55 protein-coding genes and 1 other RNA gene (2 of these 56 running past the window's edge) are annotated in these 56,006 nt (G+C 67.8%); 27 read left to right on the top strand and 29 right to left on the bottom strand.

Translation table 11 applies throughout. The features are described from left to right. The 4 genes from ASF08_RS01290 to rnpB all read right to left on the bottom strand — a co-directional run. Positions 1–881: the 5' portion of a peptidoglycan D,D-transpeptidase FtsI family protein gene (locus ASF08_RS01290; protein ID WP_056140249.1), read on the bottom strand. 952 nt of this gene lie to the left of the window's left edge; only the first 881 of its 1,833 coding nucleotides appear in the window; the start codon lies at positions 879–881; the stop codon falls past the left edge of the window. Between the two features lie 4 nt (positions 882–885). Then, positions 886–1,362, bottom strand: a complete 477-nt coding sequence (gene ftsL, locus ASF08_RS01285; protein ID WP_018045180.1) for a cell division protein FtsL — start codon at positions 1,360–1,362, stop codon at positions 886–888. Continuing rightward, positions 1,359–2,426: a 16S rRNA (cytosine(1402)-N(4))-methyltransferase RsmH gene (rsmH, locus tag ASF08_RS01280; RefSeq protein ID WP_056140246.1), complete on the bottom strand. Its 1,068-nt coding sequence runs from the start codon at positions 2,424–2,426 to the stop codon at positions 1,359–1,361. The genes ftsL and rsmH overlap by 4 nt, the downstream gene beginning before the upstream one ends. A gap of 418 nt (positions 2,427–2,844) precedes the next feature. Beyond that, positions 2,845–3,238: RNase P RNA component class A (gene rnpB / locus ASF08_RS02505), an RNA gene on the bottom strand. Positions 3,239–3,405: 167 nt separating this feature from the next. Between rnpB and ASF08_RS25230 the strand changes: the two genes are divergently transcribed. Further along, a complete protein-coding gene (locus ASF08_RS25230) occupies positions 3,406–3,582 on the top strand; it encodes a hypothetical protein (protein ID WP_018045182.1) in 177 nt (58 codons plus the stop codon). 52 nt (positions 3,583–3,634) lie between these two features. Here ASF08_RS25230 and ASF08_RS01275 read toward each other — a convergent pair whose 3' ends face one another. After that, entirely contained in the window at positions 3,635–4,075 is a 441-nt protein-coding gene (locus ASF08_RS01275; protein ID WP_018045183.1) for a VOC family protein, read from the bottom strand. A 167-nt stretch (positions 4,076–4,242) separates the two neighbouring features. Between ASF08_RS01275 and pepN the strand changes: the two genes are divergently transcribed. Together pepN and ASF08_RS01265 are read left to right on the top strand one after the other, a co-directional pair. After that, entirely contained in the window at positions 4,243–6,885 is a 2,643-nt protein-coding gene (pepN, locus tag ASF08_RS01270) for an aminopeptidase N (protein WP_056140243.1), read from the top strand. 191 nt (positions 6,886–7,076) lie between these two features. After that, a complete protein-coding gene (locus tag ASF08_RS01265) occupies positions 7,077–9,482 on the top strand; it encodes a PAS domain-containing sensor histidine kinase (protein WP_056140240.1) in 2,406 nt (801 codons plus the stop codon). 102 nt (positions 9,483–9,584) lie between these two features. On the opposite strand, the gene fae is transcribed toward ASF08_RS01265, so the two are convergent. Beyond that, positions 9,585–10,124 carry a formaldehyde-activating enzyme gene (fae, locus tag ASF08_RS01260; RefSeq protein WP_056140822.1) on the bottom strand — a complete coding sequence of 180 codons (540 nt, stop codon included), beginning with the start codon at positions 10,122–10,124 and terminating at the stop codon, positions 9,585–9,587. A gap of 231 nt (positions 10,125–10,355) precedes the next feature. On the opposite strand from fae, the gene ASF08_RS01255 reads away from it, so the two are divergent. Further along, a complete protein-coding gene (locus tag ASF08_RS01255) occupies positions 10,356–10,577 on the top strand; it encodes a hypothetical protein (protein ID WP_056140236.1) in 222 nt (73 codons plus the stop codon). Between the two features lie 17 nt (positions 10,578–10,594). On the opposite strand, the gene ASF08_RS01250 is transcribed toward ASF08_RS01255, so the two are convergent. The 4 genes from ASF08_RS01250 to ASF08_RS01235 form a co-directional block, all read right to left on the bottom strand. After that, on the bottom strand, positions 10,595–11,029 hold the full coding sequence (locus tag ASF08_RS01250; RefSeq protein WP_056140233.1) for a hypothetical protein: 435 nt from the start codon (positions 11,027–11,029) through the stop codon (positions 10,595–10,597). A 114-nt stretch (positions 11,030–11,143) separates the two neighbouring features. Beyond that, entirely contained in the window at positions 11,144–14,896 is a 3,753-nt protein-coding gene (metH, locus tag ASF08_RS01245; RefSeq protein ID WP_056140229.1) for a methionine synthase, read from the bottom strand. 157 nt (positions 14,897–15,053) lie between these two features. Continuing rightward, complete coding sequence (gene metF, locus ASF08_RS01240) at positions 15,054–15,974, bottom strand: methylenetetrahydrofolate reductase [NAD(P)H] (protein WP_056140226.1); 921 nt, start codon at positions 15,972–15,974, stop codon at positions 15,054–15,056. Between the two features lie 65 nt (positions 15,975–16,039). Beyond that, on the bottom strand, positions 16,040–17,056 hold the full coding sequence (locus ASF08_RS01235) for an ArsR/SmtB family transcription factor (RefSeq protein WP_056140223.1): 1,017 nt from the start codon (positions 17,054–17,056) through the stop codon (positions 16,040–16,042). 176 nt (positions 17,057–17,232) lie between these two features. Here ASF08_RS01235 and minC (ASF08_RS01230) point away from each other — a divergent pair, with 176 nt between their 5' ends. From minC (ASF08_RS01230) to minE, 4 genes are all read left to right on the top strand, one after another. Continuing rightward, the gene (minC, locus tag ASF08_RS01230; protein ID WP_274534474.1) at positions 17,233–17,931 is read left to right on the top strand and encodes a septum site-determining protein MinC; all 699 of its coding nucleotides are present in this window, start codon (positions 17,233–17,235) and stop codon (positions 17,929–17,931) included. A 121-nt stretch (positions 17,932–18,052) separates the two neighbouring features. Beyond that, positions 18,053–18,751 (top strand): septum site-determining protein MinC, encoded by a 699-nt coding sequence (gene minC / locus ASF08_RS01225; RefSeq protein WP_051074338.1) that lies wholly within the window; start codon positions 18,053–18,055, stop codon positions 18,749–18,751. Between the two features lie 12 nt (positions 18,752–18,763). After that, positions 18,764–19,579: a septum site-determining protein MinD gene (minD, locus tag ASF08_RS01220; RefSeq protein WP_018045194.1), complete on the top strand. Its 816-nt coding sequence runs from the start codon at positions 18,764–18,766 to the stop codon at positions 19,577–19,579. Next, the gene (minE, locus tag ASF08_RS01215; RefSeq protein WP_018045195.1) at positions 19,576–19,881 is read left to right on the top strand and encodes a cell division topological specificity factor MinE; all 306 of its coding nucleotides are present in this window, start codon (positions 19,576–19,578) and stop codon (positions 19,879–19,881) included. Before minD ends, minE begins: the two co-directional genes overlap by 4 nt. Positions 19,882–19,891: 10 nt before the next feature. On the opposite strand, the gene ASF08_RS01210 is transcribed toward minE, so the two are convergent. Beyond that, complete coding sequence (locus ASF08_RS01210) at positions 19,892–21,139, bottom strand: NupC/NupG family nucleoside CNT transporter (protein WP_056140222.1); 1,248 nt, start codon at positions 21,137–21,139, stop codon at positions 19,892–19,894. Between the two features lie 152 nt (positions 21,140–21,291). Here ASF08_RS01210 and ASF08_RS01205 point away from each other — a divergent pair, with 152 nt between their 5' ends. Further along, positions 21,292–21,420 (top strand): hypothetical protein, encoded by a 129-nt coding sequence (locus tag ASF08_RS01205; protein WP_056140220.1) that lies wholly within the window; start codon positions 21,292–21,294, stop codon positions 21,418–21,420. Between the two features lie 318 nt (positions 21,421–21,738). Here ASF08_RS01205 and ASF08_RS01200 read toward each other — a convergent pair whose 3' ends face one another. Together ASF08_RS01200 and ASF08_RS01195 are read right to left on the bottom strand one after the other, a co-directional pair. Continuing rightward, positions 21,739–23,364, bottom strand: coding sequence for an ABC-F family ATP-binding cassette domain-containing protein (locus ASF08_RS01200; protein ID WP_018045198.1), 1,626 nt, complete (start codon positions 23,362–23,364; stop codon positions 21,739–21,741). Between the two features lie 137 nt (positions 23,365–23,501). Then, positions 23,502–24,701, bottom strand: a complete 1,200-nt coding sequence (locus tag ASF08_RS01195; protein WP_200931810.1) for a patatin-like phospholipase family protein — start codon at positions 24,699–24,701, stop codon at positions 23,502–23,504. 420 nt (positions 24,702–25,121) lie between these two features. On the opposite strand from ASF08_RS01195, the gene ASF08_RS01190 reads away from it, so the two are divergent. Beyond that, complete coding sequence (locus ASF08_RS01190; protein ID WP_056140218.1) at positions 25,122–26,246, top strand: histidine kinase dimerization/phosphoacceptor domain -containing protein; 1,125 nt, start codon at positions 25,122–25,124, stop codon at positions 26,244–26,246. Further along, the gene (locus tag ASF08_RS01185) at positions 26,243–26,683 is read left to right on the top strand and encodes a response regulator (protein WP_056140216.1); all 441 of its coding nucleotides are present in this window, start codon (positions 26,243–26,245) and stop codon (positions 26,681–26,683) included. Before ASF08_RS01190 ends, ASF08_RS01185 begins: the two co-directional genes overlap by 4 nt. Before the next feature lie 20 nt (positions 26,684–26,703). Here the strand turns inward: ASF08_RS01185 and ASF08_RS01180 are convergent, their stop codons facing one another. Beyond that, complete coding sequence (locus ASF08_RS01180; RefSeq protein ID WP_056140214.1) at positions 26,704–30,546, bottom strand: EAL domain-containing protein; 3,843 nt, start codon at positions 30,544–30,546, stop codon at positions 26,704–26,706. A gap of 475 nt (positions 30,547–31,021) precedes the next feature. On the opposite strand from ASF08_RS01180, the gene ASF08_RS01175 reads away from it, so the two are divergent. Continuing rightward, positions 31,022–31,750: a pyrimidine 5'-nucleotidase gene (locus ASF08_RS01175; protein ID WP_018045202.1), complete on the top strand. Its 729-nt coding sequence runs from the start codon at positions 31,022–31,024 to the stop codon at positions 31,748–31,750. Next, a complete protein-coding gene (locus ASF08_RS01170; protein WP_018045203.1) occupies positions 31,747–32,166 on the top strand; it encodes a metallopeptidase family protein in 420 nt (139 codons plus the stop codon). Before ASF08_RS01175 ends, ASF08_RS01170 begins: the two co-directional genes overlap by 4 nt. 26 nt (positions 32,167–32,192) lie before the next feature. Here ASF08_RS01170 and ASF08_RS01165 read toward each other — a convergent pair whose 3' ends face one another. The 5 genes from ASF08_RS01165 to ASF08_RS01145 form a co-directional block, all read right to left on the bottom strand. Then, positions 32,193–33,464, bottom strand: a complete 1,272-nt coding sequence (locus tag ASF08_RS01165; protein WP_018045204.1) for a hypothetical protein — start codon at positions 33,462–33,464, stop codon at positions 32,193–32,195. 126 nt (positions 33,465–33,590) lie between these two features. Next, positions 33,591–34,109, bottom strand: a complete 519-nt coding sequence (locus ASF08_RS01160) for a DUF2937 family protein (RefSeq protein ID WP_018045205.1) — start codon at positions 34,107–34,109, stop codon at positions 33,591–33,593. A 285-nt stretch (positions 34,110–34,394) separates the two neighbouring features. Continuing rightward, on the bottom strand, positions 34,395–34,661 hold the full coding sequence (locus ASF08_RS01155; protein WP_056140210.1) for a hypothetical protein: 267 nt from the start codon (positions 34,659–34,661) through the stop codon (positions 34,395–34,397). Between the two features lie 7 nt (positions 34,662–34,668). After that, positions 34,669–35,676, bottom strand: a complete 1,008-nt coding sequence (locus ASF08_RS01150) for a WD40 repeat domain-containing protein (RefSeq protein WP_056140208.1) — start codon at positions 35,674–35,676, stop codon at positions 34,669–34,671. Between the two features lie 14 nt (positions 35,677–35,690). Continuing rightward, entirely contained in the window at positions 35,691–36,362 is a 672-nt protein-coding gene (locus tag ASF08_RS01145; protein ID WP_056140205.1) for a YoaK family protein, read from the bottom strand. A 209-nt stretch (positions 36,363–36,571) separates the two neighbouring features. On the opposite strand from ASF08_RS01145, the gene ASF08_RS01140 reads away from it, so the two are divergent. The 3 genes from ASF08_RS01140 to ASF08_RS01130 all read left to right on the top strand — a co-directional run bounded on the left by ASF08_RS01140 (position 36,572) and on the right by ASF08_RS01130 (position 38,655). After that, a complete protein-coding gene (locus ASF08_RS01140) occupies positions 36,572–37,000 on the top strand; it encodes a response regulator (RefSeq protein WP_018045209.1) in 429 nt (142 codons plus the stop codon). Positions 37,001–37,039: 39 nt separating this feature from the next. Continuing rightward, positions 37,040–37,423, top strand: coding sequence for a hypothetical protein (locus tag ASF08_RS01135; protein WP_056140200.1), 384 nt, complete (start codon positions 37,040–37,042; stop codon positions 37,421–37,423). Positions 37,424–37,575: 152 nt separating this feature from the next. Next, positions 37,576–38,655, top strand: coding sequence for an ROK family protein (locus ASF08_RS01130; protein ID WP_056140198.1), 1,080 nt, complete (start codon positions 37,576–37,578; stop codon positions 38,653–38,655). Between the two features lie 126 nt (positions 38,656–38,781). On the opposite strand, the gene ASF08_RS01125 is transcribed toward ASF08_RS01130, so the two are convergent. The 4 genes from ASF08_RS01125 to ASF08_RS01110 all read right to left on the bottom strand — a co-directional run bounded on the left by ASF08_RS01125 (position 38,782) and on the right by ASF08_RS01110 (position 41,461). Next, complete coding sequence (locus ASF08_RS01125; protein ID WP_056140811.1) at positions 38,782–39,438, bottom strand: DUF2939 domain-containing protein; 657 nt, start codon at positions 39,436–39,438, stop codon at positions 38,782–38,784. Further along, on the bottom strand, positions 39,438–40,010 hold the full coding sequence (locus tag ASF08_RS01120) for an RNA pyrophosphohydrolase (protein WP_056140195.1): 573 nt from the start codon (positions 40,008–40,010) through the stop codon (positions 39,438–39,440). The genes ASF08_RS01125 and ASF08_RS01120 overlap by 1 nt, the downstream gene beginning before the upstream one ends. 120 nt (positions 40,011–40,130) lie before the next feature. Next, entirely contained in the window at positions 40,131–40,889 is a 759-nt protein-coding gene (locus tag ASF08_RS01115) for a phosphatase PAP2 family protein (protein ID WP_018045214.1), read from the bottom strand. Between the two features lie 35 nt (positions 40,890–40,924). Further along, positions 40,925–41,461 carry a 2'-5' RNA ligase family protein gene (locus tag ASF08_RS01110; RefSeq protein ID WP_056140192.1) on the bottom strand — a complete coding sequence of 179 codons (537 nt, stop codon included), beginning with the start codon at positions 41,459–41,461 and terminating at the stop codon, positions 40,925–40,927. 105 nt (positions 41,462–41,566) lie between these two features. On the opposite strand from ASF08_RS01110, the gene ASF08_RS01105 reads away from it, so the two are divergent. The 7 genes from ASF08_RS01105 to ASF08_RS01075 all read left to right on the top strand — a co-directional run bounded on the left by ASF08_RS01105 (position 41,567) and on the right by ASF08_RS01075 (position 46,812). Beyond that, positions 41,567–42,544, top strand: coding sequence for a glutathione S-transferase family protein (locus tag ASF08_RS01105; RefSeq protein ID WP_056140191.1), 978 nt, complete (start codon positions 41,567–41,569; stop codon positions 42,542–42,544). 59 nt (positions 42,545–42,603) lie between these two features. Next, complete coding sequence (locus ASF08_RS01100) at positions 42,604–43,080, top strand: hypothetical protein (protein ID WP_018045217.1); 477 nt, start codon at positions 42,604–42,606, stop codon at positions 43,078–43,080. 170 nt (positions 43,081–43,250) lie between these two features. Beyond that, positions 43,251–44,180, top strand: a complete 930-nt coding sequence (locus ASF08_RS01095; protein ID WP_056140188.1) for a thioredoxin family protein — start codon at positions 43,251–43,253, stop codon at positions 44,178–44,180. A 28-nt stretch (positions 44,181–44,208) separates the two neighbouring features. Next, complete coding sequence (locus ASF08_RS01090) at positions 44,209–44,877, top strand: LON peptidase substrate-binding domain-containing protein (RefSeq protein ID WP_056140186.1); 669 nt, start codon at positions 44,209–44,211, stop codon at positions 44,875–44,877. A 24-nt stretch (positions 44,878–44,901) separates the two neighbouring features. Continuing rightward, entirely contained in the window at positions 44,902–45,108 is a 207-nt protein-coding gene (locus ASF08_RS01085) for a Trm112 family protein (RefSeq protein ID WP_056140807.1), read from the top strand. A gap of 8 nt (positions 45,109–45,116) precedes the next feature. Continuing rightward, a complete protein-coding gene (locus ASF08_RS01080; protein WP_056140184.1) occupies positions 45,117–46,106 on the top strand; it encodes an asparaginase in 990 nt (329 codons plus the stop codon). A gap of 313 nt (positions 46,107–46,419) precedes the next feature. After that, a complete protein-coding gene (locus ASF08_RS01075; RefSeq protein WP_056140181.1) occupies positions 46,420–46,812 on the top strand; it encodes a hypothetical protein in 393 nt (130 codons plus the stop codon). A 6-nt stretch (positions 46,813–46,818) separates the two neighbouring features. Here the strand turns inward: ASF08_RS01075 and ASF08_RS01070 are convergent, their stop codons facing one another. From ASF08_RS01070 to ASF08_RS01060, 3 genes are read right to left on the bottom strand one after another with little or no spacing between them, the layout of a single operon-like run. Continuing rightward, positions 46,819–47,178, bottom strand: a complete 360-nt coding sequence (locus tag ASF08_RS01070) for an STAS/SEC14 domain-containing protein (protein WP_026176180.1) — start codon at positions 47,176–47,178, stop codon at positions 46,819–46,821. 51 nt (positions 47,179–47,229) lie between these two features. Further along, entirely contained in the window at positions 47,230–49,407 is a 2,178-nt protein-coding gene (locus ASF08_RS01065) for a primosomal protein N' (protein ID WP_056140178.1), read from the bottom strand. Between the two features lie 26 nt (positions 49,408–49,433). Then, on the bottom strand, positions 49,434–50,627 hold the full coding sequence (locus ASF08_RS01060; protein WP_056140170.1) for an MFS transporter: 1,194 nt from the start codon (positions 50,625–50,627) through the stop codon (positions 49,434–49,436). A 111-nt stretch (positions 50,628–50,738) separates the two neighbouring features. Here ASF08_RS01060 and ASF08_RS01055 point away from each other — a divergent pair, with 111 nt between their 5' ends. After that, positions 50,739–51,506, top strand: a complete 768-nt coding sequence (locus ASF08_RS01055; protein ID WP_244474415.1) for an alpha/beta fold hydrolase — start codon at positions 50,739–50,741, stop codon at positions 51,504–51,506. 52 nt (positions 51,507–51,558) lie between these two features. Beyond that, positions 51,559–52,419: a cell envelope integrity EipB family protein gene (locus tag ASF08_RS01050; protein ID WP_147829858.1), complete on the top strand. Its 861-nt coding sequence runs from the start codon at positions 51,559–51,561 to the stop codon at positions 52,417–52,419. A 90-nt stretch (positions 52,420–52,509) separates the two neighbouring features. On the opposite strand, the gene ASF08_RS01045 is transcribed toward ASF08_RS01050, so the two are convergent. Beyond that, complete coding sequence (locus ASF08_RS01045; RefSeq protein WP_018045228.1) at positions 52,510–52,815, bottom strand: DUF3572 domain-containing protein; 306 nt, start codon at positions 52,813–52,815, stop codon at positions 52,510–52,512. A gap of 76 nt (positions 52,816–52,891) precedes the next feature. On the opposite strand from ASF08_RS01045, the gene ASF08_RS01040 reads away from it, so the two are divergent. Next, positions 52,892–53,269, top strand: a complete 378-nt coding sequence (locus tag ASF08_RS01040; protein WP_018045229.1) for a response regulator — start codon at positions 52,892–52,894, stop codon at positions 53,267–53,269. Positions 53,270–53,326: 57 nt separating this feature from the next. Beyond that, entirely contained in the window at positions 53,327–54,700 is a 1,374-nt protein-coding gene (locus ASF08_RS01035) for a PleD family two-component system response regulator (protein ID WP_018045230.1), read from the top strand. On the opposite strand, the gene ASF08_RS01030 is transcribed toward ASF08_RS01035, so the two are convergent. Together ASF08_RS01030 and ASF08_RS01025 are read right to left on the bottom strand one after the other, a co-directional pair. Next, a complete protein-coding gene (locus tag ASF08_RS01030; RefSeq protein ID WP_056140164.1) occupies positions 54,649–55,932 on the bottom strand; it encodes an O-antigen ligase family protein in 1,284 nt (427 codons plus the stop codon). The genes ASF08_RS01035 and ASF08_RS01030 overlap by 52 nt on opposite strands. Positions 55,933–55,954: 22 nt before the next feature. Beyond that, a protein-coding gene (locus ASF08_RS01025; protein WP_056140161.1) for a DUF2059 domain-containing protein crosses the window boundary here: on the bottom strand, positions 55,955–56,006 show its end. 533 nt of this gene lie beyond the right edge of the window; the window shows 52 of its 585 coding nt (coding positions 534–585); its start codon lies beyond the right edge, outside the window — the gene reads right to left on this strand; it ends in the stop codon at positions 55,955–55,957.

Raw genomic sequence — 56,006 nt, 5'->3', positions numbered from 1 at the left:
GGGTCGAAATCCGGCAGGGAGACGAGCGCGATCACCTCGCCGGTGGTCACGTCGAGGATCATGCCCGCCGCGGCCTTGGCCTTGAAGTGGTCGAGGCCCCAGGCGAGCTCGTCGCGCAGGGCGAATTGCGCCCGCAGGTCGATGGAGAGCTGGACCGGCCGCAGGTCGGTGGATTTGGCGACGAAGCCGAGGCTGTTGAGATCCTTCAGGCCGGTATTGTCGATGTACTTCTCGATGCCGGCGATGCCGATATTGTCGAGGTTGGTGACACCCAGGATATGGGCCGCCGCCGTGCCGTTGGGGTAGACGCGCTTGTGGTCGGGCAGGAAGCCGACGCCCGGAATGCCGAGGCGATGCACCTCGAGCTGCTGCTTCGGGGTGATCTCGCGCTTGACCCAGACGAAGCCCTTCTTCGTCGAGAGCTTGGCGCGCAGGTCGGTGGCGTTGAGCTCGGGCAGGACGGCGGTGAGGAGCTCCACCGCCTCGTCCTTGTCGTAGATGTTCTTCGGCTCGGCGAAGACCGAAACCGTGCGGATGTCGGTCGCGAGGATCTCGCCGTTGCGGTCGACGATGTCGGGCCGGATCGCGGTGGTGGCCGCGGCGGCGACGCGGTTGTCGCCGTTATCGGCCTGGGGGAAGGCCGCCATCGCCACGAGCCGGCCGGCGATGGTGAGGAACACCACCGCGAAGCCGAGACCGACGAGGCCGACGCGGGCATAGGACCGCTCGATGGCCAGATGGAACATCGCCCGCACCACGCCCATCACCGTCCAGGTCGGACGCGCGGCGGGCGCCGGCTGCGGAGCGCTCTCGGGGTGGTGGGCGTCCCCGGCCTCTTCGGCGGTGTGGGGCGCGTGATCGTGAACGGTCTCGTCTGACACGGGACTACCTCGAAACCGTATTGGGCGTTCTGGTGGTTTGGACGGTGGTCGTCTTGGTCGCCGACGCGGTGGTCGTCGGCTTGGTGGTCGTGGTGCGCGTGGTGATCGAACCGGTCGTCCTTGGCTCGTCGGAGGACTTCGCCGCCGACTTCTCCTTGGGCGTCGCGGTGGCGGCCAGCAGGCGGCCGATCTCGTCGCCGCGGTCGGGACGCATCGGCAGGTCGGAGAGGCGTCCGAGATGGTTCACGCCGATGGGCTCCAGGGCGAGATGCCGCTCCACCGCCGCCTGCAGGCGGTCGGGGCGGGTCAGCAGCTGCCACTCGGCCCGCAGCACCGCGATGGCCTGCCGCTCCTTGTGGAGCTGGCTCTTGGCCTTCGAGACCTGACCGGCCTGGTACAGCGTGTCGTACTTGATCGAGTAGGCGTAGATCGCCGATCCGATCAGGCCGAGGATGGCGAGGACGTTCAGCAGACGGATCACCGACGCACTCCACCGCTCTTCGAGACGAGGTGACCGCGCTGGGCGGGAAGGGCCGCCAGCGCTTCGATGGCGGCCAGCGGCGGCGCGACGGGCGCCATGGTGCGCTCGGCGGCCCGGAGCTTGGCCGAGCGCGAGCGCGGATTGGCATGGATCTCGGAATCCGACGCCGTTACCGGCCCCTTCGTCACCATGGTGAAGCTGCGCGGGGTCGGCGCATCGGCGCTCGGCAGGTGACGGGAGGCCTGGGCCGCCCGGCCGCTGCGCGCGGAGAAGAACTGCTTGACGATGCGGTCCTCCAGCGAATGGAAGGTGACCACGGCGAGGCGCCCGCCGGGCCGGAGGATCCGCTCGGCGGCATGAAGCGCCTGGACGAGTTCGCCGAGTTCGTCGTTCACGGCGATGCGCAGCCCCTGGAAGGTCCGCGTCGCCGGATGGATGCCGCTGGCGGGATCCGCCCAAACCACGCTCGACACGACCTCGGCCAGCGCCGCCGTGGTCTCGATCGGGCCTTTCCGCCGCGCCTCGATGATGGCGCGGGCCACCGCCCGCGAGCGGCGCTCCTCGCCGTAATGGTAGATGATGTCGGCCAGCGTCGCCTCCTCGGCGCCGTTGACGAGGTCGGCGGCGCTCTGGCCGGCGCGCTCCATGCGCATGTCGAGGGGGCCGTCGTTGCGGAACGAGAAGCCGCGGTCGGCCTGGTCGATCTGCATCGAGGAGACGCCGATATCGAGGACGACGGCGTCGGCCGTCTCGGCCCCCTGGTCGCGGACGAGGGCGTCGAGCGTGCCGAACCGGCCCGGCACCAGGGTCAGGCGCCCTTCGGAGGCGGCCACGAGGGCCGCGCCGCCGGCGATGGCGTTGGGATCGCGGTCGATGGCCAGCACGCGAACGCCCGGATCGGCCTGAAGCATCGCGCGGGTGTAACCGCCCGCACCGAAGGTGCCGTCGACGGCCAGGGACGCGCCGGTCAGCCCGAGCGAGGCCACCACCTCCGCGAGCAGCACGGGAATGTGGGGCGGGGTCGCCGCCGGGCCGTCGGGGGCGCCGTCATGAAGGACCGTCATGCCGCAAACCGGCCGATGGCGACGTGCGAGACGGACCGGGGCGAAGCGCGCCGAAGCGGAACGGGTCGAGGACGCCGGACGGCGACGGAAGAAAGGATGTGACGCATGCGTCCCTGCGGCGGGCATCGACCGCTCCGAGGCGGCCGGAAGAGACGGAACGGCAAAGGAAGACGGGACGTCGCGGACGCGGCCCGCACTTCGCCCCAGACGAGCGCCCTGCGCGTCCGCCGTTCCCAAAATCGCCGCTGACGAAGTGATTCCGGGTAACATGAGCCTCTGAGCACCGTCAACGCGCGGACCCGCATGGGCTCCGTCGAGACCGATCAGACCTCAGCAAGGTTAACCGACGGTAAGTTTTGTCGGTTTTATGCAGCCTATTCGATGCGTGGAACGACGCTCGCAGGGTGCCGGCGGGAAGCGGATCAGCCGGCCTTTAAGCCGGGTTCTGTAGGGCCCGGGAGCGAACTCCCGGACGTGGCGGCCATTCCTCTGGGACGATCGTTACCGAACGCCTCGAGCAACCAACCCGGGCGACGAGCCTGGAGAGAGGGCTTGCCCCGTCCTGTCGGACCGAGCGTGTCGCCCCTATTCGGTTTTGCTCCCGGTGGGGTTTGCCGTGCCGTCCGCGTTGCCGCGTCCGCGGTGCGCTCTTACCGCACCCTTTCACCCTTACCCTGCATGAAGCAGGGCGGTCTGCTCTCTGTGGCACTGTCCCTGGGGTCGCCCCCGCCGGACGTTATCCGGCACCGTCTCTCCATGGAGCCCGGACTTTCCTCCCCGGTTCGCACCGGAGCGGCCGCCCGGCCGACTGATCCGGCGCGGATGTGCGCCGCCATCGCGCCCGAGGTCAAGGAGCCGGATGCCCATCCGGGCGCCATGGCGGGATTTTGTTCGGCGGCTTGCTCGACGATCCAGGCGGCCCTAGCTCCCCTGGTGGGCCACGCCCGTCGCGGCGGCCCGCCAACGTGAGGAGGTGACCATGGCAACGAGCGATTCGGCCTGGACGCTCGAAAACGTATCCGAACTTCGGACGCTGGCGCGCGAGCGCGTGCCGGTCTCCATCATCAGCCTGAAGCTCAAACGGCCGATCGAAGCCGTCTCGGCCAAGCTCGCCGAACTCGGCATCACGCCGGCCAATGAATTGGGCGGCGCATAGGTTCATGATCCGGTGCGCGGGGCGCGATGACGCGCCCCGCGATTGCGCCGTCCTACCAGGAGCCGGTATTCTCCATGGAGGCCCAAGGCTCCTGCGGCGCCTTCGCCTCGCCCTTCTGCAGGATCTCGATGGAGATCCCGTCCGGCGACTTCACGAAGGCCATGTAGCCGTCGCGCGGTGGCCGATTGATGGTCACGCCCTTGTCCTGCAGGCGCGCGCAGAAGGCGTAGATGTCGTCCACCTGATAGGCGAGGTGACCGAAATTGCGCCCGCCGGAATAGGTCTCCGGATCCCAGTTGTAGGTGAGCTCCACCTGGGGCGCCTTCGTCTCCAGGGCCGTGTCGTAATCGCCGGGGGCCGCGAGGAAGACGAGGGTGAAGCGGCCCTTCTCGTTCTCCACGCGGCGGGTCTCGCGCAGGCCGAACGTGTCCACGTAGAAGGCGAGCGCCTTGTCGAGATCCGCCACGCGGACCATCGTGTGCAGGTATTCCATGGGCTGGGTCGTCTCCGGTTGATGCCGCCTATGTGGCCCGGCTATGCCGGACGTCAACGCCGCGATGCCCCCGACGCTCCCGCCCCCTCACGCCCCGAGGGTGGAAGCCCGGCGGACCGGCGACACGGAGCCGTTCTCAATCCTCGCTCCCGATCAGGACCGACCGCATGCGTACCGAAAGCCCGACCCTGATCCGTCTCGAAGATTACCGACCGAGCGACCACCTCATCGACACGGTGGAACTCGACGTCCGGCTCCATCCCCGCGAGACCAGGATCGTCGCGACCCTGGCCCTGCGCCCGAACCCGGACGGACGCTCCGACGCGCCCCTGGTGCTGGACGGTGACGATCTCACGCTGACGCGGCTGTCGCTCGACGGCGAAATCCTCGATCCGGCGGCCTATTCCGCCACCGCCTCGGCGCTGACGGTGCATGAACCGCCGCGACAACCCTTCACGCTGACGATCGAGACGCGGGTCGACCCGACCGCCAACACCAAGCTCATGGGCCTCTACCGGTCGAGCGGCGTCTACTGCACCCAGTGCGAGGCCGACGGCTTCCGCCGGATCACCTACTTCCTCGACCGGCCCGACGTGATGTCGGTCTATACGACCCGGATCGAGGCCGATGCCGACGAAGCACCGGTCCTTCTCGGCAACGGCAACCTGACGGAAGCCGGGCCTGCCGGGCAGGGCCGGCATTATGCGATCTGGCACGATCCGCACCCGAAGCCCGCTTATCTCTTCGCCCTCGTCGGCGGCCGCCTCGACCGGGTGTCCCGCCCGTTCACCACGATGGAGGGCCGCCCCGCTTCCCTCGCCGTCTACGTGGAGCCGGGCAAGTCGGACCGGGCCGCCTATGCCCTCGACGCCATCGCCCGCTCCATGACCTGGGACGAGGAGGCGTTCGGCCGCGCCTACGATCTCGACGTCTTCAACGTCGTGGCGGTGTCCGATTTCAACATGGGCGCCATGGAGAACAAGGGCCTCAACATCTTCAACGACAAATACGTCCTCGCCTCGCCCGACACCGCCACCGATGCCGATTACGCGGCGATCGAGCGGATCATCGCCCACGAGTATTTCCACAATTGGTCGGGCAACCGCGTCACCTGCCGCGACTGGTTCCAGCTCTGCCTGAAGGAGGGCCTCACGGTCTTCCGCGACCAGGAATTTTCGTCGGACATGCGCTCGCGCGCGGTCCATCGCATCGGCGAGGTCAGGACGCTGCGTGCCCGCCAGTTCCCGGAGGATGCCGGGCCGCTGGCCCATCCGGTCCGGCCCCGGGCTTATGCCGAGATCAACAACTTCTACACGGCCACCGTCTACGAGAAGGGCGCGGAGATCGTGCGCATGCTGCGCAGCCTGATCGGCGCCGCAGCCTTCCGCGCAGGGATGGACCGCTACTTCGCCGACAATGACGGGCGGGCCGCCACGGTGGAGGATTTCCTCGCCGCGTTCAGTGCCGAAACCGGGCGCGACCTGTCGGATTTCGCGCGGTGGTACGAGCGTCCCGGAACGCCGGTGGTGAGCGTCGAGGGGGATTACGACGCCGCGGCGCGGACCTATCGCCTGCGCTTCCGCCAGCGCTTGGCCAGCGCCGAGGACAGCCCGCCCCTCGTCATCCCCATCGCCCTCGGCCTCGTCGGCGAGGGTGGCCCCATCGCCGCCGCCTGCGAGCGCGTGGGTGAAGGTGTGTTCGTCCTCGACCGCGCCTGCGACGAGATCGTGTTCTCAGGGGTCGACGAGAGGCCGGTGCCCTCCCTGTTGCGGGGCTTCTCCGCCCCGGTCCGGATCGAGATGGCATCGAGCGATGCCGACCGCCTGAGACTGCTCGCCCGCGACACCGACGCGTTCAACCGCTGGCAGGCGGCCCAGAGCGTCGCCATGCGCCTCATCGTCGAACGGACGAGGGCCGATGCCCCGCCGGCGGAGGATGCGGGACCGGACGCGCGGGCCTTCGTCGAGGCTCTCGCCACCTTCCTCGATGCCGAAGCCCTGAGCGATCCGGCTTTCGCCGCCCTCGTCCTCGCTATGCCGAGCGAGGGCGACGTCGCCAACGAAATCGGCGGCGACGTCGATCCCGATGCGGTCCACCGCGCCCGGCGGACCCTGCGGCGCCAGATCGGGCAGGGTCTCGGACGACGACTGGACTCCCTCCACGCCGCCATGACCGACGCGACGGGCGCGGCCTTCAGCCCCGATGCGGCCTCGGCCGGGCGCAGGGCCCTGCGCAACGCCGCCCTCGACCTCATCGCCGCGGCGGACGAAGTCCGAGGCGGCGAACTCGCCGCCACTCAATTCGCCGAGGCCGCCACCATGACCGACCGGCTGGCGGCCCTCTCGACCCTGGCCGCGATCCCCGGCGAAGCGAGGGAGGCGGCCCTCCATGCCTTCGGCGTCCGTTATGCCGACGAGCCGCTGGTCCTCGACAAATGGTTCGCCCTGCAGGCGATGATCCCGGAGGATGGCACCATCTCCCGCGTCGCGGCGCTTCAGGGCCATCCGGCTTTCGCCATCACCAACCCGAACCGGGTACGCGCGCTTCTCGGGACCTTCGCCATGGCGAACCCGACCCAGTTCGCCCGACCCGACGGAGCGGGCTTCAGATTGATGGCGGACGCGATCCGGACCATCGACGGGACGAATCCACAGCTCGCCGCGCGGCTCCTCACCGCGTTCGGTTCGTGGAAAATGTTGGAATCCGGACGGCGGACTCAAGCTACGGTCACGCTTGGCGAATTCGCCTCCGCCGGGGGGCTTTCGCGCGACGTGGCCGATATCCTCGGCCGGACACTCGAGAATGGTTAACGCTTTCTAAAATAAGGTCAAATTCGAACTATCGATTCTTCGAATCTGATTGTCACACCGAGCCGAGAGTCAAGCGCTCGCCCAAGAATTTCGTGGACAAGTTGCCTGTGGAAATGCTGAATTGGATACGATTCGAAGCGTGACTCACTCCACGCCGAGGAACGACTCATCCACAGCTGCGGGGACTTGTCATGCTGGAGGCGGATTCCGCTTCCCTCTCCGCACGTGCGGATACGATTCTTGGTATTCACCGCCCTCAGACTGCGGCCCATACCCGGTTCGTCCGTGCCGAGATCTGGCTCCGCTATGCGGTGCCTGCCTTTCTGGCCACGTTTCTCGTCTGCCTCGCGGCGGGCGCGGCGCTTCAGCTGCGCGGCGAGCGCAGCGAGATCCTGCGCGATACGGTCACCGACATCGAGACCTTCACGCGTCTCGTCACCGGCGCCCTGGCGGATGTGGAGGCGACCTCCCCCGCGATCCGGTCGCGCCTGGAGACGCTCCTTCCCGCGTCCCTGATGCCGGCCGGACGCCAGATCCTCGTGACCTCGGCATCCGAGACCATCCTCGGCGCCCATCCGGCACTGACGGATCTGAGCGGGACCCTCACGGACCGCCTCGGCGAGATGCAGGCGCTCAGCACGCTGGGCGAGCGCGCCGGCGTGATGGCCCTCACCCTCGCCAATGGCGAGCAGGCCTTCGCGGCCCTGCGGACGCTTCCCAAGGGCCGCGGCCAGATCGCCGTGATCCAGCCCATCGCGCCGATCCTCGACGCCTGGGCCATGCGGATGCGGCATCAGGTGGTTCTCTACGGCGCCGCCGCCCTCGTCATCATCGGGATCGGGATCGCCTACGCGCTCCAGACCCAGCGCGCCTACGCGGTGGACAGGCTCTGCGAGCAGATCAAGCAGCGGCTCGACACGGCGCTCGGTCGTGGCCGCTGCGGATTGTGGGACTGGGATATCCCGCGCGGCCGGATCTACTGGTCGGATTCGATGTACGCCCTGCTCGGATACCGCCGGGAGCGGGAGTTCCTGTCCTTCGGGGACGTGAACGCCCTGGTCCATCCCGATGACGGCGACCTCTACGCCCTGGCTCGCCAGCTGGCTGCGAGCCAATCCACCGTCGATCACGAGTTCCGCATGCGCAGCGCCAATGGCGGCTGGATCTGGCTGCGCACCCGCGCCGAGATCGTCCCCGATCAGGTCGATGGCGGCCGTCACCTCGTCGGCATCGCCCTCGACGTCACCGAGCAGCGCCAGCTCGCCGAATCCAACGCCACCGCCGACATGCGCCTGCGCGACGCGGTGGAGGCGATCTCCGAAGCCTTCGTCCTGTGGGACACGAGCAACCGCCTCGTCCTGTGCAATTCGAAGTTCCGCCACCTCCATGCCCTGAGCCCGGACGACGCGATTCCGGGCAAGCGCTACCACGAGATCATGGGCCGGGGCGTCCTGCCGCCGGTGCGCCGCGAATTGCGCGAGATCGAGGCCTCGTCGGCCACGGCCCGCACCTTCGAGGCGGAGCTCACCGACGGTCGCTGGCTCCAGATCAGCGAGCGGCGGACCAAGGACGGCGGGTACGTCTCGGTCGGCACCGACATCACCAACCTCAAGCGCCAGCAGGAACAGCTCGTCGCCTCGGAGCGGGAGCTCATCGAGACGGTCAAGGACCTCAAGCGCTCGCGCCGGACCCTGGAACTCCAGACCCAGCAGCTCGCGGACCTCGCCGAGCGCTACCTCGACCAGAAGGCCCAGGCCGAGACGGCCAACCAGGCGAAGTCAGAGTTCCTCGCCACCATGAGCCACGAACTGCGCACGCCGCTCAACGCCATCATGGGCTTCGCGGAGTTGATGGAGAGCGGGGTCTACGGGACGCTCGGCTCACCGCGCTACACCGAGTATTGCCGCGACATCCGCTCCAGCGGCGACTACCTGCTCTCGGTCATCGACGACATCCTCAACATGTCGCGCATCGAAGCGCACCGCGTCCGCCTGGCCCTCCGGGAGGTTCCCCTCGACGACGCGGTCCAGAATGCGCTGAAGCTCGTGGCCGAGGCGGCAAAGGCGAAGTCGCTGACCATTGGCGTCGACGTCGCCACCGATCTGACCCTGCTGGCCGATGGCCGCGCCCTGCACCAGATCCTCCTGAACCTCATTCAGAACGCGGTGAAGTTCACCCCCGGAGGCGACGGGCGCATCGTCGTCAAGGCGCGCCCCTCCGGCGATCTGGTCAACATCTTCATCGAGGATAACGGGATCGGCATCCCGAAGGCGGCGCTCCGCCGCCTAGGCTCGCCCTTCCAGCAGGTGGAGACGAATCTCACGCGCACCCATAAGGGGTCCGGGCTGGGTCTCGCCATCGCCCGCTCCATGGCGGAGTTGCATGGCGGTTCGCTGCGCATCCGTTCGGAGGAGGGCCTCGGCACCATCATCATGGTGCGCATGCCAATCCCGACTGCGGAACGGCGGCGCGATCTCGTCGCCGCGAGCTCCGACGAGACGGTGGACTCCTTACGCGAAGTGTCGGGCGCGCGGCCCCGCGGCGGCGCCGGAACGGCCGGGATGCAGCCACGGGTCCTGGCACCCGTATCGGCCTGAGGGCGGCCATCCCCGCCGTACCGGCCGCTTTTTTACGGATAGGAATGGTCCGCGGGTGGAGGAACGCCCGCGCATCCCTCCGCCCTTGGGTTTTCCGGCCTCTCAGTACTCGATGATGTCCTCGAGCGCGTAGTGCTTCACCGTCTTGCGGTTGGCGATGAGCTCGTCGATGCTCGGCTCGCCCTTGATGGCGCGGGCGATGGCGAGCTTCGTCGCCTCGTAATTGGTGCGGTAGAGATCCTTCTGGTCGAGATTGGCATCCTCGGCGCAGCGCGGGTCGAGCCAGATCATGATGATCATGCACAGGTCGTCGAGCCCGTCCTTCGGCAGGATGCCCTCGATCACGCAATCGACGATGGCGTCGCCCGTGGCGGCCTGAACCACGCCGCCCAACAGGTTGACGTATTCCGCCGTGTGGATCGTCGCCTTGGTGGTCATCATGGTGGAGGGGCGCACGAGCTGGTTCAGGTCGCGCACCACGAACATGCGGGTATGGCCCTGGACCTGCCCCATCATGCCGGCGAAGGCCTGACCCACCGGGCCGCGGGTGGAGCCGATCAGCACCTCCGGCATCGCGTCGGTGTACTGGCCATCGGCGGCGAGGACGGTGGCCTCTCCGGTGCGGAACCAGATCTCGGACATGTGGGCGTTTCCTTGTTCCTGGGCGAGGGTTGCCCGGCCGGCGATCCGGCCGTTTCGCGGGCGGAGAAACACCGTTCCGCCGCCGCCCGTCAATCGCCCGCGTCCGAGAGAGTTTCGCAGGCCGCGCTTCCCCTCTGGCCCTGCGCGCCGCAATCGGTCATTCCATGCGCGGTTTCCGGCATCGTAGCATCGGCATCGTCCGATGCCGCGAGCCGAACGGGAGTGGGGCACATGAAGGGGCAGCAGGAACGGGACTGGAGTCTCGCCGTCGCCGCATTGCCGGACGGTGTGCGGCTCGAACTCGGCCTCGCGGATCTGTCCGGGACGCCCTTCACCGCCATTCTCGCCCTCGACCGGCGGGAGGCGCGCGACCTCGCCCGTGCCCTGCTCGCGGCCTCGGGCGATGCCGCGGAGCGGACTTTTCCGCGTCCGCCCTCAGCCAACGGGGACTGACGGGCGGACCGGGCTCTTCAGCCGCGACCGGGGAGCCTGGGCACCTTGAGGCCGCGCTCTTCCGGCGTCGGCTTGCAGATGTAGGAGAACTCAGTCTGCAGGTCGGAGAAGATCGCTTCCCCGGTGATCTTGCAATTCTCGCGGGCCGTCTCGTCGAGGAAGGCCCGCGCCGCCTCGCGCAACCGCTTGGCGCGGGTCTCCGCCGGGCCGCCCTGCCCGTCGTAGCGCTCGTCGATGCCGCAGCCCGTGATCTCGCGCAAACCGTCGGAGACGACGAGCATCTTGCTCACGCGGCGTTGGTCGTAGACGGAATACGGGTCCTTGCAGCCGATGGTCACCACCTGGACGCCCACGGTGGCGTAGTTCTTCGACAGGTAGGAGAAACCGGTGCAGCCCGAGACTCCGAGAGCGAGAGTGACCGCGACGGCCAGGATTCCGGTGGTCCGGTTCAACGTGGTCGCGCTCCGCTCAAGCCATCGATCAAGGGATCGCATTGAAGCGCGGGCGGTCCGACGGTCAAGCCTCGCCAGGACACACCCGCGCTCCATTCCACCGAATCGCGTGCCTTACTCCGCCGCCGCCGCGAGGTAGCGGGCCGGGTCGTAGTTGAGGATCGGCCCGAGCCAGCGCTCCACCTCCCGGAGGTCCATACCCTTGCGGAGCGCATAATCCTCCACCTGATCGCGCTCGACCTTGGCGACGCCGAAGTAATGCGCGTCCGGGTGGGCGATGTAGAGCCCCGAGACCGACGAGCCCGGCCACATGGCATAGCTCTCGGTGAGCTTCACGCCGATGCGCGACTCGGCCTTGAGCAGGTCGAACAGGGTGACCTTCTCGGTGTGGTCGGGCTGGGAGGGATAGCCCGGCGCCGGGCGGATGCCGGCATAGTCCTCGCGCACGAGATCGTCGGGAGCGAAGGTCTCGTCGGGGGCATAGCCCCAGAACTCCTTGCGGACCCGCTCGTGCATGCGCTCGGCCAGCGCCTCGGCAATGCGGTCGGCGAGCGCCTTGACCAGGATCGAGCGGTAATCGTCGTTGGCCCGCTCGAACCGCTCCGCGATCCGCACCTCTTCCAGCCCCGCCGTGACCACGAAGCCGCCGACGTAATCGCCGATGCCCGTCTCCGTCGGTGCCACGAAGTCGGACAGGCAGGTATTGGCGCGCCCGTCGCGCTTCGACAGCTGCTGGCGCAGGCCGTGGAAGGTCGCGAGTTTTTCGGAGCGGCTCTCGCCGGTATAGAGCGCGATGTCGTCGCCCACCGAATTTGCCGGCCAGAAGCCGATGATCGCCTTCGGGTTGAACCAGCGCTCGTCGACGATCTGCTTCAGCATCTCCTGCGCGTCGTCGAACAGGGCCTTTGCCGCCGGACCCTGGTTCGGGTCCTCGAAGATCGCCGGGTAGCGGCCCTTGAACTCGTAGGTCTGGAGGAACGGCGTCCAGTCGATATACGGCACGAGGTCGGCGACCTCGTAGGAGGAGTAGACCCGCACGCCGGTGAAGCTGGGCTTCGTCGGACGGTAGCCTGACCAGTCGATCTTGAACGGATTGGCGCGGGCTTTGGCCAGCGGCAGGCGCTGCTTGTCGAGTTCCGAACGCGCATGGGCGTCGGCGACCTTCTTGTACTCGGCCCGCACCTTCTCGATGGTCGAATCCCGCGTCTCCTTGGAGAGCAGGCTCGAGACCACACCGACGGCGCGGCTGGCATCGGTGACGTAGACCGTCTGGCCGCGTGCATAGGACGGATGGATCTTCACGGCGGTGTGGACGCGGCTGGTCGTGGCGCCACCGATGAGCAGGGGAACCGAAAACCCCTCACGCTCCATCTCGGCGGCCACATGCACCATCTCGTCCAGCGAGGGCGTGATCAGGCCGGAGAGGCCGACGATGTCGACATTTTCCTTGCGCGCCACGTCGAGGATCTTGGCCGCCGGCACCATCACGCCCAGATCGATGATCTCGTAATTGTTGCAGGCGAGCACGACGCCGACGATGTTCTTGCCGATGTCGTGGACATCGCCCTTCACCGTCGCCATCAGGATCTTGCCGGCGGCCTGGCGCTTGCCGTCGCCGCCATTGGCGAGTTTTTCCGCCTCCATGAAGGGTTCGAGATAGGCCACGGCCTGCTTCATCACGCGGGCGGACTTCACCACCTGCGGCAGGAACATCTTGCCCGAGCCGAACAGGTCGCCGACCACGTTCATGCCGGCCATCAGGGGGCCCTCGATGACGTGGAGCGGACGTTCGACGCCGAGGCGCGCCTCCTCGGTGTCGACGAGGATGTACTCGGTGATCCCGTTGACCAGGGCGTGCTCGATGCGCTTCTCCACCGGAGCCTCGCGCCAGGACAGATCGGCCGTCTTGGCCTGCACGCCGCCACCCGACTTGAAGCGCGCGGCCGCATCGAGCAGCCGGTCGGTGGAATCCTCGCGCCGGTTGAGGACGACGTCCTCGCACAGCTCGCGCAACTCGGCCGGAAGCTCGGCGTAGATCGCGAGCTGGCCGGCATTCACGATGCCCATATCCATGCCGACCTGGATCGCATGGTACAGGAACACCGCATGCATCGCCTCGCGCACGGGCTCGTTGCCCCGGAAGGCGAAGCTGAGATTCGAGATGCCGCCCGAGATATGGGCATGGGGCAGAGTCTCGCGGATGGTCTTGGTCGCCTCGATGAAGGCGACGCCGTAGCCGTTATGCTCCTCGATGCCGGTGGCGACGGCAAAGACGTTGGGATCGAAGATGATGTCTTCCGGCGGGAAGCCGACCTCCTCGGTCAGAACCTTATAGGCCTTGGTGCAGATCTCGACCTTGCGCTCGTAAGAGTCGGCCTGGCCTTGCTCGTCGAAGGCCATCACCACCACGGCAGCGCCGTAGGAGCGGCAGACCTTGGCATCGGCGATGAACTTCTCGACGCCCTCCTTCATGGAGATCGAGTTCACGATGGCCTTGCCCTGGACGCATTTGAGCCCGGCCTCGATGACGTGGAATTTCGAGGAATCGATCATCACCGGCACGCGGGCGATGTCCGGCTCGGCGGCGACGAGGTTGAGGAACTCGACCATCGCCTTCTCGGAATCGAGCAGGCCCTCGTCCATGTTGATGTCGATGATGCTGGCGCCCGCCGCCACCTGATCGCGGGCCACGTCGAGAGCGGCCGCGTAGTCGCCGGCGGTGACGAGCTTGCGGAATTTGGCCGAGCCGGTGACGTTGGTGCGCTCGCCCACATTCACGAAGGGAATCTCCTTCGTCAGCGTGAAGGGCTCGAGGCCCGACAGGCGCATCAGGCGGGGCACCTCCGGGATCGCGCGGGGCTTCACGCCCTCCACGGCCTGCGCGATGGCGCGGATATGGTCCGGCGTGGTGCCGCAGCAGCCGCCGACCATGTTGACGAGGCCGGAGGTGGCGAACTCGCCCACCAGCCTGCCCATGGCTTCGGGGCTCTCGTCATAAAGGCCGAACTCGTTGGGGAGACCCGCATTCGGATAGGCGCAGACCAGGGTGTCGGCGATGCGCGAGAGTTCGGAGATGTGAGCGCGCATCTCCTTGGCGCCGAGCGCGCAGTTCAGCCCGATGGTGAGCGGGCTGGCATGGCGCAGCGCGTTCCAGAACGCTTCCGGGGTCTGGCCCGAGAGGGTACGACCGGAGAGATCGGTGATGGTGCCCGAGATCATGATCGGCAGGGTGGTGCCGGTCTCCTCGAACACCGCCCAGGCCGCCGCCACCGCCGCCTTGGCGTTGAGCGTGTCGAAGATGGTTTCGATGAGGATCAGCTCGGCGCCGCCATCGATCAGGCCGCGCACCTGTTCCATGTAGGCGGTCTTGACCTGATCGAAGGTCACCGCCCGGTAGCCCGGATTGTTCACGTCCGGCGAGATCGACAGGGTACGGTTCGTCGGGCCGATGGCGCCGGCGACGAAGCGGCGGCGCCCATCCTGCTTCTCGGCCAAAGCGGCGGCCTCGCGGGCGAGCCGCGCGCCTTGCGCATTCAGCTCGTGGACGATCGATTCCATGCCGTAATCGGCCTGGGCGATGGTGGTGCCCGAGAAGGTGTTGGTCTCGCAGACGTCGGCCCCGGCCAGGAAGTAGTCGAGGTGGATCTGCCGGATCGCGTCGGGCTGCGTCAGGATCAGGAGGTCGTTGTTGCCCTTCTGGTCGTGTCCGTGATCGAGGAAGCGCCCCCCGCGAAAATCCGCCTCGCCGTAGCCGAGGCGCTGGATCACGGTACCCATCGCCCCGTCGAGGACGAGGATTTTTTCCGCTGCCCGCTGGCGCAGGGCGGTTTCGATCTCTTTTCCGTCAACGGGGCGGAGGTCTGTCATGGGGTCTCTCAAGTTCCGTCGCAGATGATCCCCCTCCCCCTTGTGGGGAGGGGTCAGGGGTGGGGGTGGCCGCGAAGATGCCGCGCCGTATCCGACGCCACCCCCACCTCCAGCTCCTCCCCACAAGGGGGAGGAGAGGCCCCCGTCCCAGGGTCGTTCAGGCCGCCTTCGCCGCCGCCACCTTCGGCGCCTGCGCGCGCAGGCCGAGGAGATGGCAGATCGCATAGACGAGGTCGGAGCGGTTCATCGAGTAGAAATGGAAGTCGTTGACGCCTTCGTCCACCAGATCGAGCACCTGCTCGGCCGCGACCGCCGCCGCGATCAGGCGGCGGGTATCGACATCGTTGTCCAGCCCCTCGAACCGGGCGGCCAGCCAATACGGCACCGAGGCGCCGGTGCGGCGGGCGAAATTGGCGGATTGCTTGAAGTTCTGCACCGGCAGGATGCCGGGGATGATCGGGATCTCGATCCCGGCCGCGCGGACCTTGTCGACGTAGCGGAGATAGACGTCGTTCTCGAAGAAGAACTGCGTGATCGCCTGGTCGGCGCCCGCATCGACCTTGGCCTTCAGGGCGTCGATATCGGCGTCGAGGGTAGCCGCCTCGGGGTGCTTCTCCGGATAGGCCGAGACCGAGACCTTGAAGTCGCCGATCCGCTTGATGCCGGCCACGAGATCGCTGGTCCTGGCATAGCCGCCGGGATGCGGCCGATAGGCGGTGCCGACACCGTCCTGCGGGTCACCGCGCAGGGCCACGATGTGGCGTACCCCGGCATCCCAATAGGATTGCACGACCTCGTCGATCTCCTCGCGGGTGGCGTCCACGCAGGTGAGATGGGCGGCGGGCTTGAGGCTCGTCTCCTTGATCATCCGCGCCACGGTGTTGTGGGTGCGCTCGCGGGTGGAGCCGCCGGCCCCATAGGTCACCGAGACGAATTTCGGCTGGAGCGGGGCGAGCCGCTCGATCGACGACCACAGGACCTTCTCCATCTCGTCGGTCTTCGGCGGGAAGAACTCGATGGAGACCTGGATCGGACGGTAGCCGTCGCGGCTGGCGCGGTGATGGGAAGCGGTGGGCATCGGGTCGTCCTCAAGATCTTTCGGTTCAGACGTGTGTATTCGAGACGGATTTCGGCATCGGCCGGTCAGGCCACCGCGCGCTCCGCCTCGGAAGCGAGGGTCGGCTCCGCCGCCGAGGCGGCGAGCCAGAGGGTCACGGTGAGCTGGTGCCCGCTCTCGTCGGCCGGGGCGAGATGCCGTGTCGCCACCATGCCGAGCCCGGCATCGGCGAGCCAGCCCGTCACCTGCTCGGCGGCGAAGCCGAGGCGGCGATGGGCCTGCTCCTCGCGCAGGAATTCGAGATCGTGCGGCGCGAAATCCACCACGAGAAGCCGGCCTCCGGGCGCCACGAGCCGTGCCGCCTCGCGGAGCGCACGAGCGGGATCGTCGAGATAATGCAGCACCTGATGCACCACCACGAGGTCGAAGCTGCCCCGGCCGAAGGGCGGCGCATGGATGTCGCCCTGGCGCAGGTCCACGCCGGACAGCCCGGCCCGCTCCAGATTGGCGCGGGCGACGGAGAGCATGGCGTGGCTCGAATCGAGCCCCGTGGCGCGGGAGGCCCTGGGAGCGAGGAGCCCGAGCATCCGCCCCGTGCCGGTACCGAGATCGATCAGGCTCCGCACCGGCCGCGATCCGAGGGCGTCGATCACCGCCGCCTCCACCATCGCCTCCGGCACGTGGAGCGAGCGGAGCTGGTCCCATTTCGGGGCGAGGCGGGCGAAGAAGCTCTGCGCGGCATCCGCGCGCTGGGCCCGCACGCCCTCCAACCGGGCCCGATCCTCGGACAAAGGCGGGCTCGACCGGTCGAGACCCCCGACGAGGGGCTCCACCAGACCCGTCCTCGCCTCGATCAGCCGAAAGAACGCCCAGGCCCCCTCGCGATGCCGCTCCACCAGCCCGGCCTCGACGAGAAGCTTGAGATGGCGAGAGATGCGCGGCTGCGACTGGCCGAGGATGTCGGTGAGATCGGAGACCGACAATTCCCCCTGCATCAGCAAAGCGAGGATGCGCAGGCGCGTCTCTTCGGCCGTGGCGCGCAGCACACCGAGGGCATCGGAGAAAGGAAGGACGACCGTCGCCTTGGCACTCTCTTGAGACATAAAGATATCTTTATGTTCGATCCGGACGCATGGCAAGGGGAAACGGCGGCTGGCCGGAGTCCTGAGAGAAACAGGCGTGGGCGACGATGCCGGGAGGGGAGCGTTCCGGGCGATCTGCCGATATGGTCGGCTCAACACGTCCCTTGTCGATTCCGGAACAACAGAAACGCCACCGCGTGACCCAGCCGAATTCCCGTCCCCCGATCCGTTTCCGTGGCCGCTCCTTCATGGCCCTGGTGCTGGCCCCCTCGGCACCGGTGCATGACTGGCTCGAAGACCTCGACGCGCTGTCCCGGCGCTCCCCCGCTTTCTTCGTGGGGCGCCCGGTGATCCTCGACGTGTCCGGCCTCGGGCTCGACCGCGCGGACCTCACCGCCCTGGTCTCCGAGCTCAAGGCCCGCGACGTCACCGTGATGGGAATCGAGGGAGCCAAATCCGGCAGCCTCGGCGAGGGGCTGCCCCCCGCCCCGGCCGGCGGACGGCCGGTGGACGAGGTCGCCACGCCGGACGCGCCCGCGCCCACGCACGCGGAGCCGCCGCGCGCCGCCCGTTCGCTGATCCTCGACCAGCCGGTCCGGTCGGGTCAGACGATCCTGCATCTCGAAGGCGACATCACCATCATGGGATCGGTGGCCTCCGGGGCGGAAGTGATCGCCGGCGGCTCCATCCATATCTATGGAGCGCTGCGGGGGCGGGCCATCGCGGGCGCCTCCGGCAATCCCGATGCCCGCATCACCTGCCGCAAGTTCGAGCCGGAACTGCTCGCCATCGACGGTCTCTACCGGACGGCCGACGATCTCGGGCCGGCCCGCCGGGGCCAACCGGCGCAGATCCGCCTGGACGGGGATGCGATCAAGGTCGCCGCGCTGGAGTAGCGCCGACACAGGAACCCGGGATCGCAGGATTATAGGGTCACAGGATCACAGAAAGCCGGCTCGTTAACCAAGCGGTAACCATAAGGACCGTCAATGGTTCGGTAAGGAATCGCGAGAGCCCGTGACACACGCCCCTCCATCCCGCCGATCCGTGACGCTACGAGGCCGTGCCTTCAAGGCACTCGTCCTGGCTCCGGAAGCTCCGCTTCCCGATTGGTTCGCCGATCTGGACGCCTCGCTGAAGCGGTCGCCGACCCTGTTCGACGGCCGCCCCCTCATCCTCGACATCGCGGCGCTCGGGTCGGACCCGGACGTGCTCGGCAAGGTCCTGGCCGATCTCGGTGCCCGCCGCATCCGCATCCTCGGCATCGAGGGCGCGGCGGCGACCCTGGCGGGAACGACGATGCTCGACGGTCTCGCCCTGCCCCCGCTCCTCGTGAACGGACGGCCCACCCTCGGCATCGAGATTCCGAAGGATGCCGAGCCGGAAACCACGTCTCTCATGATCGAGGGCTCGGTCCGGTCCGGCCAGTCGATCACGCATCCCACCGGTGACGTCACCGTCATGGGTTCGGTGGCCTCCGGCGCCGAGATCCTCGCCGGTGGCTCGATCCACGTCTACGGGGCGCTTCGCGGCCGGGCCATCGCCGGTGCCGCCCGCAACCCCCGCGCCCGCATCTACTGCCGCAAGTTCGAGCCCGAACTGCTCGGGATCGATCGCCTCGTCCGCACGGCCGAGGACATGGGCACGACCCTGCGCGGGAAACCCGTGCAGATCTGGCTCGATAGCGGCTCCATCAAAATGGCAACCTTGGATTAAGGAGACACACGCATGGCCAAGGTTCTGGTCGTTACATCTGGCAAGGGCGGCGTCGGCAAGACGACCACCACAGCGGCTCTCGGCGCGGCACTCGCGCAGGCCGGACAGAGCGTCGCCGTCGTCGATTTCGACGTCGGCCTGCGTAACCTCGACCTCGTGATGGGCGCCGAGCGGCGCGTGGTCTACGACCTCATCAACGTGGTCAACGGCGATGCCAAGCTCAACCAGGCGCTGATCCGCGACAAGCGGCTCGAGAACCTGTCGCTGCTGCCCGCCTCGCAGACCCGCGACAAGGACGCCCTCACCGACGAGGGCGTCGCCAAGGTGATGGAAGAGCTGCGCGAGAAGTTCGACTGGGTGATCTGCGATTCCCCGGCCGGAATCGAGCGCGGAGCCACCCTGGCCATGCGCCACGCCGACCTCGCCGTCGTCGTCACGAACCCGGAAGTCTCCTCGGTGCGCGATTCCGACCGGATCATCGGTCTCCTGGATTCCAAGACGCTGAAGGCCGAGCGCGGCGAGGTGATGGAGAAACACCTCATCCTCACCCGCTACGACCCCGCCCGCGCCGACCGCGGCGACATGCTGAAGGTCGACGACGTGCTCGAGATCCTCTCGATCCCGCTGCTCGCCATCATCCCCGAGAGCCTGGAAGTGCTGCGCGCCTCCAATGTCGGCTGCCCGGTGACGATGAACAACCCGCTCAGCGCCCCGGCCCGGGCCTATATCGACGCCGTCCGCCGCCTGAAGGGCGATACCGTGCCGATGACCGTGCCGTCCGACAAGAAGTCTCTCCTCAACAAGCTGTTCACCCGGAGGGCGGCATGAGCCTGCGCAACCTCTTCAGCAAACGCGCCTCGGCCCCCACGGCCCGCGACCGTCTCCAGCTGATCCTGGCCCATGAACGGGCCGGGGCCGGCGGCTCCGACCTGGTGATGCTCCTGCGGGAGGAGATCCTCGCCGTCATCGCCAAACACGTCACGGTGGAGCGGGACAAGGTCCAGATCCGCCTGGAGCGGGGCCAGGACATGTCGACCCTCGGGGTCGACATCGAACTCCCGGTCACGGCGCCGGCCAAGGCCGCCCCGGCGGCGGCCAAGCCGTCCAAGGCCAAGCGCGCCGCCGCGTGACGGTCCGCCGTCAGCCGATGAACAGGCCGGCGATCGTCGCACTCGTCAGGTTCGACAAGGTACCAGCCAGGATCGCGCGCATTCCATAGCGTGCGATCTCGGACCTCCTCTCGGGGACGAGGCTCGCCAGACTCGCGAGCTGGATCGCGATGGAAGCCAGATTGGCGAAGCCGCACAGGGCGAAGCACAGGATGGCCGTCGTCCGGGCATCGAGCGTGCCGGCCTTGAGCACCGGCGAGAGCTGGGCATAGGCCAGGAACTCGTTGAAGGCGATCTTCTGCCCGATGGCACCGCCGACCAGACCGGCCTCGCTCCAGGGCACGCCCATGAGCCAGGCCAGCGGCGCGAAGGCGAGCCCGAGCACGCCCTCGATGCTGAGGGACGGATAGCCGACGAGTCCGCCGCCCCATCCGGCGATGCCGTTGAGAAGGGCGATGAGCCCGGTGAAGGCGATCAGCATGGCGCCCACCGACACCGCGATGACGAGGCCCTTCTGCGTGCCGTCGGCCGCCGCCTCGATGAGGTTCACCGCCCGCGTCTCGGCGAATTCCACCCGCATCGTCGTCACCCGCGTCGGCTCCGTCGAGGGCATCAGGATCTTGGCGTAGAGAAGCCCGCCGGGAATCGCCATGACGCCGGCGGCCAGCAGATATTCCATCGGCACGCCCAACGCGGCGTAGCCGGCCAGGATCGATCCGGCGGTGGACGCGGCCCCGCTCGACATCACGGCGAACAATTCGGCCCCGGTCAGCAGGATCAGGAACGGCCGCAGGGCCACCGCGATCTCGCTCTGGCCGATGACGATGGTGATGACGGCCGAGAAGGTCTCGATGGGCGAGGTGCCGAGCACCCGCTGAAGCCCGGCCCCGATGAGGCGGGCCAGCGTCTGCATCACCTTCAGATGATACAGGATCGCGATCAGCGCCGAGACGTAGAGGATCTGCGGCAGCACCCGCAGGGCCAGGATGAAGCCGCTGCCGCCGAAGAGCTCGAACATGCGCGGCTCGACGAGGCCGCCGAACAGGAACAGGACCCCACGGTCGCCATAGGCCAGAACCGTCTGGACCAGCGTCGCCGCCGCATTGAGGGCCTGCCGCCCCACGGGCACGAACAGCACGACGGCGCCAATCGCGATCTGCAGGGCGAGGGCCGAGACGACGGTCCGGGGCCGGATCGCCCGGCGATTGGTCGAGAACAAGATCGCGACGGCGAGGAGCAGCGCCAGGCTCGCGCCGGCATGGAGCAATCGCTCGGTCATCGTGTCCCCTCTCTCCACCCGAGAGGAGCAAGGGCGATGCCGGGACGGGCGCGGGTCATGTGGGGGTTCATCCGGAACGGGAGGACGTCCGGCGTGTTGACCGTCAAGCTGCGCCGTAATGCGGCGCATAACCGGTTTGAAGGGATACAGCCATGAGCCTCATCGGACGCCTCGTCACCAAGCTTCTCGGCAACGAGAACCGCCCCGTCGTCCGCGACGACCGCAACTACGATTCGAGCAACCCGATCGGCCGCCTCGTGACGAAGATCCTGCGGAAGTAAGCTCGGCCAGCATCCCCTCTCCCCAGCATGCGGGGAGAGGGGCTACGAAGTTCACATGGTTCGAGGGCTGCGCAGCTCTCCTCCCCCTTGTGGGGAGGAGTTGGAGGTGGGGGTGGTTGGGCGACCCTCACGCTACGGAGGCAGGCGCAGCCCCCCCCCACTCCTGACCTCTCCCCACAAGGGGGAGAGGGACGTGGTTCTGCCCGATAGAGCAGATCGACGAATTCAGTCGGCGCGGTGGAAACGAGTGACCGCGGGTTCGTTCGGGCGAGAAGGCAGTATGCGCCGCCGCCACGGCAACACGAAAAAGCCTCTCCCTCACGCCGCCTTGCGCTTGTTCTTCTTCTCCCGGCCCTGCCCCGGCGCGGTCTTACCGGTCTTCGACCGGTCGAGGACGAAGCGGGCGTAATCGTCCATGTCGCCGGCGAAGGGCTTCACCGTGCGGTCGGCGGCGAGCCAGAGGCGGTCGGCCACCAGTTCCATCAGCGAACGGTCGTGGGTGATGAGGATGACGGCGCCGCCGTAATCGTTCAGCGCGTCGAGCAAGGCCCGGCGGCTGTCGATGTCGAGGTGGTTCGTCGGCTCGTCGAGGATGAGCAGGTGGGGCGCCTGCATCGCCACGAGGTTGAGCAGGAGCCGGGCGCGTTCGCCGCCCGAGAGCGCGTCCACCGTGGTCTCCTGCTTGTCGAAGGCGAGGCCGAAGCTGGCGAGCTTGGCGCGACGGCCCGATTCGCTGTCGTCCGGCCGCTCGCGGCGGATGATGTCGAGGGGCGTGTCCTTCGGGTCGAGGGCCTCGATCTGGTGCTGGTGGAACCAGCCGACCTGCACCCGGCCCTCGCGTACCATGCGCCCGTCCCGCACCTTCAGGGCGCCGGCCGCCATCTTGGCGAAGGTCGACTTGCCGGCGCCGTTCACGCCGAGAAGGCCGATCCGGTCATCGACGTCGAGGGTCAGGTTGAGGTCGCGCAGCACCGGCTCGTCATTGCCATAGCCGATGGTGGCATCGGTGAGATGCATCAGCGGCGGCGCCAGCGGGCGCTTGGGCGAAGGCAGGTGGAACGGGGCCACATGCTCCTCGATGGTGGTGGAGATGGGCTCCATCTTGGCGAGGCGCTTCATGCGTGACTGGGCCTGCGCCGCCTTGGAGGCCGAGGCCTTGAACCGGTCGACGAAGCTCTGCAGATGGGCGCGCTCGGCGTCCTGCTTCATCTTGGTCGAGGCCTGCAGCCGCGCCTTCTCGGCCCTGCGCTTCTCGAAATCGTCGTAGCCGCCGGTATAGAGTTCGAGCTTGCCGTTGGCGACGTGAAGGATCGCGTCCACCGAGTTGTTCAGAAGCTCGCGGTCGTGGCTGATGATCAGCGCCGAATGCGGATAGCGCTTCAGCCGCGCCTCGAGCCACAGGGCACCCTCCAGATCGAGGTAGTTGGTGGGCTCGTCGAGGAGCAGCATGTCCGGCTCGGCGAAGAGCGCGGCGGCCAAAGCCACACGCATGCGCCAGCCTCCGGAGAATTCCGACATCGGCCGGGTCAGGTCCTCCACCGAGAAGCCGAGGCCGGCGAGAATTTCGCCCGCCCGCGCGGGAGCCCGGTCGGCGTCGATCTCGATCAGCCGGCCGTAGATCTCGCCCATGCGCTCGGGCTCGGCGGTCTCGAGTTCGAGGTTCAGCGCCTCGCGCTCGATATCCGCCGCCAGGATGGTGTCGATGAGGGTGACGGGGGTCGCCGGGTGCTCCTGATCGACAGAGGCGACGCGGGCATTCTTCGGCAGGAGGATCTCGCCGCTGTCGGGCTGGAACTCGCCGAGGATGATCTTGAACAGGGTCGACTTGCCGACACCGTTGCGGCCGACGAGCCCGACCTTCGATCCGGGCGGGACGGCCACGCTCGCGCGGTCGAAGAAGCGCCGGCCCCAGGCACTGAAAGTGAGGTCTTCGATCTGGATCATGGGTCAGCGGCCAAACGCAGGGGAGATGCGGGCCGATGGCCACACGGGAGGATGACCCTCCTCCTATCGCAGTGCAGCAACGAGCGCGAGGGCGGGCGGCGCAGGGCACCACCCCACCGGGGGATGGTGCCGGCCTCTCAGTTCCGCGCGACCCCGGCGGCGATCGCCTTCACCAGGGGAGCCGTGGGCACGCTCTTGCGCCAGAAGGTTCCGGCCCGGCCGGTCTCACGCCCGCTCTCGTAGAGCTGGCGCATGTAGGCGGTGTCGAAGCCTTTCGCCGTCGTGGTGTTGGGCGCGGACTCGTCGATATAGGTCAGGTTGAAGCCCATGCCGTTGCCGCGCGTGAAGGCGTAGGTGGCGGCCAACGTCGCGCGGCTGCGCGCCCGGCTCGCGGTGGTGAACGAGCGCTCGACGATGGACAGGGTGTTGTTCTGCGCCACGTCGAATTCCGGCTCCAGCCGCCCGTTGATGATGACGTAGATATCGGCCTTGCCCGCCGTGCGCAGGCGGCCGTCCCGCAGCAGGAACGATTGCGGGAGGGTGAAGACCGGCGTCACCACCGACCCGTCCACATGCATCTCCTGGAACGCCCTGCCCTCCGCCTGCACGTCGAGGAGCTGGGGCGGGAACACCGCCGGGATGCTGGCGGAGGCCGTGAGCACATCCGTGAACAGCGCGACGGCGTTGGGCCCGCCATTGGTGGCGATGGCGCCCATGTTCCAGATGACCGCGCGCTGGGAATCGAGGTTCGTCGTCACCACGAGGAGGCGGCGGCCCTTGGCGTGCTGCTCGGCGATGGCGGCGAGGAGATCGGACGTGACGTAGCGGCGCACGAGGTCGCGGAGACGTCCGTCCCCGAACAGGCCCGATCCGAACACGATGTTGGTCACGCTCGGCGATTGCACCAGGGTCGAGGCGACGCCGCTGGTGTAGATGTCGGTGAGGGTCGAATCGTAGGCCGACCCGAGGAAGGCGAAGGGCGCGATCAGGGCGCCGGTGCTGACGCCGGAGACGAGGGCGAATTCGGGCCGCTTGCCGGATTCCGACCAGCCGTTGAGGATGCCGGCGCCGTAGGCTCCGTCACCGCCGCCGCCCGACAGGGCGAGATAGGCGAAGGCGCGCTTCGAGCGTTCCGGCCGTGCGACCATTTCCGTGAAGGTGCTCTCGGACGCGTCGGCATAGGCGCGCACGCTGAGATCCATGCCGGCCGGAACCGCCGCCGAGGCCTGGTCCGCGGTGTAGGCCACGCGGGGGATGGAGCCGCAGGCGGCCAGCTGCGCGGCCACGGCGAGCGCGGCCGCGCCCTTGACCCATCCGAACCGGCGAGATGTCGACATGGCGGCGTGATCCTGGCGTTCGACCTGCATCGCCACCGGGGGATGGAGCGTCAAGCCGAGCGATAACGAGCTTGGCCATTCTACCGTTCCGGGCAATGACCGGCAATCATCGCCGGCCGAAGCCGCACCGATCGGCCTGATACGTGATGGATCAGCAACGGTTCTACGGGCGTGCTCCGACACACGTTCCGTAAAACGATCTCGAACGACTGGAACACGGCGGCACACCAAAGCTTGTCGAATGGATGAGCCTCCCTATGTCGTTGATATCAACTCACAACGACATCGCCGCCTATCACTCGTACGCCATGGCTCACCGTCATGGCGAAGCGATACGGATCTTCGCGACGGTGTGGTGCCTTCGTCGGTGCCGAAGACTTTCGCCCTGGCCGCGATCCGCGCCGGGCAACACGGGAAGGCATGATGGAAGCGGACGACGCCTGGCACCTCACCGACCGATTGGGGGCCGAGCACGGAAGGGGCGATCCTTTCGCGGCGGCCATCCGCGCGACGCGCATGGCGATGCTGATCACCGATCCGCGGCAGGCGGACAATCCCATCGTCTTCGTCAACGACGCGTTCCTCAGGATGACCGGCTACAGCCGCGCCGAGGTCATGGGCCGGAACTGTCGCCTCCTCCAGGGCGAGGAGACCAGTGCCGACGCAGTGCGCCAGATCCGCGACGCGATCGCGGCCAAGCGCGATGTCGCCGTCGACATCCTCAATTATCGCAAGGACGGCAGCCAGTTCTGGAACGCCCTCTATGTCAGCCCCGTGAGCAGCGACGAGGGCGAGACCGTGTATTTCTTCGCGTCGCAGCTCGACGTGACGGACCGGATCGATGCGCTCATGCAGACGCGCAACGAGAAGATCCATTTCGAGCGCGAGGTGGAAAAGCGCACGCGGGAGCTCACCGAGGCGCTGGCGGCCAAGACCATGCTGGTCCACGAGGTGGACCACCGGGTGAAGAACAACCTCCAGATGATCGCCTCGCTGCTCACCCTGCAGACCCGGACCATCACCGACCCGGATGCGAAGGCCTCGCTCAAGTCCATGCTGGCCCGCATCGAGGCTCTTGGGACCGTGCACAAGCGCCTCTACCAGTCCAACGACGTCCAGCGTTTCGATGTCGCCGCCTTCGCTCAGGAACTCGCCGTCGATCTGGTGCGCGGCTCCGGGCGGCAGGAGATCGAGCTCGATGTCGACCTCGTCTCCGTCGAGGTCGCCGTCGAACAGGCGCCGCCGGTCGCCCTCGTGATGAACGAGCTGCTGACCAACGCCCTCAAGCACGCTTTCCCCCGTGACGCGGGCGGCCGGCTCTTGGTCTCGGTGAAGCCCGAGGGCGAGGAGATCCGCATCACGATCGCCGATGACGGGATCGGCATGCCGGTGGACGTCGGCGGCGGCCGCACCTTCGGCAAGCGCCTCATCGAGAGTCTGGTGCGCCAGCTGAATGCCGATATCGCCTGGCACCCGGCCAATCCCGGGACGCGGATCGAGATCCGCCTGCCCCGCGGCGGGACGGGCCACAGGGAGTCGATGTGACCGAACCTCTCCGGATCGTCGTCGTCGAAGACGAAGCCTTGATCGTGATGCAGCTCGAGATCCTGCTCGAAGAGGCGGGGCACGAGGTGGTCGGCACGGCCGTATCCGCGAGGGATGCCGTCGCGGTGGCCCGGCGCACCCGGCCCGACATCGTCCTCATCGACCTGCAGCTGAAGGGCGGCTCCTCCGGCCTAGACGTGGCGAAGGATCTGGCGGACGAGCCCGCGATGATGCTGGTCTTCCTGACCGCGAATGCGAGCCGCTTCCACGACGACTTCGCCGGCGCGGTGGCCGTCATCGCCAAGCCCTTCTCCGAGGCCATCATCGGGAACACGATGGGATTCCTCGAGGAATGCATCCGGACCCCGCCCCCGGTCTCGAACCTGCCCCTCGGCCTGCGCCTCGCCCCCGGCTATCTCGCCAGCCTCGGCGGCTGAATTCGCGCCGTCCCGTCGCGTCAGGCCGCCCTCTCGGCGCGCGACAGCTTGGCGACGACGCCGGACAAGTCACGCGCGGGAACGGGCTTGCTGAAGAAGAAGCCCTGGACCTCGTTGCATCCCTCCGCCCGCACGAGATCGAGCTGCGCCCGTGTCTCGACGCCCTCCGCCGTGATCGTCGTTCCGCGTCTCTCGCCGAGCCCGACGATGGCGCGCACGATGGCGGCGGTGTCTGGGTCGGCGATCTCACGGATGAAGGAGCGATCGATCTTGATCTTGTCGAACGGGAACTGCCGCAGGTAGCTCAGGGAGGAGTAGCCGGTCCCGAAATCGTCGAGGGCGATACGGACGCCGAGGTAGCGCAGGCGGTGCAGGCAGGCGATCACCGCCTCGGTGTCCTGGATGAGGACGCTCTCGGTGATTTCGAGCTCGAGCCTGTCCGCCGCGAGGCCCGACGCCGAGAGGGCCATGATCACGCACTGTTCGAGGCCCGGCTCGCGAAACTGCATCGCCGAGACGTTCACCGCGATCCGGGCGGAATGCGTCCAGGACGCGGCCTCGCGGCAGGCTTCGCGCAGGGCCCAGTTCCCGAGCTCAACGATCAGGCCGGTTTCCTCGGCGATCTCGACGACGGTCGAGGGTGGGATCATCCCACGGGTGGGATGGGGCCAGCGCATCAGCGCTTCGACGCCGCTCACGCTGTCCGTCGCGAGGTCGACCACCGGCTGGTAATGCAGGGTCAGGTCGCGGCCCAGGATGGCCTCGCGCAGCTCGAATTCGAGCTGGATGCGCTCCTCGATCGCCGCGTCCATGCTGGCCTCATAGACGCGGGCGGTGTTCCGCCCGGCGGCCTTCGCCCGGTAGAGCGCGAGGTCGGCATGCCTCAGGAGGGGATCGGCCTCGAGTCCGTCCGAGGGGGCATGGGCGATGCCGATGCTGATCCCGATATTGGCTAGGTGGCCGTTGAGCTTCACCGGCAGCGCGATGGCGTCGATCACCCTGCGGGCGACCTCGACCGCCTCGTCCTTCCCGCCGAGATTGACCAGAATGATGCCGAACTCGTCGCCGCCGAGGCGGGAGACGACATCGCACGGCCGCAGGACCTCGCGCAGGCGTTCGGCGACGAGCTTCAACAGGATGTCGCCCGCCAGATGTCCGAACGTGTCGTTGATCGCCTTGAACCGGTCGAGATCGAGACAGAGCACCGCCATCGGGCGACCGCCGTTCCGCACCGAGCCGAGGGCCTGATCCAGGCGCTCGTGGAACATCGACCGGTTGGGCAGCCCGGTGAGGGCGTCGTGGCAGGCGAGATGGGCGATCCGCTGGTCTGCCTCCTTTCGGGCCGTGATGTCGATATGGGTTCCGACGAAGCGGATGGGCGTGCCGTCGGGGGCGCGGGTCACGACCTTGCCGCGGGCGAGGAGCCAGATGTAGCCCCCCGCCTTCGTGCGGACCCGGAGCTCGATCTCGAAGGCCGGCTGCTGGCCGTGGAAATGCGCGACGGCCGCCAGCCGGCAACCGTCGATGTCGTCCGGATGGATCAGGGAGCCGACATAGGCGAAGGACCGGCCGAACTCGCCGGGCGCGTAGCCGAGCATGCTCTGAGCCCGGTCGGAGAACCAGACCTCGCCGGTTTGGAGGTCGGCGTCCCATAGGCCGTCCCTGCCGCTGTCGAGGGCCAGGGCCAGCCGTTCCTCGCTCAGGCGCAGGCGCGCGTCGCTCGCCCTGAACGCCTCCTCCACCTCCTTGCTGGCCGTGATGTGGAGATTCATGCCGACGAAGCGGCAGACCTCGCCCGTCTCCGGGTCGAGGACGGCTTGGCCGAATCCCTGGAACCAGCGGCATTCGCCGGTCGACGGGTGCAGGACGCGAAATTCCACCTTGTGGTTGGTGCGTGTCGCAATGGCCCGGCTCGCCTCCGCCCGGACCCGAACCAGGTCCTCGGCCGGAAGGTTTTGCTCCCACTCCGTCATGGTCATCACGAGGCCGGCGGCCGGATCCGCCCCATCGAGGGGCAATCCCTGCATCCGTGCGCTTTCCTGGGACTGCCAGATCCAGCCCGAGGCCACGTCCCATTCCCAGACCCCCGCCTCCGCCGCGTCCTGGGCGAGGCGCAGCAGGTCGCCGGTGCGTTCCAGCGCGATCCTGGCGGTGATGATGTCGTCGATATCCAAGGCCGTCGCGAGCCATCCGGGCTGGCCGTCGAGGAGGCGGATCGGGCGCTTGCTGACCTTGTGCCAGCGGTAGACGCCATCGGCGCGGCGGATGCGAACCTCGAAATCGTAGTCCTGCCATGCCTTGTGGCGGTCGCCGACATCGCCGCGGATGCGGCTGCGATCGTCCGGGTGACAGGCCTCGACCCGCTCCTTGAGGGAGAAGAGCGGCCGCTCGAAGTAGCGCCCGAAATGGCGGTTGCAATAAGTGGTGTCGCCGCGGTCGTTCGTGATCCAGACCATCTGGGGCAGGAAGTCGGCGAGCAGGCGGTAGGACGCCTCGCTCTCGCGAAGCGAGCGTTCGGCCCTGTGCCGGGCGGTGATGTCGGCGAAGGTATAGACGGTGCTGCCGTCGGCCAGCGGCACCCCGCAGAGTTCGAGGAGGGTCCCATCCCGTTGCAGGTGCTCGCCGCTGGCGCCCGCTTCGCCGTGATCGCGGTTCCCGTCACGGACCCGCCTGTCCAGGGTCGCCGGCAGCGAACCGTCCCGTTCGGCGATGTGGCGGCGGAGGTCGTCGAAGGGGGCTCCGTCGTGGAGCATGTCCCGGGGCAGGTCGAGGAGCAGGTTCAGGCGCTCGTTATGGACCCTGACCCGGTCGTCCGCATCGACCATGACGAGGCCTTCGTCGATGCTCTCCAGGGTGACGCGCAGGAGATCCGTCGTCTCGCGCAGGTGCTGGTCCGATCGGGCCAGTTCGGTGACGTCGAGGCAGATCCCGGAGATGGCTCGGATGCTCCCGTCAGGATCACGCTCGACGATTCCACGCTCGGCGACCACCCGGCATTCCCCACCGGGTCGGACGATCCGCGACCGATGCTCGTAAGTGTCGCGCGCGAATGCCCCCGACCCGGCCACGGTGTCGTCGAGATGCCAGCGGACGCGCTCCCGGTCCTGGGGATGGTAGAAGGCCAGATGGTCGTCGAGGGGGATGCGCGCGAGATCGGCGGGCGCGCGGCCATGGATCCGCGCCATCCCCGCCGACCATTCGACGCAGGCTTCGGCCACGTCGATGCGCCAATGTCCGAAACCCGCGATCTCCTCGGCCATGCGCTGAGATGCCAGGGCCGCTTCGAGATGGGCTTCGCGGCGGGTGAGGATGGTCGTGACGCGCAGGCGCTCGCGCAGCTCCGCCTCGCGCTCCGCATTGGCTAGGTGAAGGCGAAGGTGCCCGGTGACGATGAGGGCAAGATCCTCGAGCTGGACCAGGTGTTCGTCGGTGAAATCCGGACGCGGGACGGTGTCGATCAGGCACATCGTGCCGGTCCTGTGCCCGGATCGGAGCGTGAGGGGCACGCCCGCGTAGAACCGGGCCCGGAGCCCGCCCGTCACCAGGGGATGGTCGGCAAATCTAAGGTCGGCGAGGAGATCGCGGATCACCACCGGCCCGTCGGATTCGCCTCCGATGGCCTGCCCCGCGAACGCATCGGACCAACCCGGCATCGCCCCCGCGGCACCCGATCCCGCCTTCAGCGCGGGAAATTCGGTATCGACGAGGGGGACGAGGACGATGGGAACGCGGAACAGGGCCGACGCGGTGCGGCACACGGCGTCGAGATGTGGCTCCGGATCACCATCGCTCGGATGCGTGGAATCCGCCTCGATGGCATCATTCCGCTCCTCGTCGCCTCGGTCGTGTGCCCGATCTTGCACGTCGCACCATCCAGGAAAGCAAGCCGACGTTATCCGTCCTGCCGATGGCGTCGATCGACGCTGCGTCATGGACGTTCGCGATGTACATTACGCTGATCAACGTTGCGATAGTCCTACTCTTTCCTTCGAACCACCACCGTCATTCGGCCGATGCGGCACGGAAACGCGAAACGGCGGCTTCGTCACGGGGAAGGATCGATTGGCCGCGGCGATCCCTCGAAACCGTTTCATCGGCTTCGCGGCGCGGCCTTGTCAGGACGCACGTCCTGGCAAGCCTTGAGGGGGGCGAAAGCCTGAGCCCGCGCAGGCGGGCGCCGACGACCGAGGCCAGCGCGACAACCGAGGCGGGCGCTTCGAGCGATTGCCCCGATCGAATGGCCGAGCTTCCTTTCGCAGGGCGCAATTTCATCGTAACCGTTGTCGATCGCATTCGGTCCTGCACCGCTCCCGCCGCCTCGAACCCCGTTCAGCCACCTTGTTCCTTCCCGGCGAAAGCCATCTCTCCAGCGCGGGCTCCCGTGGCTTCTCGAGCGTCGACACCTGGGTGTTCGATCTCGACAACACGCTCTATCCCAGCGACGCCCTCGTCTGGCCGCAGGTCGACGAGCGTATCACCCTGTACGTCATGCAGCTCTACGGCCTGGACGGGATCTCGGCACGGGCGCTGCAGAAGCATTTCTACCACCGCTACGGCACCACCCTGAAGGCGCTGATGGTGGAGGAGAATGTCGACCCCTATCATTTCCTCGATTTCGCCCACGACATCGACCATTCCACGATCCGCCTCGACGCGGCCCTGGGCGACGCCATCGAGCAGTTGCCCGGCCGCAAGCTGATCCTCACCAACGGCTCCCGGCGCCATGCCGAGAACGTGGCCGCCAAGCTCGGCATCCTCGACCATTTCGAGGACGTGTTCGACATCGCCGCCGCCGACTTCGTCCCGAAACCCGAGCGCTCCACCTACGAGCGCTTCCTCGTTCGGCACGATGTCGATCCGCGCCGGTCGGCCCTGTTCGAGGACATCGCCCGCAATCTCGTCGTGCCCCACGAGTTCGGAATGGCGACGGTCCTCGTCGTGCCCCGCACCATCGATCCGTTCCGCGAGGCCTTCGAGCAGGAGGCGGTGAAGGAGCCGCATATCGACCACATCACCAACGATCTCGCCGCGTTCCTGGGCGAGCGGGTCCTCCCGGTCCTCGGATGAACGCTCCCGCCCGGAATTGGGCCGATCTCCAGGCGCCGTCCCTCGACGACGTGGAGATCCTGGCACGCGATGCCCTCGCCCGCCTGCCGCCGGAGTTCCTCGCCCTGTGCGAGGGCGTGACGATCCACGTGGAGGATTTTCCCGACGACGCCACGCTCCGGGAGATGGAGTGCGAGAGCGAGTTCGACCTGCTCGGCCTGTTCCGGGGCGTCGGCCTGGCGCAGGGCGGCGAGGTGGCGACCGGGCAGTGGCACAACCGGGTCTGGCTCTACCGCAGGCCGCTGCTCGATTATTGGGCCGAGCACGAGGAGACCCTCGGCCATCTCGTCACCCATGTCCTCGTCCACGAGATCGGCCACCATATGGGCCTGTCCGACGACGACATGGCCGCCATCGAGGCGGCGGCGGACGAGTGAGGTCCCGATGATCCCGCCCGGTCCCGTCAATCGTCGTTGGCGGGACGCGGGCTCACGGCGCGAGGTCTGAGCAGGCTGGCCTTCGGGCGACGGGTGCGAAACTGCCCGCGCTCCACGGCGATGAAGACGAGCACCGTGACGGTCAGCGTCGTCACCCACCAGATCACCGTGAGGCCGACGCCGATACAGGCGATGGTGAAGGCGCTGGCGAAGACCGCCATCGCTCCGGGTGCGATCGCGCCGGGGGCGGTGGCGGTGGCCGAGCGGCCGCTATGGCGGATCGCCGCGTGGAGGGCGAAGGCCGCGGCGAAGGCGCCCACGATCCCGAGTTCGTACCAGAGTTCGAACAGCATCGTGGTGGGGGCGTTGCCGGGCAGCAGGTTCACGAACCGGCCGCGCGAGGCGGTCTCGAACCCGTGTCCGGTCACGAGGCGGACCGGCTCGGTGGTCACCACTTTCTGCCACGCCTTGATGGTGAGGACATTGGGCGCCGTCGGCCCCAAAGCGACGATGCCGATGGGCCGGGCGATGAACGGCAGGAACGGCGCGCTCACCAGCAGGCCGCCGCAGACGAGGGCAACCGCGCGCACGCCGACGAGGGGGCGATAGGTCGTGAGGGCGAAAGCCACCGCGCCGACGGCGAGCGCCAGGATCTGGGTGATGTTCGGCGAGATCGAGAGGGCCAGGGCCACGAGGATAGCGGTGCCGAGGGCTTCCAGGTCACGCCCGCGCGAGCGCAGCCACGCCACGGAGGGCCAGACCAGCAAGGCGAGGACCGTCAGCCCGCGATCCACCGAACTCTGGTCCTCGGGCATGGTGCGCAGGAGCGTGTCGCCGAACAGCCCGAACACGATGGAGACGATGGACGCGGCGATGACGCCCAGCGGCAGCAGGTAGAGGTTGGCCGAGCGCATGCGGTCCGGCAGCGCGAGATAGGCGGCCAGGGTCATCAGGATGGTGGCCGTGAGATTCAGAAGGCGCTCCGTCGCCGGTCCGAGGAACGGCGTCCAGACCAGGGACAGGGCCGACCAGAGGATGACCAGCCCCCCCGCCAGGAAGGCCGTGGACGTCAGCATCCGGGTCGCCGTCACCCGGAGCGGCCGCTGCTTGCCGTCGATGGCGCTGGCGATGACGATGAGCGCGATGGCGATGGGCGCCAGGATCACGGTGGCGCGCCGGGCCACCTGCGCCGCCACGGGAAGCAGGACGAACAGGCCGAAGAACCCCACGCGCCGGAGCAGGGCCGCCGCGTCGAGGGCCGGATCGATGGACGGTCGAGAGGTGGGCGCGCGGGCCATGGTGCGATTGCAGCCGTTCGACGGCGCCACGAGTCCGCCCGTGCGCTACCGGTCGAGTCGTAGTGCAGGGAGGCGGTGCGCGCTGTAGATGTCGTGCAACACCCGTGCGTCCTCCGCCGCCTGCCTTCACGCGGCCTTCGGTTGCCGCCGCCTCGGAACCAGGCGCCGGCCGACATCCGTCAGCACCCGCCAACCCGCCCAGGTCGCCAGGAAGCCGAGGAATCCGGCGATGATCCCGTCGGCACTCGCCGGGACCGCGGGCACGTAATCCTGGTAGGTGGCGCGGGCCAGCGCCATATCGGGGTCGCGCAGCAGCGCGGCGAAACGGCCCATGGGGCCGCCCGCCTCGGTGAGGGCCTGCTTCTGCGCGTCGAGACGCTGCAGGCGCTCGATATCGGCGCGGGCCGCTTCCCCGCGACGGGCCACCAGGGCGTCGCCGTTGCCGCGCAGGCGCTCGACGGCCCCCTGCCGGTTGGTCCCGCTCGCGGCGGCGTCCGCGTCGAGGGCGGCGATGGAGCGTCGCAACTCGTCGAGGGTGCCCCCGAGCCGCTGCGCGTATTGCTGCGCGAATTCGGGCCCCTGGGCGGCGACGATGCCGCCGAGAATGCCGAGGGCGAGGCCAAGGGTCCGGATCACACGCAGCACGATTCATCCCTCATGACGTCGTCAGACAAAAGGCCGAGCCGCGTGGCGGTTCCCGAACGGCCGGATGGCGCACGAAGGGGCCGCTCCGTGGCGGATCCCGAACGGTCGGATGGCGCACGAAAGGGCGGTTCCGTGGCGGTTCCCGAACGGTCGGGAGGCGCACGAAAGGGCCGCTCCGTGGCGGTTCCCGAACGGTCGGATGGCGCACGAAGGGGCCGCTCCGTGGCGGTTCCCGAACGGTCGGATGGCGCACGAAGGGGCCGCTCCGTGGCGGTTCCCGAACGGTCAGGGGAGGTCCGCCAAGGCGGCTTCCACCTCCGCCCGCGTCACCTCGGCCAGGGGTTTGGCCACCTTCGCGGCCTGCGTCTTCCGCCCCGGCCTCATGACGAGGACGATCGTCTCCAGGCCGGGACAGGAGGGGTCCGGGCACAGGATCTCGTTGACCTTCACCACGGTCCCGGGCTCGACGAGGTCGCGGACCCACTCTTCGACCCGGCGGCGCGCGGTATCGTCGGCCGGTTCGCGCCGGCGTCTGAAGCCGAGGAGCGCCATCGCCGCCTCAACCCGGCAGCGTCAGGATGCCGGCCATGCCACCGGCACAGCCGAAGGCGAGCCGGCCGCCGCGCCCGTCCCAGGCCAGGGCGGAGACCGCTCCGCCCTTGGTGGCAGGCCGGACCAGCAGTTCCGAGGCATCGGCGAAGCGCACGAGCAGGATACAGCCGTCCTCGTAGCCGATGGCGAGGACCAGGGCCTTGGGGTGGAACGCCACCCGCGTGACGCGGGCCGGGCGGATGCCGCATTCGCGCGGGGCCTTGCCGGTGGGGCCTTCCTTCGAATCGAACGGCCAGATGATGGCGGCTTCCGCGCCGCTGGTGGCGAGCCAGTTGCCGTCCCCCGACCAGCTCACCGAGCGGACCTTGCCGGGATAGCCCGACATCCGCATGTGGCCCCGGTCGGGCTGGAGACGCCAGCCGTGGAGCGAGTTCTCCTGCATCGTCGTCACGACGAAGCGGCCGTCCGGCGACCACGTGACGTCGAGATGCGAGCCCTTCCATTCCACGAAATCGGGGGCGGTCTCGAGATTCGGGTACCAGAGGGTGGCGCCGTTGTAATGCGCCACGGCGAGGCGGTAGCCCTTGGGCGCAAAAGCGAGCCCCCGCGCCGTGGTGGGCGCGGCGAAGACCTTCTCCCGGCCCTTGGCATCGCGGGCGACGACGTTGCGGCCGGCCGCATAGGCGATGGCGCCATCGGAATGGAGCGCCAGGGCGTCGATCCAGGCCCCGCCCTTGGCGGCGGCCACCTCGGTCATGTCGCCATCGGCCGCGACGGCCACGATGCGTCCGTCGTCGCCGCCCGTCACGATCCGCCGTCCGTCACCCGAGGCCACCAGGATGCCGGCATCCGGGTGAGCCGCCACGCGCCGCGTCTCGTGGGGGCCGACCAGCATCACGGCGCCGTCGCCCAGCGCCAGGGCCAGGACGTCCTTCAGCCAGACGGCCCCGGAGACATGGGCGCCAGCCTCCAACGGAACGACGTGATCGACGAGTGAGGGAGCGCTGGCGCTCATCGGCTAAGAACCTCTCAGGACGCGGATGCGGAATCCGGCGCCGATTTCAGCACCGTCATGACCGTCGCGACCAGGGTGAGACAACCGGCGATGCCGGCGGGAATGGCGAGGGCATACAACGCCAGGCGGCCATAGGCGACCGCCCCGAGCAGGGAACCGCATAGCAGCGAGAGCCAGACGAGGCCGTCGCCGACCCAGCCGAAACGGGGTCCGCGCCCCGCGAGCGCCGAAGCGAGCTTCTGCCCGGTGCTGAACAGCGCTCCCGTGACGAAGGTGGTGCCGGCCCGGAACCCCTGGACATGGGCGAGAGCGGCGTTCTGCGCGCCCATGGCGAGGGCGAGAAGCAGCGAGGCGTGGCCTGGGCTCGGGTCCTCCACCGCGGTGAGATAGGCGCCGGATACCAGGACCGTCTCGAAGCCGAGAAGCACCGGAGTGCTCCACCGGGCCGGGGTCAGGGCCGAGAGCCCGCCCCCACACAGGCTTCCCAGGAAGAAGGCGAAGATGAGAAGGGCCGGCAGGATCGCCAGGAGGGGCGTGTCATGCCCTATCGCCACGGCGAACTGGGTCGTGTTGCCGCTCATGAACGAGGTGTAGAGGCCGCCCAGCCGGATGAACCCGAGGGCGTCCACGTAGCCGGCCAGCGCCGTGAGGACGAGGCCGAAGCCGAGATGCCAGGTCCGGCTCATGACAGGCTCCGGCTCATGGCAGCGCGCGCGCTCCCGCCGCCCCGTTCCGTCCCGGGACGACCGAGGCCGGTTCGGTAGGGTTAAGGCATTGCTTACCAAGTCCGCGCAATTCGAGTGAACGGGACCGAACATCGCGGCCGCCACTCCCGTTGGTGTGACGATCCGGCGTCGGGCTTCTCGTCCCGCCCCGGGTGAGTTGGAGTTGCGTCATGATCCCTGTCGCTTACGCTGCCTTCGCGTTGCCGAACTTCGGCTCCGTCCGCGGATCCGAAACCGTTCTGGTGGTGGAGGATGAAGCCATGGTGTGCGAACTGGCCGTCGAAGCCCTCATGGACGAAGGCTACCGCGTCCTCAGCGCCGCCGACGCCGAGGAGGCCGAAGACATCCTGGCGCGGGAACGCGTCGACCTGCTCTTCACCGATATCGATTTGGCCCGCAACACCAATGGCCTCTCCCTTGCCCGACGGGCGCGGCGCCTGCGTCCGAACCTCCCGGTCATCTACACGTCGGGAGGACGCGGAAGTCTCTCGCAGGCGGATGCGGTGGCGGAATCAATCTTCGTGCCGAAGCCCTATCGCCCGAGCCAGCTCATCGCCCTCGCCAACGGCCTCCTGCGCCGTTTCCCCCACTACGCCTGAGCGCAACCGCGCCCCATTCCTTCCGGAGCCCCATCCCCCATGCGCACCCTGCTCGCCACCGCTCTCGTCCTCTGCGCCACGACGCTCAGCGCCTACACGACAGGAAACGCCAAGGCCGCGTGCGACGTGAAGGGGGCGAAGCTCGAGGAAGCCATCGCCGGCAAATCCGAGCTTCGCGAAACCGCCAACAAGCAGGCGGTGCGCGACCTGCGCACCCTGCGTGACGCAGCGATCATCCTGGAGACGTACAAGTACGAGGGCGAATGCGATCGCCTCGTCGCGATCATCAAGGCGCTGGCCACCAACCCCGAGAAGGCGATCGAGCAGAGCGGCGATACCGACGAAGAGAAGGCGGAGGATCTCATGGAAGCCCGCCAGCCGAAGGCTCCCCCCGCCGAGGGCGTCCCCGCCAAGGCGAAGTGACCACGCTCGCAAAAGCTGGATCGCGTCTCGGACGGAACACTCGCGGGGCGAGAACGCTTGCATCGCTGGCCATGCCGAACTCCACGCGGCGGGCCAGTGCGGCCGGATCTCGACGGTCGGCATTTCCCTCACTCTGAAAGGATCGATCGAGCATGGGCACGGATACGGCAACGCGCGGATCGAGCCTCTCCCACGCGTCGAACGACCTGCCCTCGGTCACCCTCGACGATTACAACATCGAGTTGAAGAACGGCGAGGGCTTCATCGGTGATCGCGTATCGAAGAAGGCCTTCCGCGATCTCGTGGAGGATTGGCGCGAAAAGCTGCGCAAGCTCGGTCCCGACCCGCTCGGCACGAAGCCGAGCCACGATTTCAGCAAGCGGCGCCTCGACGATCTGTTGATCGACGGTACCCCGCTCGCCGCCGGCGTGGTCTTCGGCGCAATCGAGGAATTCGCGCAGGAGCTCGCCACCGTCGTACGGCGCTTCCTGCGTCAGAAAGGGTGGCGCGATACCCAGAGCATCGTCGTCGGGGGCGGTTTCAGCGACAGCCTCGCCGGACGGCTCGCCATCGACCGAGCCAGCGTGATCCTCCGTGCCGGCGGTCTCAACCTGAACCTCGAGCCGATTCGTCACCACCCGGACGAGGCCGGGCTGATCGGGGCCGTCCACCTCGCGCCGTCCTGGATCTTTTCCGGCTACGACAGCCTGCTCGCCGTCGATATCGGGGGCAGCAACATCCGGGCGGGAGTCGTTACGACCAACCTGAAGAAAGCCGCCGACCTGTCGCGCGCAGAGATCTGGCGTTCGGAGCTCTGGCGCCACCGCGACGAGGATCCGGCCCCGAGCCGCGACGAGGCGGTCGACCGCCTGATCGCGATGCTGAACGACCTGATCTCGCGGGCGGAGCGCTCGCGCCTAAAACTCGCGCCCTTCATTGGGGTCGGGTGCCCCGGCGTCATCGCCTCCGACGGGACCATCGAACGCGGTGGCCAGAACCTGCCCGGCGATTGGGAGAGCAGTCGTTTCAACCTTGCCGAACGACTGGTGGAAGCCATTCCCACCATCGGGGATCACGATACCATGGTGCTGATGCACAACGACGCCGTAGTGCAGGGCCTCTCGGCCATGTCGGACATGACGGGCGTCGCGCGATGGGGCGTCCTCACCATCGGCACCGGCCTCGGCAATGCCCGCTTCACCAACCGGCGGCTCCCCGACACGGTGCATTGAGGGTCGGACCACGCGACCTTCAGCGCGCGGTCCCCACGGTTTGGAGGGGCTCCCGCGCATCGCGAGCCCGATGTCATCCCCCGCTCAAGTCTTCGGAGTGTCGCAGGTCGTCGGGTGTAAAGTTGCTCAGGGCGGGGTGGGCGGCGGTACTGCATCCTGGTCTGGATGATTGCGGACGCGGGCCACCTTGCTGGCGATGCGGTTACGCAGGTCGCTCGGTAGTTCGATCTCAACCAGCCGCCACGACCACCCCCGCAGGCGCAGGCGCAGGCGGAACCGCTGCGACCGCGACGCTTCGGGAGGCACGGCGATGACGAGGGTGCGGAATCCCCGCATCTCCGAGGAGAGGTAGTACGGGATCAGCCGAGAAATCGTGTCGATCCTCAATCCGGCGGGAACGTCGCTCCTATGCTCGGCATCGCCGCCGCGGAGGCCGATATCGAGGGATTGCGGAATACCGTCATCGAGGAGATCGATGACCGACTGTGCCGTCACAAGGGATTCGGTCAGAGGTTCGGCCAGGGCCGCCGCGGCTTCGATCAGCCTCTGTCGATCCCGCGAGAGCTCGACCTCGGCACCGGCCTCGCCCCTCGGCTGAGAGGCGGCGGCCGAAATCTGACGGATCATGGATTGGCGCAGGATGCGGAAGTTGACGTGCCGTTCGACATACCCGACGTCCCGTGCCTGCACCGCCGAGGCCAGATCATAGAGCATCCAGAACGGCGTCAGCGTGTAGACGAACCACGACAGAATCAGGGAAATGGGGATCCACCACAATCGCATCATCGCGATGGGGCAGCCCTCTGCGCCTGCTCGCTCCACCCGGCAAGGACTGCGAACTGGGCGACCACGGCCTCGTAGACGGGCCGCTTGAACGGCACGATGAGGTCGGCCAACCCGTCCATCTCTTCCCAACGCCAGGCATCGAACTCGGATTTGTGCAAGCCGCCGCCGGGTGAAAGCACGTCGATCTCGGTCTCGTCCCCGACGAGACCGAAAGCGAACCACTTCTGCGTCTGTCCGCGATACCGGCCCTTCCAGGCCTGTTTCAGTACGGCGGGCGGCAGATCGTAGGCGAGCCAGCCGGGTGTCTCCCCGAGGAGTACGACCGAACCGGCCGAGACGTTGGTTTCCTCGTGCAGTTCCCGCAAGGCCGCCGCGAGAGGATCTTCGCCCTCATCGATCCCACCCTGCGGCATCTGCCAGGCGCGGTCTCCTTGCACATGCTCCGGCCCCGCCTCCTGACGGCGACGGCCGATGAAGACGCTCCCCCGGGGAGCGATCAGCATGATGCCGACGCAGGGCCGATACGGCAGGTCGGGTTCGGGCACGGTGAGCTTCATCGGCGGGACCATAGGTCAGGGCAGCGATGGGCCGCAATGCGGCAAGGGGCAGTTCACGATGGGATCGCGTGAAGAGCGTTCCCCTCGCGCCGCCCGCCGGACTCACTCTGCCAACAAAACCTTCGGGCAAGGTCAGCCCGGCGGAGGATCGGGGGACTCGACCTCGCCTCTTCGCTGAAGGATCAGCGCCATGAACCAGCACAGGGAGGCCCAGGCCGCGCCGATACACCAGCCGGCGAGCACGTCGCTCGGCCAGTGCACACCGAGATAGATCCGGCTCACCCCAACGATGAGCGTCATCCCGACACCGAGAAGGAGGATCAGGACCTTCACCGCACGGTTCTGGTCCACGCGGGCCAGCAATGTCGCCAGGGTGAGGTAGGCGATGGCCGACATCATCGCGTGGCCGCTGGGGAAGCTCGCGGTGAACACGTCCATGCCGTGGGGGACGAGATCCGGCCGCGGCCGATGGTAGAACATCTTCAACACCGTCGAGACGAGCAATCCCCCGCCGATGGCGCCCAGCACGAAGGCGGCGATGCGGTGCCGCCGGGTGAGCGCCAGATAGGCGACCGCGCTCAGGGTCACGAAGGTGATGGTGAAGACGCTGCCGAGTCCCGTGATGTCGCGCATCGTCTCCTCGAGCCAGCGAGGCCCGATCGGGTCCGACAGGTCGGCGGGGTTGCGCAGGGCAAGCAGGATCTTGCGGTCGAGCGCTTCGGTGGAGCCCTCCCCGACCTCGTCGGCGAGGAAGAAGAAGGCGTAGCCGAGGAAGCTCACGCCCAGCAGCGCCACGAGGGGGCCGACCTCGTTGAGGCGCAGGCGGAGCCACAGGGCCGTGGCGTGGCTGAACAGCGGATGCTGGAGATAGGTCGGGAGCGGCGCCTTCATGCTGCTGTCTTCGTCATCGGTTCGTCGTCCCTCGATCATCGATGCCGCCCGAAGGCGAAGCGTCCCCGCTGTTGCCACGGCCCGCCAAGGTAGCGCCAGAGGATCAGCCCCGGCGAGGTGAAGCTGAACGGTTCGAAATCGCGCTCCAGCGTATGATGCAGGGTGCGGGCGACGTCCGGCGCGACCTTGTTCTGGACGGTGACGTGGGGCCGCCATCCCTGCCGGTCCTGTGCGGTCAGCACATCCGCGTAACGCCGGGCGATCTCGTCCCGAAGCCGGGACAGGGCGTCGGAGACGAGGGCGAAGGCGACGCCGCGGCCCATGAAGCGAAGTTCGGTGACGGCGACCTCCGCCGGTTCACGCTCCGCCGTGAGTTCGGAAAGGGTCACGGCGATCCCCTCCTCCTCCAGGCCCGGCAGGTGGTGGAACAGGGTGGCATGGGCCGGGATGACGTTGAGCTTCTGCGGGAAATGCCGCCGTCTCAACCCGTCGAAATGCCAGAAAGTCTCCGGGTCCATCTCCAGGGTAAGGATCAGCGGATCGGCCGTGGGCGCGTCGGGCAAGGTACTCATCGCCGGCAAACCGTGCGGATGCAGACCTGTTCCCGCTATTTTGCTCTTTCCGACAAGCCACACATGGCTCATCTCGCTATCGGCGGGTCTGGTGGGAGACGACGGATGGGATTGCTTGTCGACGGCACCTGGCAGGATACCTGGTACGACACGAAGGACACCGGCGGCCGGTTCAAGCGAACGGATGCCAAGTTCCGCAACTGGGTCACCGCCGACGGCGAGCCCGGCCCGTCGGGCGAGGGCGGATTTCGCGGGGAGGCCGACCGCTATCACCTCTACGTCTCGCTTTCCTGCCCCTGGGCGCACCGCGCCCTCATCGTGCGCGCGCTGAAGGGGCTGGAGGAGGCGATCACGGTCTCGGTAGTCGATCCGCATATGGGATCGGAAGGCTGGGTCTTTAGCGATTCACCGGGCGCCACACCCGACACGGTGAACGGCGCGAACCGACTCTACGAGGTCTATCTGAAGGCAGTGCCGGACTTCACCGGTCGCGTCACCGTCCCCGTCCTCTGGGACCAGCAGCGCCGCACTATCGTCTCGAACGAATCGTCCGAGATCATCCGCATGTTGAACGACGCGTTCGGCGGCACCGGACCCGACCTCTATCCGGAAGCCCTGCGCGACGAGATCGATGCGGTGAACGCCCGCGTGTACGATGCCGTCAACAACGGGGTGTACAAGGCCGGCTTCGCGACGACCCAGGACGCCTACGAGGAAGCCTTCGACGCCCTGTTCGCCGAACTCGATTCCCTCGACGAGCGGCTGGGCAAGGCCCGCTACCTGTGCGGCGCGACGCTGACCGAGGCCGACATCCGCCTATTCACCACTCTGGTGCGGTTCGATCCGGTCTATGTCGGGCACTTCAAGTGCAACCTGCGCCGGATCGCCGACTATCCGAACCTCTCGCACTACCTGCGCGACCTCTACACCCTGCCCGGCATCGCCGGCACGGTGAACCTCATCCACATCAAGCAGCACTATTACGGGAGTCATCCGAGCCTGAATCCGACGGGGATCGTGCCGAAAGGTCCAGAGCTCGATCTCGACGCTCCCAACGACAGGGCGTTACGCTTCGGAACATGAGGCCGCGACCTTCGCGACATTGCCCTCGACAGATCCGACGACGGACATACATCAGCGCCATGAAGACACCATCCGCCCTCATCCTTCCCGCCCTCGCCGTCCTTGTCGCCTTGGCAAGTCCTGCGGGCGCCCAGACTGCGATCAAGCTCGAGGGCACATGCGAGAAGCTGATCGTGGCGGGATTGGACGTGACCCAGAACTGCAAGGACACGATGATGAACACCGTGTCCCGCAACCGGACGAGTTTCGACTTCTCCGCCTGGGACGGCCGCTCCCTGAGCTTCAGCGGCAGTGGGGCACAACAGGAGCGGACGGAGGAAACGGACGCTCTGCAGCCGATCAATCTCGTCGTTCCCGGCGAGAAGACCGACGAGGGCGTGGTTCGCGGACCGCTAGCGGCTGTCGGGTCGTGCAGCTTCAGCAACCCGCAGGAAGGCAAGACCGCGATCACCTGCGAGGCGACCTCGGCCAAGGGACGCTATGAGGCCCGTTTCGTCACGGACGCGAAAACGCCCCCCGGCGCGCCGAAACCCTGAGGCGGTGGTGCTGCGAGACGGCCGAAGCGCTTAGAGGCCGGGATGGTGTGAATAGCCCGAGTACCGCTCTGGTCCAGTTGATCCGGGGCGCCCATCTAGGGCTTGGACGAATCTGATCGGCCACCGGCGGCATCCGTTCCGTCGATCCGAGTGCGAGAGTTGAGGATGGCATGCTGAACGACGTTTCCACCGCCGGGGCGAGCCCCGCCGGCGGTCCCGCGAACCTCATCAAGGACGTCACCACCGCGACGTTTCGCGACGAGGTCATCACTGCCTCCCTGCAGCAGCCGGTTCTGGTGGATTTCTGGGCGACATGGTGCGGCCCCTGCAAGCAGCTGACTCCCTTGCTGGAGAAGGCCGTGACCGCCGCCAAGGGCGCCGTCATCCTCGCCAAGGTGAATATCGACGAGAATCCGGCGATCTGGTCGCAGATCAGCCAGCAGCTCGGGCTGCAATCGATCCCGGCCGTCATCGCCATCGACAAGGGACGTCCCGTGGACGGGTTCGTCGGGGCGCTGCCGGAAAGCGAGATCAAGGAATTCATCGCCAGGCTCACAGGTCCCGCCGGCCCGACGCCGGTGGAGGCGATGATGGCCGAGGCCGAAGCGGCCCTCGGCGAAGGCGACATGGCAGGGGCGTCCGAACTCTATGCCGCCGTCCTCGGGCAGGAGCCGGAGAACCTCGTGGCCCTGGCTGCCCTCGCGAAGATCCAACTCGATTCAGGCGAGGTCGCCAACGCGCGCCAGATTCTCGACATGGCGCCGCCAGAGAAGGCCGGTGACCCGGCTCTGGCGAGCATCCGCGCGGCGGTGGAGCTCGCCGAACAGGCGGCCTCCCTCGGTGATCTCGGCGTGTTCCAGAAGCGCATCGCCGCCGATCCCGCCGATTTCCAGGCCCGGTTCGATTTCGCTCTCGGCCTCAACGGTCTCGGGAAGCGCGACGAGGCGGTGGACGAGCTGATCGAGATCGAGCGGCAGGACAAGACCTGGAACGACGGGGCGGCCCGCAAGCAGCTCCTGACGTTCTTCGAGGCCTGGGGCCTCATGGACAAGGCTTCGATCCGGGGCCGGCGGCGACTGTCGACGCTGGTCTTCGCATGACGCATCAACGCCGGGGCGGAGAGACGCGATGAGCACCCATGCGGGCTACAAGGGACCGGGCGACTGCCCCGGCGTCATCCCGGTCTTCCCCCTGCCCGGCGCGCTGCTCCTGCCCCGTGGACAGATGCCGCTGAACATCTTCGAGCCGCGCTACCTCGCCATGGTGGACGATGCCCTGAGGACCGATCGCGTCATCGGCATGATCCAGCCCGACGTGGAAAGCGGATCGTCGCCAATGACGCCCAAGCTCTTTCGCGTCGGTTGCCTCGGCCGGATCACCCAATTCGCCGAGACCGGCGACGGGCGCTACCTCATCTCGCTTACTGGCATTGCACGGTTCCGCGTCGAAGGCGAACTCGCGACCACCACCCGTTACCGTCGCTGCCAGGTCTCCTACGACGATTTCCTCAGCGACTTCGAACCGCGAGCGGGCGAAGACGCAGTAGACCGCGAAGGCGTCCTCAAGGCACTGAAGGACTTCGTCGAGGTGAACGACCTCAAGGTCGACTGGGCGGGCATAGACGAGGCGCCCAACGAGGCCCTCGTCAACGCGCTCTGCATGATGAGCCCGTTCGGCTCGCGCGAAAAACAGGCGATGCTGGAGGCGACCGACCTCAAGACCCGCGCTGAAGTCTTGATTGCGGTGACCGAGATGGAGTTGGTGCGCGGATCGGGGTCCGAGCCGACCCTGCAGTGAAGCCGCGACCCGAGGACAATGACGATGACCGACGAAATCCCGACCGGCGTGGAAGCCACGCGCGTCGACCCCAAGCTCCTCGAACTCTTGGTCTGCCCACTGACCAAGCAGACGCTGGAATACGATTCCGTCCGCCAGGAACTGGTGAGCCGTTCGGCCAAGCTCGCCTACCCGATCCGTGACGGTATCCCGATCATGCTGCCCGAAGAGGCGCGGCCCCTGAACGATTGAGGCGAACGGTGACGGACCTCGTTCTCCCCACCGTCGCCATCGTCGCCACAGGCGGCACCATCGCGATGAAGACCGACCCGGTGACCCATGCACCGGTGCCGGCTTTGTCCGGAGCCGACCTCGTCGCCGCCGCGCCGGGCCTGGAAAAGCTCGCGCGGATCACCGTGACGGAGTTCTCCAACATTCCGAGCGCGGAGATGGGTCCGGACCTGTGGCCCTCGCTGACACGGACCGTCGAGGGATTGCTCGCCGATCCCGACATCGCCGGAGTCGTGGTGCTGCACGGGACCGACACACTCGACACCACCGCCTATTTCCTCGATCTGACGCTGCGCAGCGACAAGCCGGTCGTGGTCATCGGCGCGCAGCGCAACGCCTCCGACCGCGACAGTGACGGCGCCCGCAACCTGCTCAATGCGGTACGGCAGATCCTCACGCCCGCCGCCGCATCCCTTGGCGTGACGGTGACGCTCAACCACGCGATCAACGCGGCGCGTGAGGTGAGGAAGACCCACACCCACAACGTGGAGACCTTCCATTCGGGCGAGACCGGCTACCTCGGCACCATCGACGAGGATCGCGTGGTGATCCGCCGGTCGCCCATGCGACGGCAGACCCTGCCGCTGCCGGATCGGCTCGCCAGAATCGCCATCGTGGCGATGTATGCCGGTGCCGATGGCAGTCAGGTCCACCATGCCGTGGAGAGCGGCGCGGAAGGGATCGTGGTGGCCGCCCTCGGCATGGGCAACGTCAATGCCGCGCTCCTCGCCGCGATCAGGAGCGCCATCGCCCAGGGTGTCGCCATCGTCATCGCCACAAAACTGGAGAACGGCCGCGCCCTGCCCGTCTACGGCTTCCCCGGCGGCGGGAGCACCCTGAAGGCGGAGGGCGCCGTTTTCGCCGACGACCTGTCGCCGGACAAGGCCCGCGTGCTGGCCCTCCTCACGCTGCCGATCACGCAGGACCGCGACGCGTTGCAGGCCTATTTCGATCGTTGAAACGAGCGTTGATCGGAGGTGCCATCGCTCGACACCGAAGCATTGCCAATATCGAAGCGATACCGGCTCGGCTATAGCTTGCACGCCAATTCATACCGCGCCTGATTTGTACGCCCCAATTCGCCATTTCGCCTTAGCATTCGCCACCATCTGCCTACCATAACGGCGAAGCTTACCTTGGCCGATGCCATAAATTTGCCCTGAGCATCAAAGATCTATACAATCCATCAACTCACAAAACGCATGGTTCCTATCAAGAGCGCCGAAAGGCTGCCCATGGGAATCTGCGAATTGTCTCAACTCAGGGGGAAACATGTCGAAACTCGTGGCTGTGCTGGCGCTCGGAGCCGGACTCTCATCCGCTCATCTTCAACCGGCCGTCAGCCGCGAGGGCGGCAATTTCAATGGCGCATGGTCCGTCGAGCTCGTGACCGAAAGCGGTATCTGCGACAGCCGTTACAGCTACTCGGTCTCCGTCCAGGACGGGCAGGTCCGGCTCATCTCCTCTGCGGACCGGGCTACGATGACAGGTCGCGTGGGCACCGATGGAACGGTGGGGCTCAATGTCTCGAATGGCAGCGCAAGCGGCGCGGCCTCCGGCCGGCTCGAGGCCCGTTCGGGCAGCGGCACTTGGAAGGTTTCGCCCCTCTGCTCGGGGCGCTGGACGGCGCGGCGTCAGACCACGCGCACCGCCCAAGCCGAATAGGTTTCTTTAAGCGGCGGCGAGCCAGCTCCGCGCCTCGTCGATATGGGCGCGGTCGAAGGTCTTGATCTTGGCAGGTGAGACCTTGCCGAACGTGTCGGCGACCATGCGCAGCCAGGATGCGTCCGTGACCAGGGCGACGTGACTGACGCCCTTCATCATGGCGAGGCCGAAGCGGACATCCTTGAAGAAGGCCGCCGGCTCCATGCCCTTGAACTCGCGCACGTCTTCCAGCAGCTTGAGCTTACCGCCCTTGTCGAGATCGGCCTGCATGGCGGTGATGACGGTGTTCATGTCCTCATCGGTGATCTGGCCGTCGACGACGATTTCGGCCACGTTCGAGTCCGGTGTCTTGGTGTAGGTCAGCACGTGCAGCACTCCTGGTCGGGTCGAACGCACCATGCGAACGTCGGACCAGACTTATAGGAAACTCTGGGGGTCCACGTCGATGGCGACCTTCACGTTGCCGCGAACCTTCGGCCCGCGCCCGAGCCAGTCGCGCAGATAGGCCTGGAGATCGACGGCCCGCTCAGTCTTCACCAGCAGCCGGAACCGGTAGCGTCCTCGGATCAGAGCGAGAGGGGCCTCGGCCGGCCCAAGCACCATGATGCCCTCCGGCGGTTCGGCGGCCCGCGCCAGGGCCTGTCCATGCGCTTCCGCCACCTCGCGCTCGTTTGCCGACACGATGAGGGCGGCGAGCCGCCCGAACGGCGGCAGGCCGGCGGCCTCGCGCGAGGCGATCTCCTCCTCGTAGAACCGGGTGGCATCGCCCGAAAGCAGAGCCGCGATCACCGGATGATCCGGCTGGTAGGTCTGGACCAGGGCGCGGCCCAGCTTGTCGCCACGCCCGGCACGGCCCGTCACCTGCTGGAGCAGCTGGAAGGTCCGCTCGGCCGCACGCGGATCGCCGGAGGTCAGGCCGATATCGGCGTCGAGCACGCCGACCAGGGTCAGATGCGGGAAGTTGTGGCCCTTGGCGACGAGCTGGGTACCGATGACGATGTCGCATTCCCCATCCGCCACGCTCTGCAACTCTGCGCGCAGGCGCTCGGCCCCGCCGGGAAAGTCGGAGGAGAGGACGATCACGCGCTTGTCGGGAAACAGCTCGGCCACCTCCTCGGCGATGCGCTCCACCCCCGGACCGCAGGGGGTCAGGTTGTCGAACGTGCCGCATTCGGTGCAGGCGTCGGGCCGGCGCTCGGCATAGCCGCATTGGTGGCAGACCAGCGCCCGGCGGAAGCGATGCTCCACCAGCCAAGTCGAGCAGTTGCGGCACTGGTAGCGGTGGCCGCAGGCCCGGCACAGGGTGAGCGGTGCATAGCCACGGCGGTTGAGGAACAGCAGCGCCTGATCGCCGGCCTCGATGGTGGCGCGCACGGCGTTGACCAGGGGCGGGGCGAGGAAGCGGCCCTTCTCCGGCTTGTCGAGGCGCATGTCGATGGCATGGATGTCCGGTAGCCGCCGCCCGCCGAACCGCTCGGGCAGGACGATATGGGCGTAGCGCCCCTTCTCGGCATTGACCTTGGTCTCGATGGAGGGGGTCGCCGAGGCAAGGACCACCGGGCAGTTCTCGAGACGGCCGCGCACCACCGCCATGTCGCGGGCGTGGTAATGGACCCCGTCCTCCTGCTTGTAGGCAGCCTCGTGCTCCTCATCGACCACGACGAGGCCGAGATCGCTGAACGGCAGGAACAGGGCCGAGCGGGCACCGACCACGACCGCGACCTCGCCCGCCGCCACACCGGCGCGCAGGCGCTCGCGGCGTTTCGAGCCGATGCCGGAATGCCAGGTCGCCGGGCGGACACCGAAGCGCTCGGCGAACCGGTCGAGGAACTGCGCCGTGAGCGCGATCTCCGGCATCAGGATGAGTGCCTGATGCCCGTGCCGGACGGCTTCGGCCACGGCTTCGAAATAGACCTCGGTCTTCCCGGAGCCGGTGACGCCTTCGAGGAGGATTGTGGGCGCCTTCGCATCCTCCGACGCGGGAAAGGCGAGGCCGATGAGTTCACGGGCTGCCTGGTCTTGCGCCTCCGACAGGGGGACGCGCTCGTGGTCCGGGTCAGGCGGGAGCGCCACCGGCTCCGGCGCCAGGGCCACGGCCTCCAGGGCGCCGTCATCGATGAGGCCATCGACCACGCTGAGCGAGACGCCCGCCTCCTTGGCGAGCGCGCTCTTGCCGCGCATCGTCCCATCGGCGGTGACCGCCAGGACCTTCATCCGCGCCGGCGTCGGCCGGGCGGGCGGCTTGCCCGAACCGCGCACGCCGATCCGCGAGGTCTCGCCGCGCGCCGCCTCGTCGGGCAGGCGCAGGGCCATGGCCAGTGCCGAGCCCTTCGGGGCCAGGGTGTAGCGAGCGAGCCAGTCGACGAGTTCGCGCAACGGATCGGAAAGAGGGGGCGCCTCGACCCGGCCCGTCACCTGCCGCAGGTTCGAGCCGCCGGGGCTCTCCGCCACCTGCCAGACCACCCCCACCGTCTCACGCGGCCCGAGCGGAACCTGCACGACATCGCCCGGCGACAGGACCAGCCCGGCGGGCACGGCGTAGCTGTAGGCGTTGTCGAGCGCGAGCGGGATCAGGATATCGGCGACGCTGGGCATGGGCTCTTCTGCACGGGAACCATGTTCTATGTACGTACTCTCTCGCCGGATCGCGAACGCTCGCCGCGCCCCAGACCGATCGCCACCGGAAGGGCCGCGAGACTGACCCCGCTCATGCCCCAGAAGCCCGACGCTCCGTAAGCGGCGAAGAGCGGACCGGACGCAAGCGTGAACAAAGCTGATGACAGGCCGAGGCCGAGGGGACCGTAGAGCGTCAGCGCGGTGGCGGTGAGATCCGGCGGCACGCAGCGTTCGATCTCCTTCAGGCAGGCGAGATGCAGGAGCGCGAAGGTGAGCCCGTGCAAGCACTGGATCGCAACGAGCGCCGGAAGTGCCACGGTCTCGGCACTGATCCCCCATCGCAATGCCCCGGCGACGGCTGCCAGCCCGATCGCCCGGCCCGGATCCAGCCGCCTCAGGATCCACGGCCCGGCAAGGAGGAAGACGAGGATCTCCGCCGCCACCGCCTCCGACCAGAGCAGGCCAGCGATCCCGGCCGGGATGGAATTCCGGCTCCACAGGATCATCGCGAAGGCATCGTGCATGGCATGCGCGCCCATGACCAGGGAGGCCGCCAGCACGACGCGACGGAAGCGCCGGTTCGCCAGCACCTCCGAGACGCCCAGCCGCGGCCTTGGTCTGGCCGCCACCTCCGGCGGTCTGCCCGTCCCAAGTCCATTCGCAGCGAGACCGGCGGCGACAAAGAGACCGCCCCCGATCAGGATCGCGGCCTCAATCCCGAGCCCAGGCACCAGCCAGCCGACCACGCTCGTCGCGAGGATGAAGGCGGCCGAGCCAACGCCCCTCACCCAGCCGTAGACGAAGCGCCGACCGTTTTGCGAGGCGGCCATGGCGAGGGCGTCGCTGAACGGCGCCAGGGGGGCGGTGAGGACGGCATAGGCAAGGCCGACGGCGAGCAGGTTCGCGAATCCCGTCACCGCGAGGTGCCCGAAAGCGGCAAGTCCGGCGAGCGCGGCCGCACCGGCCAGGACCGGGCGGACGATGCCCCACCGGTCGGCGATCCACCCGGCGAGCGGTCCCGCCACCATCCGCACCAGGATCGCGAGGGCGATGAGCCAGGCGATCTCGTGCGCCGGCAGCCCACGCCGCTCGAGGAATAGCGGCAGGAATGGCGAGAGCGCTCCGTATCCAGCATAGAGCGCAACGAAGAGGGCGAGATGGCGGGCCAGCGGCCGACGGTCGTCGGTACGGTCGCTCACGCGAGTGTGGCCGGCATCGTGCGTTTCCTCGCTTGCGTCATGGCGACCGCCGGCACTACCTCGACCGCCGCCCCGGAGAGTGTCGGGCGCAGTGCTGCGGGGAGCAACCCGATGACGGCTTCGCCAGTCGACCTCAAAGGCAGGAGCGCGGACGCGAGGAAGACGGACGGTGCCGAGGGCATCGTACTGCTTCACGGCATCGCGCGGCGCTCGGCCTCCCTCGGGAGGATGGAGCGCGCCTTTCGCGCCGAGGGATACCGCACTCTCAATCTCGATTACCCCGGGCGAAAGGCCACGATCCAGACGATCGTCGAGGGTGCGGCACCCCAGGTGACGGCGTTCGCGTCCGGCCTCCGCCGCCTTCATTTCGTTACCCATTCCATGGGCGGGCTCGTGGCGCGGGGGATCATCACCCGGTATCGCCCGGCCAATCTCGGCCGCGTGGTGATGCTGGGACCGCCGAACGGCGGCAGCGAAGTGGCTGACTTTCTGCATCGGATGAGGCCATACCGGCTGTTCTTCGGACCGGCGGGCGCACAACTCACCACCCACCGCTCGGAGGCCCTCACCACGCTCCTCGGCGAAATCGATTTTCCCCTGGGGGTCATCGCGGCGGACCGCTCGGTCTGGCTGATCGAATCCTTCCTGATCCTGCCCCGCCCCAATGACGGGCGCGTGAGCGTGGCGCGGACGCGGGTCTCCGGCATGAGCGATCACCTCACCCTCCACACCACCCACGACCTGATGATCCTGAACCGCGCCGCGATCACCGCTTCGCTACGCTTCATCCGGCACGGGCGGTTCCGAGACGCTCCCGGCATCGAGGAGGCGACGCAAACCGCCGCCGTTGCCGCTTCGGCATCGCCCCCCTATCTGTGACGGCGCATCGGCACGCCTCTCGCTTCGACCGGCGCGTCCATCGGGAGACCTCATGCGGTTGCCAAGCTCCACCCTCGCCATCGCCTTCGGCGCCATCGCCGCCTCTACGGCCATCGCCGAGGCGGCGCCGATGCGATTGGCCGGCCACCGCGCGGTCTACGATCTGTCTCTGGCCGAAAGCCGGGGGGCACGGGCGGTCGAGAGCGCACGGGGACGCATCGTCCTCGATTTCAGCGGAGATGCCTGCAAGGGCTACACGATGCAGACCCGGCAGGTGACGGAACTCGATAGCGGCGAGACCGGCAAGCGCCTCTCCGATCTGCGCAACACCACCTTCGAGGGCGGCGACGGGCACAGTTTCCGCTTCAAGACCAACACGGTGCTCAACGGCAGCGCATCGACCTCGGTGGATGGCACGGCAGAGAGCGGCGCGGACGCCCTGAAGGTGAAGCTGAAGGAGCCCAAGCGCGACCAGTACACCGAGAACGGCTCCGTGCTGTTCCCGACTCTCCACATGCGCCGCATGATCGAGGCGGCACAGGCCGGCGAGACGACGATGTCGGCCAGGGTGTTCGACGGGTCGGACGACGGCCGCAAGATCTTCGACACGCTCGCGGTGATCGGCAAACCGATCACCGCCGAAGAGCCTGCTAAGGATGGCGGTGCCGACAGGGACAAGCCCTTGCGGGACGGGGAAATGGCGGCGATGCGGCGCTGGCCGGTGACCCTGAGCTACTTCACCCCCGGACAGGGTGAGCGCACCCCGGTCTACACCCTCACCTTCCTCCTCTACGAGAACGGCGTCAGCGGCGGGCTCAGCCTCAATTACGGCGACTTCACCATCGCCGGCGACCTCAGCCGTCTCGACCTCCACAAGGCCGACGCAAAAACTGAGGCCGAGTGCAAGCCGTGAGACCCGGCGCCTTTCAAAGCCCGTGAAGGGCGGTCGCCGGGGGCGGCTCGCAGGGCCCGGAGGACACCCTTACGTTGCCGAGCTTCGTCCTCACCCGAACTCGGCATCCGGATCGGCCGGCCCGAGACGGCGCCACGCCGCGGCGATTTGTTCGGGCTTCACGTCGAGGGCCGTGGCGCAGGCGATCAGAACCGCCTCGTCGCCCATGAGATGGTCGAGGACCGCAGAGAGGAAGGCCGGATCGGTGGCGCTTTCCCGTAACGTGTCGGGTGTCAGACCGGAAGAGGCCATGAAGGGCAGCAGCCTGTCGCCGTCCTCCGCGAGCCATCCGAGCACCGAGATGGCGAGGTGCTCGGCGGATTCTTCGGGACGGTCGGATTTGCGTTTCGTCAACATGTATCCCTTAGGTTCTCATCGAGCGGGACGTCGGTCCTTCCAGAATGCGCCGCCAGCCTGCCGGGAACAATGAGCCATGCCGAAGACCGTGCTCATCGTCGAGGACAACGAACTCAACATGAAGCTCTTCAACGATTTGTTGGAGGGGCACGGCTATGCGACGCTCAAGACGGCCAACGGGATCGAGGCGATCGAACTCGCCCGCGCCCACAGGCCCGACTTGATCCTGATGGACATCCAGCTTCCCGAGGTCTCCGGCCTCGAAGTCACCAAATGGCTGAAGGAAGACGACGACCTCAAGCATATCCCCGTCATCGCCATCACGGCCTTCGCCATGAAGGGCGACGAGGAGCGCATCCGTGAAGGCGGCTGCGAGGCCTATCTCTCGAAACCGATCTCCGTGGCGAAGTTTCTCGCCACCGTCCGCCTCTACCTCGGCGACGGAGCCCGTTGATGAGGGCCACCGTCCACAGGGTCGCCCCGTCGAACCCGTTAGAATCCGCGAGGAACGATGTCGGCCCGCATCTTGATCGTCGATGATCTCTTTCCGAACGTGAAGCTGCTCGAGACGAAGCTGTCCCTCGAGTATTTCGACGTTCTGGCGGCCATGAACGGGCCGGATGCCATCTCGATCTGCGAGAAGGGCCTGTGCGACCTCGTTCTGCTCGACGTGATGATGCCCGGCATGGACGGTTTCGAGGTGTGCCGGCGCCTCAAGCGCAACCCGACCACTGCCCATCTCCCCGTCGTGATGGTGACGGCCCTCGATCAGCCGTCGGACCGGCTGCGCGGCCTCGACGCGGGGGCCGACGACTTCCTGACGAAACCGATCGACGACACCGCCCTGTTCGCGCGGGTGCGCAACCTCGTCCGGCTGAAGGCGGTCACCGATGAGCTTCGCGACAGGGCGCTGGCCTCGCGGGAGTTCGGCATCGGCGATCCCCTGGCCCTCGCCGCCGCCGGGGACGGCCAGAACGCGTCGATCCTGCTGGTCGAGGACCGGAAGAACTCGGCGGAGCGGCTTTCGGCGGCCTTGAACCAGCACCATCGGGTCACGGTCGTGGCGGACCCGCACGACGCGATGGTCCTCGCCACCGAGGGGGATTTCGAACTGACTCTCGTCAGCCTCGACCTCCAGGGGTTCGACGGCCTGCGCCTCTGCAGCCAGGTCCTGTCCCTCGACCGTACCCGCACCATGCCGGTGATGATGATCGCGGAGGAGAACGACAAGGCACGGGTGATCCGCGGCCTCGAATTCGGCGTGCACGACTATCTCATGCGCCCGGTGGACCGGAACGAACTCGTGGCCCGCGTGCGCACCCAGGTGCGGCGCAGCCGTTTCTCGGACACCCTGCGCGGCGCCGTCCAGGCCTCGATGGAGATGGCCGTCACCGACGGGCTCACAGGGCTCCACAATAGACGCTACCTCGACAGCCATCTCGCGGTGCTGTTCGACGACGCCGCCTTGCGCCACCGTGCCGTATCGATGCTGATGCTCGATATCGATCGGTTCAAGTCCATCAACGACACCTACGGTCACGAGGCGGGCGACGAGGTGCTCCGCGCCTTCGCCGACCGTATCCGCCTTCATACCCGCGTCGTCGACATCGTCGCCCGCTATGGCGGCGAAGAGGTCGTCATCATCCTGCCCGACGCGGAACCGGAGGCCGCCCATGTCATCGCCGAGCGTATCCGCGAGCGCATCGAAGCCGTCCCGTTCCTGATCGACCAGGAGACGCGGGAGATCCACGTCACCGTCTCCATCGGGGTGGCGTGCCGCCATGTCGACGACAAGGGCCCGGCGGATATGCTTAAACGTGCCGATCTCGCCCTCTACCGCGCCAAATCCTCCGGCCGCAACCGGGTGGAAGCCGAAGCGGCCTGAGATCGATCCGAGCGGTCGCAGCGGTAGGGTTCCATCCCGGCCTCGCGTGTCCAGGCGACGGCGGCGCCGAGGGCCGCGATCCACCAGCCCTGCCAGGCGCCGTGCTCCACGAAGGCCACCGCCGTGCAGGAGCCCACGAGGCCGAGCGCCACCACGCCTTCGCCGCGGGGCATGCGGGCGATGAGCGCCAGCATCATCATCAGGATCGCGCTGGCAAGGCCGGCGCCGACGATGCCGAGCTCGGCCCAGATCTGCAGGAAGATGTTGTGCGGGTGGCCCACCGCGAGCATCGGCCGCAGTCCCGGCTCGATCCGTGCGGCGACAGGCGTCTCGATGAACCGCGCGGAGGTCCCGAAACCCGCACCCCTCCAGGGATCGAGGGCCACGGCCGCGCCGAAGCTGCGGGCGATGGCCACCCGTGCCCGCGAACTGCTCTGCACGAGCCGTTCGTGGACCGCATCGGGCATCACTTTCTGGAGGATATCCCCCTCCACCGGTGCAAGGACGAGGGCGAGGCCCAGCATGGCCCCCACAATGGCGAGCCCGACCCGCCGCGGGGTCAGGACGGCGATGAGGGCCGTGACGGCGCCGGCTGCGAGCCCCAGGGCGGCGGCGCCGCTGATCGATCGCAGGATCGCGCCGGTACCGATCACGAGCACGAGGAGTGCCGCGATTCCCTGCCCGCGCCGGTGGAGGAGATAGGCCAGGGGCCCCATCACGGGCAGGATCGTCAGGGCGGGACGGTTGAAGACGAACAGCGCCACCCGCGAGCCCATCGCCCGATGGAGAGGAAGGTGGGCGGCCAGGGCCACGACGATGTACAGGCCGGCGAGCGCGATGGACCAGGCGGCGAGCCGGGGCGTGAAGGCCGGCATGTTCCCGGGCGCGAGGCGGGCGAGGAGATAGGCCCCCGCGATTGTCGGCAGGAATTCCTGGATGTTGCGCCAGGACAGATCCTGCGCCGGACTCCAGGCGATGCTGGCCAGCGACCAGACGACGAAGCCGAGGGCGGCAAGACCGATCGGCGTGGCGAGGGGCCTCGCCACGAACCGCGTCGTAGCGCGCGCATCCTCGATCAGCCCCGCGACGAGGAAGAACAACGCGGCGAGGCCGACGACGGTCGGGCTCGACCGGTTGGCGAGCGCCATCGCCACCGGAAGGATGGCGAGCGTGACGGCACCGGCGGTGCGCAGAAGCGCGACCGTCTCCGATCGAGGTGGGAGAGCGAACATCGGAGACGGGCGGACCGGGCGATTACTGGAGTTCGTGGCCGCGCTTACCCATCTCGGCACGCACGCGGACCATC

Origin of the sequence: Methylobacterium sp. Leaf85 (assembly GCF_001422125.1) — a bacterium.
Classification (GTDB): domain Bacteria; phylum Pseudomonadota; class Alphaproteobacteria; order Rhizobiales; family Beijerinckiaceae; genus Methylobacterium; species Methylobacterium bullatum.
Note: the sequence above shows the minus strand (reverse complement) of the source record. Positions and strands in the feature narration are given on the sequence as shown.

Bases quoted from the DNA above. Each gene is read 5' to 3' on its own strand.
- ASF08_RS01045 (WP_018045228.1), bottom strand. From the start codon at position 52,815: ATGTTGACGAAACGCAAATCCGACCGTCCCGAAGAATCCGCCGAGCAC.
- ASF08_RS01235 (WP_056140223.1), bottom strand. From the start codon at position 17,056: ATGTCTCAAGAGAGTGCCAAGGCGACGGTCGTCCTTCCTTTCTCCGAT.
- metH (WP_056140229.1), bottom strand. From the start codon at position 14,896: ATGACAGACCTCCGCCCCGTTGACGGAAAAGAGATCGAAACCGCCCTG.
- ASF08_RS01095 (WP_056140188.1), top strand. From the start codon at position 43,251: ATGCTGAACGACGTTTCCACCGCCGGGGCGAGCCCCGCCGGCGGTCCC.
- ASF08_RS01065 (WP_056140178.1), bottom strand. From the start codon at position 49,407: ATGCCCAGCGTCGCCGATATCCTGATCCCGCTCGCGCTCGACAACGCC.
- pepN (WP_056140243.1), top strand. From the start codon at position 4,243: ATGCGTACCGAAAGCCCGACCCTGATCCGTCTCGAAGATTACCGACCG.
- ASF08_RS01105 (WP_056140191.1), top strand. From the start codon at position 41,567: ATGGGATTGCTTGTCGACGGCACCTGGCAGGATACCTGGTACGACACG.
- ASF08_RS01050 (WP_147829858.1), top strand. From the start codon at position 51,559: ATGCGGTTGCCAAGCTCCACCCTCGCCATCGCCTTCGGCGCCATCGCC.
- ASF08_RS01265 (WP_056140240.1), top strand. From the start codon at position 7,077: ATGCTGGAGGCGGATTCCGCTTCCCTCTCCGCACGTGCGGATACGATT.
- ASF08_RS01170 (WP_018045203.1), top strand. From the start codon at position 31,747: ATGAACGCTCCCGCCCGGAATTGGGCCGATCTCCAGGCGCCGTCCCTC.
- ASF08_RS01205 (WP_056140220.1), top strand. From the start codon at position 21,292: ATGAGCCTCATCGGACGCCTCGTCACCAAGCTTCTCGGCAACGAGAAC.
- ASF08_RS01200 (WP_018045198.1), bottom strand. From the start codon at position 23,364: ATGATCCAGATCGAAGACCTCACTTTCAGTGCCTGGGGCCGGCGCTTC.
- ASF08_RS01145 (WP_056140205.1), bottom strand. From the start codon at position 36,362: ATGAGCCGGACCTGGCATCTCGGCTTCGGCCTCGTCCTCACGGCGCTG.
- ASF08_RS25230 (WP_018045182.1), top strand. From the start codon at position 3,406: ATGGCAACGAGCGATTCGGCCTGGACGCTCGAAAACGTATCCGAACTT.
- ASF08_RS01135 (WP_056140200.1), top strand. From the start codon at position 37,040: ATGCGCACCCTGCTCGCCACCGCTCTCGTCCTCTGCGCCACGACGCTC.
- ASF08_RS01085 (WP_056140807.1), top strand. From the start codon at position 44,902: ATGACCGACGAAATCCCGACCGGCGTGGAAGCCACGCGCGTCGACCCC.
- rsmH (WP_056140246.1), bottom strand. From the start codon at position 2,426: ATGACGGTCCTTCATGACGGCGCCCCCGACGGCCCGGCGGCGACCCCG.
- ASF08_RS01190 (WP_056140218.1), top strand. From the start codon at position 25,122: ATGATGGAAGCGGACGACGCCTGGCACCTCACCGACCGATTGGGGGCC.
- ASF08_RS01275 (WP_018045183.1), bottom strand. From the start codon at position 4,075: ATGGAATACCTGCACACGATGGTCCGCGTGGCGGATCTCGACAAGGCG.
- ASF08_RS01120 (WP_056140195.1), bottom strand. From the start codon at position 40,010: ATGGTCCCGCCGATGAAGCTCACCGTGCCCGAACCCGACCTGCCGTAT.
- ASF08_RS01110 (WP_056140192.1), bottom strand. From the start codon at position 41,461: ATGAGTACCTTGCCCGACGCGCCCACGGCCGATCCGCTGATCCTTACC.
- metF (WP_056140226.1), bottom strand. From the start codon at position 15,974: ATGCCCACCGCTTCCCATCACCGCGCCAGCCGCGACGGCTACCGTCCG.
- ASF08_RS01210 (WP_056140222.1), bottom strand. From the start codon at position 21,139: ATGACCGAGCGATTGCTCCATGCCGGCGCGAGCCTGGCGCTGCTCCTC.
- ASF08_RS01195 (WP_200931810.1), bottom strand. From the start codon at position 24,701: ATGTCGACATCTCGCCGGTTCGGATGGGTCAAGGGCGCGGCCGCGCTC.
- ASF08_RS01255 (WP_056140236.1), top strand. From the start codon at position 10,356: ATGAAGGGGCAGCAGGAACGGGACTGGAGTCTCGCCGTCGCCGCATTG.
- ASF08_RS01155 (WP_056140210.1), bottom strand. From the start codon at position 34,661: ATGGCGCTCCTCGGCTTCAGACGCCGGCGCGAACCGGCCGACGATACC.
- ASF08_RS01055 (WP_244474415.1), top strand. From the start codon at position 50,739: ATGACGGCTTCGCCAGTCGACCTCAAAGGCAGGAGCGCGGACGCGAGG.
- ASF08_RS01125 (WP_056140811.1), bottom strand. From the start codon at position 39,438: ATGCGATTGTGGTGGATCCCCATTTCCCTGATTCTGTCGTGGTTCGTC.
- ASF08_RS01140 (WP_018045209.1), top strand. From the start codon at position 36,572: ATGATCCCTGTCGCTTACGCTGCCTTCGCGTTGCCGAACTTCGGCTCC.
- ASF08_RS01040 (WP_018045229.1), top strand. From the start codon at position 52,892: ATGCCGAAGACCGTGCTCATCGTCGAGGACAACGAACTCAACATGAAG.
- ASF08_RS01100 (WP_018045217.1), top strand. From the start codon at position 42,604: ATGAAGACACCATCCGCCCTCATCCTTCCCGCCCTCGCCGTCCTTGTC.
- minE (WP_018045195.1), top strand. From the start codon at position 19,576: ATGAGCCTGCGCAACCTCTTCAGCAAACGCGCCTCGGCCCCCACGGCC.
- ASF08_RS01075 (WP_056140181.1), top strand. From the start codon at position 46,420: ATGTCGAAACTCGTGGCTGTGCTGGCGCTCGGAGCCGGACTCTCATCC.
- ASF08_RS01165 (WP_018045204.1), bottom strand. From the start codon at position 33,464: ATGGCCCGCGCGCCCACCTCTCGACCGTCCATCGATCCGGCCCTCGAC.
- ASF08_RS01130 (WP_056140198.1), top strand. From the start codon at position 37,576: ATGGGCACGGATACGGCAACGCGCGGATCGAGCCTCTCCCACGCGTCG.
- fae (WP_056140822.1), bottom strand. From the start codon at position 10,124: ATGTCCGAGATCTGGTTCCGCACCGGAGAGGCCACCGTCCTCGCCGCC.
- ASF08_RS01115 (WP_018045214.1), bottom strand. From the start codon at position 40,889: ATGAAGGCGCCGCTCCCGACCTATCTCCAGCATCCGCTGTTCAGCCAC.
- ASF08_RS01035 (WP_018045230.1), top strand. From the start codon at position 53,327: ATGTCGGCCCGCATCTTGATCGTCGATGATCTCTTTCCGAACGTGAAG.
- ASF08_RS01030 (WP_056140164.1), bottom strand. From the start codon at position 55,932: ATGTTCGCTCTCCCACCTCGATCGGAGACGGTCGCGCTTCTGCGCACC.
- ASF08_RS01090 (WP_056140186.1), top strand. From the start codon at position 44,209: ATGAGCACCCATGCGGGCTACAAGGGACCGGGCGACTGCCCCGGCGTC.
- ASF08_RS01150 (WP_056140208.1), bottom strand. From the start codon at position 35,676: ATGAGCGCCAGCGCTCCCTCACTCGTCGATCACGTCGTTCCGTTGGAG.
- minD (WP_018045194.1), top strand. From the start codon at position 18,764: ATGGCCAAGGTTCTGGTCGTTACATCTGGCAAGGGCGGCGTCGGCAAG.